Here is a 57,671-nt window from a genome sequence, read left to right on the forward strand (position 1 = left end):
CGGCCGAGATCGGTGTAGCTCATCGAACCAAGCTCTGTCGTCGACAACGGCGTCGTGACCTTCCGGATGTCCTCGGCGCCCTTCTCGGTGGAGCCCGGCTTGTGGACGGCTCCGAGGAGGAAGATCGCGCGGCCGGCGGAGTCATAGTCCTGTTTGACGATCAGGTCGACGACGAGCTGGCGCAGGATGCGGCGCGTCCGCGCGTCGAACCGACCGACAATCCCGAAGTCGAGCAGGACGAGTACGCCGTCATCGTCGACGAGGACGTTCCCGGCGTGCAGGTCGCCGTGGAAGAGTCCGCCGTGGAACGCCGAATCCAGCAGGGAGAGCAGGAGATTTCGGCAGAGGGCTTCGCCGTCGTGTCCGGCGGCGCGGACGGCGGCGACGTCGTCGATGCGGGTGGCGTAGATGCGTTCCATCGTCATCACGCGGCGAGTCGTCAATTCGTCGTAGACGTGGGGCACGCGCACCCGATCTCCGAACGGTCCCGGTTGGAGACACTCGAACCACTGACGCATGGTTGCGGCCTCGTTACGGAAGTCCAGTTCGGCGTCGAGGCCGTCGGCGAAGTCTTCGACGACGTGGCGCGCCGACAGCATGCGGCCGTACTCGGAGACTTCGGCCAATCCGGCGAGCCGCTCGAGAATCGCGACGTCCGGCGCCAGACGTTCGGCGATGTCGGGCCGCTGGATCTTGACCACGACTTCTTCGCCGCTGTGCAGGGTCGCTGTGTGTACCTGGGCGATCGACGCCGACGCGATCGGCGTCTCGTCGAACGTCGCGAAGATCTCGTCGGGCGAGCTCCCGAGGTCGTCGATGAAGATCTGCCGTAGCTGTGCGTAGTCGGCGGGGCGGACCTGGTCGAGCAGCGTTTCGAACTCGCCTGCCATCGTCGGACCGAACACGCCAGGACTCGACGCGATGAGCTGTCCGAGCTTCACATATGTGGGCCCGAGGTGCTCGAAGGTTCGTCTGACCTGGTGGGCGATGTCCCTGGTGTCGGGGGTGTGCCCGCGCAGCAGGCCTGTGATGCTGCCTGCGACGAACCGTCCGACACCGAAGGCGGCGTGCCCGGCGGTCGACGTGAAACGTCCCGCTTCGGCGATCGCTGAGACGGCGGGCAGCTGGCCCCGCACGGTCTCGACGTCTTCATTCATGGTCATCACCATTGTGGAGTGTAGTTGACTCGCACCGGGGCCCTGCTTCTTCCGAGGTGGGCGTGGCAGTCGTCTCCCGGCGCGGGCGTGGCAGGCGTTGCCGCGACGGGGTCGGCGGACTAGCGTCGACACCAGTTTTCGATCAACAGACGAAAAGCGGAGGGAAGGGCAGCGGATGATGGCAACCCAGCGGCGCGCCGACCTCGTCGTGATCGGTGCGGGGATCGCGGGGCTGACTGCCGCACTGTCGGCGGCCGAACGCGGGCTCGACGTCGTGGTCCTCAACAAAGGGTCGCGGTGGGATCCGGACGCGGCACGGTCGGCGACGCCGCACGCCGAGCACTCGACGTCGACGTTCTACGCGCAGGGCGGCATCGCGGTCGTCGACCCGTCGGTACCCGACGATTCGGTCGGGTTGCATCTGACCGACACGCTCGCCGCGGGGGCCGGGCTCGCCGACCCCGTCGCGACCGAGCCTATTCTCACCGACGGCTGGCCCGCGGTGGCTCAGCTCGTTCGTCGCGGAGCCGACTTCGACTCGGCTCGGGGGCGCTTCCTGCGCACCCGCGAAGGCGGCCACAGTGTCCGCCGGATCATCCACGCGGGCGGCGACGCGACCGGCGCCCGCGTTCAGGCTGCGCTCGGAGCGGCCGTCGGTCGCTCACCCGTCACCGTGATCGACGAGAGTTGGGCGTCGGACATCCTCACCGACGACGGCGAGGTGGTCGGCGTGGCCTATGTACACGACGGCGTACGGGGGGTGGCCTGGGCGCCCACGGTGCTGATCGCGACCGGCGGTGTCGGGCACGTCTACGCCGCGACCACCAACCCGGCGGGGGCGACCGGCGACGGTATCGCCCTCGCGCTCCGGGCGGGCGCAGTCGTCGCCGACCTCGAGTTCGTCCAGTTCCATCCGACGATGCTGTACGTTCCGGGCGCGCGTGGCCGCCGGACGCTGGTGAGCGAGGCGGTTCGCGGCGAGGGCGGCCGACTCGTCGACGCCGCGGGACGATCGGTGACCGCAGGCGTTCACCGGCTCGGCGATCTCGCGCCGCGCGACGTCGTCGCCCGGGCCGTCCGTGCTGCCATGGAGCGGACCGGAGCGGACAGCGTCTACTTGGACATCACGGACGTCGACGAGTTCGAGGGCCGGTTTCCGACCGTCACCGCAGGGGTCCGCGCTTCCGGGGTCGACGTCAGCGGCGGGCGGTTGCCGGTGGTGCCGGGCGCGCACTATCTGTGCGGAGGCATCGTGACCGACATCGACGGCCGAACCGGAGTCACGGGCTTGCTGGCCGCGGGGGAGACCGCTCGCACCGGACTGCACGGGGCCAACCGGCTCGCGTCCAACAGTCTCCTCGAAGGTCTCGTCATGGGCAGGCAGGCCGCAGCGCAGGCTGTGGAGCGGGCCGGACGATCGGTCGCCGAGGTGGAGGTGCCCGGTCTCGGCGTCGCGCAGGCGCTCGACCGGACAGTGCTGCAGGACGCGATGTCGGGACGGGTTGCGCTCGACCGTGACGCGCAGGGGTTGGCGGAGGTGGCCCGGCTGCTGGCCGACGCCCCCGAGCGTGCGCGACGTGACCTTCGGGCGAGCGAGGACGCGGCGCTTGCGCTCACCGCTAAGGCCATCGTCACGGCCGCGCAGGCGCGGCAGGAGTCGCGCGGGTGTCACGCGCGTACAGACTTCCCGGACAAGTCGGCGATAGGGGTGTCGCGGAGCTTCGCTCTCGTCGGCGACGAACTGGTGTCCGTCGCCGAGCGTCCGGTGTCGCAGGAGGCGGGCGTGTCGGCCAGGTCCTAGTCTTCACCTCGGTAAGCTCCGTAGACTGCATGGAGTCCATGACGTTAGGGGTGTGACCATGAGTGGTGGCCGGTGCTGGTCGTCGATCGTCGCCACCCCGAATGAGCGGTCTGCTCTCCGACTCGGAGTCGACGCGGAGTGGCTCGTCGGCTGTGTTCTACCCGAAGGTCATCCCGGCGCGCACGCTTCCGACGGCGCGCAAGAACACCACGGACGGCGACGCTGGCTGGTCTGGGGTGATTTCGCGCGCGGTGCGCAGATGCTCCGCGACGAGGAGCCCTGCCCGAACACCGAGCTCGACGGCACGCCGTGCCTCTACTACCTGGGACACAGTGGGGCGCACCGATACCCGGGTATTCCGGAGGGGCCGTCGAGCGACGGTTTCGCCTCGCCGATGGACCGTCGACCCGCGCCTCAAGCACCCCGCCCCGACCAGCGGGGTTTCCCGCCGACGCAGCCGTGGAACGCACTGACCCAGTTCGACATCGACCCGGACCCGCCGACCGATCAGTTCCCACCCCTGCCTGCGCCGCCCGGGTGGCCTGCCAGCGCGTCCCAGCAGACGTCCAGGGACTCCGTCGAGTACCAGCCAGCCGTCGAACAGCCCGTGCGGACCTCCGGTGTCGACGCGTCCACGCTGGACCAGCTGTTCGCCGACCTGCCATCGCTCGCCCCCGAGGATGCGCCGATCGTGTCGCCGGACTCCGGCGCGTGGGCCGCTCCCGACCTCGTGTACTCGCCTGACTCCGAGGTTCCGGAGGCCGTGGCTCTCGATCATGTCGCCCCGGATGATGCCGCAGCCCCGGACGCCCTGGCCCCTGATGATGCCGCCCCTGATGATGCCGCCCCCGACGATGTCGCCCCCGAGGTCGTCGACGGATTCGTGGCGTCGCACGACGCGCCCGATGCCCCGGAGGCGAGTGCGCCGTTGCCTGCCACGGGCCCCGCGCGTTTCGAACCGGCCGAGGCAGCCGACGGCGCCATACAGCATCAGCCGGTCAAAGTCGTTAACGAGTACGAGCCGTCCCTGGGCGAGGACACTCCCGGAGGCTCGACGACCGTCGTCTACCGCGACGACCCGGACGCGTCGATCATGGAAGTCCGACCTACGTCGAATGACGTGCTGACGACGTCGATCCTGCAGGTCATCGCATCGAACGACGACCCGGTGCGAATCGGCGTGCCGACTACGCTGCGGCCGATCTCCGGTCCCGCGCGAACTGCGGGGCCCGCGGGGCCCGCGCCTGAACAGCTGTCCGGCGCCGACGTGAAAGCGATGACCGATGCGGTGCGTGACGCTGCGGATCGGTTGCGCGCCAATCCCGGCGCCGACGACACGTACGCCATCAGTGAGGCGCTGCGCGATATGGCGTCGTCCCTCGGTCGCCTGGCCGACCGTTTCGGCAAATAGGGTGATCCGCAACCGTTGAGAACCTAGTCTGGACACATGTCCACGACGCTGTCCGAGATCGGCTATTACGCACTGTCGCGACATCCCGTCGCGCCTGCAGATCTCGTCGCCGAGGCGCGAGTCGCGGACGAGATCGGGCTCGGCGCGGCATTCGTGTCCGAGAGGTTCAACATCAAGGACGCGACGGTGCTGTCCGGGGCGCTTGCGGCCGCGACATCGCGGTTGGGGATCGGCGTCGCGGCGACCAACCACCACACGAGACACCCGATCGTCACTGCGACCGCAGGGGCGACGCTGGCCGAACTGAGTGCAGGCAGGTTTGCGTTGGGGCTGGGACGAGGAATCGGGGCCCAATGGCAGGTCCTGGGTCTTCCGACCGTGACCGGAGCGCAGATCGCGGATGCGGCACGCGTTCTGCGCCGCCTGTGGTCCGGCGAGATGATCGTCGGGCACGATGGGCCGATCGGCTCGTACCCGCTGTTGAATCTCGGTGTCACGGTGCGTATCCCGATCACGCTGGTGACGATGAGCCCCGCGACGCTGCGGCTGGCGGGCGAGATCGCGGACGGCGTCGTCCTACATACCTTCCTTTCCGACGATGCGACGCGCGCCGCCGTCGACACTGTCCGGGCGGCTGCCGACTGTGCGGGTCGCGACCCGGCATCGATCAGGATCTGGTCGGTGGTCGCCACGGTCGCTGACGCACTGGAGCCCGCCGACCGCCACAGGCGGCTCTACGGCCGTCTCGCCACCTACCTCCAGGGATACGGTGACGTACTGGCGCGGGCGAACGGTTGGCGCACCGCCGAACTCGACGCGGTGCGGGCGTCGGCGTCGTTCACCTCGGCGCGCGGACCGATCGACGCCACCGCCACCGACGACGAAATCGCCGCTCTGGCCGCCGAGATGCCCGCATCGTGGGTTGCGGATTGCGCTACCGGATCGGCGGCCGAATGCGCGCGGACGGTCGCCGACCAGTTCGCGCTCGGTGTCGACTCGGTGATCCTGCACGGTGCGACGCCGACCGAACTCGCGCCCGTCGTAGACGAGTACCGGCGGATTCGATCGAGACCCGTCGAGCTGCCGATCAACCCGGGGTGGATGCGGTGATCCCGACGAGTGCGGACGGATTGACCGCGGAGTATCTGACGGGGCTGCTCCGTCGTCACGGCCACCTCGCGACGGTGGCCGGCGTGACGGCCGAGCCGATCGGATCCGGCCAGATGGCCGGGTCGTATCGGCTCGTACTCGACTCCGATGGCGACGCACCTCGCACGATAGTCGCGAAGCTGGCCGTCGGCGACGAGTCGCAACGAGCCTTTGCCTCGGGGGCCTTCCGCAATGAGGTCCGCTTCTATGCCGAGATCGCCGGGACCCTCGACGTCCCCGTGCCGCGAGCGTACGGGTGGGACATCTCGGAGTCGGGGGCTGAGTTCGTGCTGCTGTTAGAGGACCTCGCGCCTGCCGAGCAAGGCGATCAGATCGCCGGGTGCACGCCGGGACAAGCGGAGGCTGTCGCCGTCGCCGCAGCCGGACTGCATGCTCCACGCTGGTGCGACGAGACCTGGTTCGACGTCGACGGATTCGGCCCGGTGACACATGACGACCGACTCCTGCTCGAGTCCGTGCTAGAGCCGATGGCTGACGCGCTTCGGGGCCGTCTCGCTCTCAGCGACGAGGAGGAAGCGGCCGTCGGCTGGCTCGTCGCCGAGGCGGGCGATTGGATCGAGCGACCGCCGAGCAGGTTTGCTTTGACGCACGGCGATCTGCGCGTCGACAACGTGATGTTCGCGCCGGACGGTCGGGTTACGATCGTCGACTGGCAGACCATTACGCCTGGACATCCGTTGCGGGACATAGCGTTTCTGGTGTCGACCAGCCTGTCCGTCGACGATCGCAGACGGCACGAGTGCAGTATCGTCGCCGCCTATCATCGCGCGCTGTCCGAACGGGGAGTCGTGGACTACTCGCTGGACGAATGCTGGACCGACTACCTCGGTTCCCTGATGCAGGCGCCGCTCATCGTTGTGTTCGGCGCCGGTGCGGCACAGCCGACCGAACGCGGCGATCGCATGTTCCACACGATGCTTCACCGGAGTTCTGCAGCCATCGCCGACCATACCCCCTAGGGGTAGACAAATCCTCTCAATGGGAGTATCCCTGGATACCAGCAGGGGGTATTAGAGAGGATGGTGAGCATGCCCGAGGACCACACCGTGGACACCGGTTGCCACGACGACGGCGCGAACCACGGTCACCACGGATACATCGGAAATCAGACTGGGTATCTTCGGCGACTCAAACTCATTGAAGGTCAGGCGCGCGGACTGCAACGCATGGTGGAAGAAGAGGCCTACTGCATCGACATCCTCACGCAGGTGTCGGCGATGACGAAGGCTCTGGAAGCCGTCAGTCTCGGCCTCCTCTCCGACCACATGAGCCACTGCGTCGTCGCCGCTGCACGTGAAGGCGACGAGGCAGCCGACGAGAAGATCGCCGAAGCCATGAAGGCGATCACCCGACTCGTCAAGTCGTGACGGCTTCGCCGGCCCAGGCAGGAACCAATAGAAGGAGAACAATCATGAGCGAGACCACAACCATCACCGTCGACGGCATGACGTGCGGACATTGCGCCGCGTCGGTGCGAGAAGAGATCAGCGAGATCACGGGCGTGACGAACGTTGATGTCGACGTCGCCAGCGGTCGTGTCGACATCACGAGCGACGCCGCGCTCGATGCCACCGCCGTGGGTGCGGCGGTGGCTGAAGCTGGCTACACGGTCCGATGACCGCGCTGTCGCGTCCCGGTGTGCGAATCGCCGCGTTCGTAGCCGGGCTCGGGGCAGTGTTCGGGCTGGCGTTCGGGATCGGCCGCGGCGTCGGCCCGTGGGACACCGATCCCACGCCCGGACACGCGCCCACGATGAACCACGGTGCGGCGCAGAATGAAGGGATGCACCGATGACGCAGTCTGTGGCCGCCGATCGTGACGTCGATCTGGAACTGATCGGCATGACGTGCGCGTCGTGCGCCAACCGGATCGAACGCAAACTCAACAAGCTCGACGGGGTGAGCGCCACCGTCAACTATGCGACCGAGCAGGCGCACGTCGAATATGAACCGTCGGTGACACCGGACGATCTGATCGAGGCCGTGCGGGCCGCCGGATACGACGCGACGCGAGTCGCGCCCGTCGGCGCCGACAGCGTTGACTCCGACAGCGGTGATCGGGCGCCGACACGCGCCGAGCTCGAGGTCGCCGCCCTGCGTCAGCGACTCATCGTCTCGGCGATCCTCGCCGTCCCGGTCATCCTGTTGGCGATGGTTCCGGCCTGGCAGTTCACCAACTGGCAATGGTTGTCGCTGACGTTGGCTGCGCCTGTCGTCGTGTGGGGCGCCCTGCCGTTCCACCGCGCGGCGTTCGCCGGATTGCGGCATGGCACCACGACGATGGACACGTTGATCTCGGTGGGGACGATCGCCGCGTTCGGGTGGTCGGTCTACGCCCTGTTCTGGGGCGACGCCGGGGTGCCCGGCATGCGCCACGGATTCGACCTGATCGCGTCGCGAGGCGACGGCGCGTCGAACATCTATCTGGAGGCTGCCGCGGGCGTCACCACGTTCCTGCTGGCGGGACGGTATTTCGAGAAGCGGTCCAAACTCCGTGCGGGGGATGCTCTGCGCGCGTTGGCCGAGGTCGGCGCAAAGGACGTGACCCTCGTCCGGGACGGTCGCGAACAGACAGTGCCGATCGCGCAGCTCCAGGTCGGGATGCGGTTCGTCGTCCGACCCGGCGAGAAGGTCGCGACCGATGGCGTCGTCGTCTCGGGCGCGTCGGCGATCGACCAGTCGATGATGACGGGCGAATCAGTTCCGGTCGAGGTCTCGACAGGCGACTCGGTGGTCGGCGGAACCGTCAACGCGCAGGGACGAATCGAGGTCGACGCGACCGCGGTCGGCTCCGACACCGCGCTGGCAGGCATGGCGAAGATGGTCTCCGATGCGCAGGCCGGTAAGGCCGAGGTCCAACGTCTGGCGGATCGGGTGTCCGCGTACTTCGTCCCGACAGTCATCGCGATCGCGGCCGGGGTGCTCGGCTTCTGGCTCGGTGTCGGCGGGGGCGCGGCGCTGGCGTTCACCGCGGCCGTCTCGGTCCTGGTCATCGCGTGCCCGTGTGCGCTCGGGTTGGCGACGCCGACCGCGCTCATGGTCGGGACCGGTCGTGGCGCGCAGCTCGGCATCCTGTTGAAGGGGCCCGAAGTGTTGGAGTCGACCCGCCGGGTCGACACAGTGGTCCTGGACAAGACGGGCACCGTGACGACCGGCGAGATGGCCGTCACCGACGTGTTCGTTGCGGATGGTGTCGACGTCGACCGACTGCTGGCACGCGCCGCCGCCGTCGAATCGGGGTCGGAGCACCCGATCGGACGGGCGGTGGTCCGTCGCGCAGACGGCCTCGATCTGCCGGACTCATCGGAGTTCACCAACCTCGCCGGGGCGGGCGTCAGCGCGACGGTCGACGGAGTCCGGGTTTCCGTGACGAGGCCGAGTGACGCGCCGGGGGAGTTGCCTGCCGGTCTGCGAACGGCGATCGACGAGGCGTCGGCACAGGGTGCGACTCCCGTGGTCGTCAGTGTGCGTGACGAGGTCGCCGGGGTGATCGTCGTGGCCGACACGGTGAAGCCGACGTCGGCCGCCGCGATCGCCGAACTCAGGCGGATGGGTCTGCGACCGGTCCTGCTGACCGGCGACAACGAAGGAGCGGCACGCCACGTCGCCGCGCAGGTCGGGATCGTCGACGACGCTGGAGGCGCCGCTGTCATCGCGAACGTGCGGCCGGAGGGCAAGGTCGACGCGATCGCGCGACTGCAGGCCGACGGCCGGGTGGTCGCGATGGTCGGTGACGGGGTCAACGACGCAGCGGCCCTCGCTTCCGCGGACCTCGGCCTGGCGATGGGGACCGGTACGGACGTCGCGATTGAGGCGAGTGACCTGACGCTGGTCAGTGGCGATCTGTGGGCGGTGGTCGATGCGATCGCGTTGGCGCGCAAGACGCTCGGCACCATCAAGGGCAACCTGTTCTGGGCGTTCGCCTACAACGTCGCGGCCCTGCCACTGGCGGCTGCTGCGCTCCTGAACCCGATGATGGCGGGTCTCGCGATGGCTCTGTCGTCGGTGTTCGTCGTCGCGAACAGTTTGCGGCTGCGCGGCTTCCGGTCACGTCGGGCCTGAGCGTCCGCAAGTTCCCCGCTCAGCGCCGGCATCGCTCCCTGAACGCATGGCGGTCGTGAGCGGGGAACTTGAGGACAAGAACCCCTACCGCAGGAGCGGTTCGGGGCGCACACTGAAGACATGCGCACCCCGAAGATAGTCCTCGCCGTCATAGCTGCTGCCGGTCTCGTGGTCGCGGTTCCCACTCAAGCTCATGCCGCCCCTAAATGTCCGACGACGGTGACCGCGTCGACGTCGAAGGCGGCGACCGTCTCTGCGCTGCGGAACTCGTGCAGCCAGGCCGGGATCGACCGGCTGTTCCGCACCGCTGACGCCGGCGCCATCCCGAAGGGCGTCTACCACGGTCAGACGCGGCCGATCGGCGGACCGAACGATGCCGCGTCCGACGCGGCGAGCGCGATCTGGTCCGGTAAACACTTCTACAACGGTTGGCTCAACAACCGCGTCCTCGGCGGAGAAGCACTGTCGGCGAACGTGTACTACGGACCGTCGACCGTCGACGGCAAACGCGTCGTCCGCATCGACTACGCGCGCAGCGGTCTCGGATTCGCACACGACGAGCTTCGTCGCCTGCCCAACGGGGTCTACGTGGGCTACGGCTTCCTCGGCGCCGACAAGGGTGTGAGCTTCTGGGTGTGGAAGTGAGTTGAGTCAGCGCACCAACAGATCGTTTCCGTTCAGTCCGAGCGACGCCACGTCCAGCGAGGTCGTGATAGACGACTCCGGCAGGGAACCCTGCTGTTCCAGGGCCTTCCGGAGAATCTCTGCGGCGTCGATGTTGAGGGGACTCGACACCCACATCGCGTAGGGCAGGTTGATGAACCGCTTCTCCTGCACCGCTCGCAGCGACCGACTCGCCGGGTTGCTGCGCAGGCTGGCTATCTTCTCTTCCACCGACTGACCCGGGTAGTCGACGAACGCGATCACGTCCGGATCCGCGATCGCCAGACGTTCCCAACTGACCGCTGTCCATGTGTCGTCGACATCCTGGGTCGCGTTATGCGCGCCTGCCGCGTCGATGATCCCTTGCGGTCCGCCGAACGATCCCGACGTGAACACGGTGTCGCTCCCGCTGTCGAACAGGAAGACGGTCGGCCGGTCCCGGGTCTGCGGTGCGGCCCGCAACGTCGCCAGACGGTTCCGGACCTCGTCGGCTGCAGCCGCGCCCTCGTCGGCGTGGCCGGTGATCGTGCCGATGTTGCGCAGATCGGTGTCAAGCGCCACCCAGGGATCCATCGTGCCCCGTTCACTCTCGCCGTCCGCCTGGCGGCACGCCTCCGAAAGTTGATAGACGTCGATGCCGTGCTGAGCCAGCACGTCGACGGTGATCCCGCGGGATTCACTCATGCCGTAGTTGTAGCCCGCGTAGACGACCTGCGGTCGAGCGGCGACGAAGTTCTCGAGCGTCGGGTTCTCGGTGGTCACCTCGTTCAGGGCGTCGACTTGCTGTCCGAATTCGAGGCGGAGGATGTCGGCGTCGCGCGAGAGTGAACTCACCGCGGTGATGTTGTCGCGGGCGCCTGCCGCCAATGCGGTCGCGATCATCCCGCCGTCGTTGACGAACAGTCGGTCGAGCGGCTGGTCGAAGGTCACCTCCTCGCCGCAGTTGGTGACCGTGACGGTGGCTCCGGTCGTGGACGTCGACGCCGAACCGCACGCGGCAGCGGTGACGGCGATCGCGGTCGTCGCGGACAGGGCGATTACGGTGCGCACGGCACGGGATGTCACGGGGACTCCTTCGGGAGGGAAGCGGCGAACGGCGTGGCTTCGGTGAGTAACAGATGAGGCAGGTCGGTGACGGGGTGACCGACGACGTCGCCGCGCACGGCGAAGACGTCATGGACGAGTTCGGGGGACAGCACCTCGACCGGGGCGCCGAACGATCGGAGTGTCCCGTCGCAGACGACGGCGACCAGGTCGAAGTGACGCAACACCAGGTCGAGGTCGTGAACAGCGGCGACGACGGTGCAGGGGAGTGAGTCGATCAGGTCCATGAGGCGAAGGCGCCACGCGGCGTCGAGATGATTCGTCGGCTCGTCCAACACGAGCGCGGGCACGCACTGAGCGAGTGCACGGGCGATGGTGACGCGGTGGCGCTCACCCCCGGACAAGTCCGTGCAGGCCCGGTCGGCGTAGGCGAGCATCCCGACAGCCGTGAGAGCGTCGTCGATGATCGAGCGATCGGACCGATCGGCGACCGACCACGGGCCGCGATGCGGGGTCCGTCCGAGGCCAACGGCCTCGGTGACCGTCAGGTCACCGCTCGGCTGGTCCTCTTGCCCGACGTACGCCACCGACAGTGCGCGTCGTCGAGTGCGCATCGAGGCGACGTCGACGCCGTCGAAGGCGACGGATCCGCGCGCGGGCCGTGCTATTCCGGCGAGTGTCCGCAACAGCGTGGTCTTTCCGGCGCCGTTCGGGCCGACGATGGCGAGTCGTGCTCCGCTCGGCACACAGAAGTCGATGTCGGTGACCACGTCGCGACCGCCGACGGCGCAGGTGAGGCCGGACGCGCGGACCGCGACAGCACTGTGCGGCTTCACGATTGATTCCCGAACGAGTAGGAGCGGCGGTTCATCAGGAACAGGAAGACGGGTGCACCGATCAGCCCGGTGACGATGCCCAGGGGCATTTCGCGGGGCGCAGCGACGACACGCGAGATCACGTCCACCCAGACCAGGAAGAGTGCGCCGCCGAACACGGCGACCGGGAGCATCGCCCGGTGGGTGGCTCCGACGACGAGTCTCGCGGCGTGCGGGACGATCAACCCGACGAACCCGATCCCGCCGGACACGGCGACGAGTACGCCGATCAGGATGCCTTGCACGGCGAACAGTCCGTTCCGCAACGCGGTGACCGGTACGCCGAGCGACGCGGCGGTGTCGTTGCCTGCCGCGTACGCGTCCAGCCACGACCGGATCATGAGCATCCCGATTGTCGCCACAGCGACAACCGCCGCTGCGATCGGCACCTTGGCCCACGTCGCGCCGGACACGCTGCCGAGCATCCAGAACATGACTCCCTCGGCGGCGTGCGGGTCGCCAACGGTGAAGACCATCATCGACGACAGCGCCATGAACGCGGACGACAGGACGACCCCGGACAGGACCAGGCGGAGTGCGGTGAGCTCACCCTGGGCGCGCGCGACCGAGTAGACGATCGCCGTCGCCGCCAGCGCGCCGATCAGTGCGCCGCCCGACAACGCCCAGACCCCGAACGCGGAGAACGCGCCGACAGTGAGGACCGCGGTCGCCCCGACCGCTGCGCCGGAGGAGACACCGAGGAGATAGGGGTCGGCGAGGGGGTTGCGCACCAGCGTCTGCATCAGTGCACCCGCCAGGGCCAGGCCTGCGCCGACGACGGCGGCCATCACCGAGCGGGGCAGACGGAGATCCCAGATGATGATGTCGTACGCGGCGTCGCCCCGCTGCCCGGTCAGTCCGGCGTACACCGACCGCCAGACCTCGTCGATCGGGATGTTCTCGGCGCCGAAGGCGACGGATACGACGACGCTGACGACGGTCATGGCCGCGAGCATCACGACGAGTGGGTACGGGCCGAACAAGGATGAGCCGGCTGCGGCGAGTGGTGGTTTCTCTGCCGTTGAGGACGACACGATGCGTCTTTCGATGTCGGGTATCTGTGCGCGAGATACGTGATGAACATTCGTGAGTGCAGCTGGTGATCGGACTCGGGTCTCCACGACGGAGGCCCACACCGTTGCGCGCCAGTCCCGGATTCTCACCGGGTTCCCCGCTGCACTCTGTCGATGACAGTAGCAATGCGTCCGCGATGCGCGGTTCGTCGGTGCCGTCGAGCGCGCACAACCACAGAAACTAGAACTTGTTCTAGACGCTCGTCTAGGCTGAACTCCATGAGCGGTCTGGACATTCCTGAAGTAATCAACGCGAGCGACGTCACCGAGTGGAACGACGTCGTCGACATCCTCGTGCTTGGCGCGGGTATCGGCGGATGCTGCGCCGCAGTCGAAGCGGCGACGAATGGCGCGAACGTCCTCGTTCTGGAGCGGTCGGCCGCGGCGGGCGGCACGACGTGCATGGCGGGCGGCCACTTCTATCTCGGCGCAGGCACCGCGGTGCAGCAGGCGACCGGGCACGCCGACAGCGCCGACGAGATGGCCAAGTACCTGACCGCAGTCTCACGCGAACCCGAACACGACAAGATCCGCGCCTACTGCGACGACAGCGTCGACCACTTCAACTGGCTGGAGAACCTGGGCTTCGAATTCGAACGGAGTTACTACCCCGAGAAGGCTGTCATCCAGCCGCAGACGCAGGGCCTCATGTTCACCGGCAACGAGAAGGTCTGGCCGTTCTACGAGAAGGCGGTGCCCGCCCCGCGTGGTCACAAGGTGCCGGTCGAAGGCGACACGGGCGGCGCGGGCATGGTGATCGAGCTGCTCGTCAAACGACTCGGCGAACTCGGCGTGCCCATCCGGTACGAGGTCGGCGGCCGCAAGCTGGTGGTCGACGACACCGGTGCCGTCGTCGGCGTCCAGTACAAGGATGGGGCGGACGAAGGCTTCATCCGCGCGACGTCGGTGATCGTCGCCGCGGGCGGATTCGTCATGAATCCCGACATGGTCGCGCAGCACGTGCCGCAGCTCGCCGAGAAGCCGTTCACGCTCGGCAGCACCTACGACGACGGGCTCGGCATCCGCATGGGCGTCTCCGTCGGCGCCGCACTCAAGCACATGGATCAGGCGTTCATCACCGCACCCGTCTACCCGCCGTCGATCCTGTTGACCGGCCTCGCCGTCAACAAGGAGGGCAAGCGCTTCGTCGCCGAGGACTCGTACCACTCCCGAACCTCCGGGTTCGTGATGGACCAGACCGACCGGGCCGCCTACCTCATCGTCGACGAAGCGCACATGAAACGGCCCGAGTTCCCCCTCGCCCCGTTCATCGACGGATGGGAGACCGTCGAAGAGATGGCAGACGGCCTCGGCCTCGACCGCGAGACCCTCGTTTCGACTCTCGACCGGTACAACACCTATGCTGCGAAGGGCGAGGACCCCGATTTCCACAAGAGCCCGGAATTCCTCGCACCGCAGGATCGCGGGCCCTGGGCGGCCTTCGACATGAGCCTCGGCAAGGCGCTGTACGCCGGTTTTACGATCGGTGGCATGGCGACCACCGTCGACGGCGCGGTCCTGGACGAGAGCGGTTCGGTAATCCCGGGCCTGTACGCTGCCGGAGCCTGCGCCGCCAACCTCGCGCAGGACGGGAAGGGCTACGCATCGGGCACCCAGCTCGGTGAAGGGTCGTACTTCGGGCGGCGTGCCGGCGCATCGGCTGCAGCACACATCTGAGCTGGCCTTGTGACGCACCTTACAGCGGCGTGAGGGCTCTGACCCTCATGCTAAGTTCGTCGCACGTTTTTCATAAGCGGGATCGGCCACGTGTCGCCCGCGCGCATCGAGCGAGTTCGACGTAGCACTGGCCGATGGATGCAGACCGCCCCGTGAAAAGGGCGGCCTCTTTTCTGCCATCCGTCTCACCCTGGTGCCGCATCGACTTCGACTCGGTGCGGACATCAGACAAGTGAGAACAGGAAAGAGTGTGGGAGAGGCAGTGACATGCTGATCGGCATCCCCCGGGAGACTAAGGCAGGCGAGACGCTCGTTGCGGCCACCGCGAAGACGGTGGCGCAACTGCAGCAGCTCGGCTACGAGATCGTCGTCGAAGCCGACGCCGGTGCGCTCGCAGAGCAGCCGGACGCGGCGTTCTCGGACGCCGGTACTCGAATCGGCTCCTCCGACGACGTGTGGGCGTCCGACGTGGTCGTCAAGGTCAACGCCCCGACCGACGAGGAGATCGCGCGCATGCGCCGCGGCGCCGTGCTGATCTCGATGATGGCTCCGGGCCGCAACCCGGAGCTGGTGGAGAAGTTGCAGAGCGCGGGCGTCACGGCGCTGGCCATGGACGCTGTGCCGCGCATCTCGCGTGCGCAGTCGATGGACGTGCTGTCGTCGATGGCCAACGTTGCGGGCTACCGCGCTGTCGTTGAAGCGGCGCACGAGTTCGGGCGCATGTTCACCGGCCAGGTGACGGCGGCGGGCAAGATCCCGCCTGCACGTGTGTTCGTCGTCGGCGCCGGTGTCGCAGGCCTGGCCGCGATCGGTGCGGCGTCGGCCATGGGCGCCGTGGTGCGCGCGTTCGACGTGCGTCCCGAGGTGGCCGAGCAGGTCGAGTCGATGGGCGCCGAGTTCGTCAAGGTCGACTTCGAAGCTGAGAAGTCTGAGGACGGCTACGCCAAGGAGATGACCGCCGAGCAGGAGGCGGCCACCGCGTCGATGTACGACGAGGAGGCGCGCGCCGCCGACATCGTCATCACCACCGCGCTCATCCCCGGCCGTCCCGCACCGAAGCTGGTCAGCGCCGACACCGTCGCGGGAATGCGCCACGGATCGGTCATCGTCGACATGGCCGCGGCCAACGGCGGCAACGCCGAGGGCACCGTCACCGACGAGAAGATCGTCACCGACAACGGCGTCACGATCATCGGCTACACCGACCTGTCCGGTCGCTTGGCCGCACAGACGTCGCAGCTGTACGGCACCAACATCGTCAACCTGCTCAAGCTGCTCACGCCGGAGAAGAACGGCGAGCTCACGCTCGACATGGATGACGTCGTCCAGCGCGGCATCATCGTCACGCGCGACGGCGATGTGATGTGGCCGCCGCCGCCGGTCCAGGTGTCGGCTGCTCCGAAGGCCGCGCCCGCTGCGGCCGCTCCCGCCGAGGAGCCCAAGGAGCCGATGTCGGCTGGTGCGAAGGTCGGCCTGGTTCTGGTCGGGGCGGTGTTGTTCTTCCTGGTCAACGCGTTTGCCCCCGATCCGATCCCACAGCACTTCACGGTGCTGATGCTGGCGATCGTCATCGGCTACTACGTCATCGGCAAGGTGGCGCACGCACTGCACACGCCGCTGATGTCGGTCACTAACGCCATCTCCGGTGTCGTGGTCGTCGGCGCGCTCCTTCAGATCGCAACCGGCAACACCACGATCCTGGTGTTGTCGACGATCGCGATCCTGCTCGCCTCCATCAACATCTTCGGCGGCTTCGCCGTCACCCGACGCATGCTCAGCATGTTCAGTAAGGGGGCGTGAGACATGGACATCAACTCCATCTCCATCGCGGCGTACATCGTCGCATCGCTGCTGTTCATCCTGTCCCTCGCAGGACTGTCGAAACACGAGTCGGCCAAGAGCGGTCTGACCTACGGCATGGTCGGCATGGTCATCGCCCTCGCGGCGACCATCGCGGTGGCCGTCAGTGATCTGAACGATCTCGACTTCGCCGGGGTGTCATTCAACAAGTGGCTGCCGATCGGCCTGCTCATCGCGGCCGTCGTCGTCGGCGGACTCATCGGTCTGTGGCGCGCGAAGATCGTCGAGATGACCGGCATGCCCGAGCTCATCGCGCTGCTGCACTCGTTCGTCGGTCTCGCCGCCGTCCTCATCGGCTGGAACGGCGCGATCCAGGGCGCTCACCTGCACGACGTCGCCCCGGACGACCAGGGCGCGATCATCGGCATTCACGCCGCTGAGGTCGCGATCGGCATCTTCATCGGTGCAGTCACCTTCACCGGTTCGATCATCGCCAACCTGAAGCTGTCGGCGAAGATGAAGTCGGCTCCGCTCATGCTGCCCGGCAAGAACTTCATCAACGTCGGATCGATCGTCGTGTTCGCCGTCCTGACCGGCGTGTACGTGGCACGGGACGACCATGCCGACACGACCGGCTACATTCTGCTCGCGGTCATCACCGTCGTCGCACTGCTCTTGGGACTGCACCTGGTGGCGTCGATCGGCGGCGGCGACATGCCGGTCGTCGTGTCGATGCTGAACTCGTACTCCGGTTGGGCCGCTGCCGCGTCGGGTTTCCTGCTCAACAACGATCTGCTGATCGTCACCGGTGCCCTCGTCGGCTCGTCCGGTGCGTACCTGAGTTACATCATGTGCAAGGCGATGAACCGATCGTTCATCTCGGTGATCGCGGGCGGCTTCGGCATCGTCGCCGGGCCATCGGACGACACCGACTACGGCGAACACCGCGAGATCCAGTCGGATGCGGCCGCCGAGCTCCTCGCGGGCGCCAAATCGGTTGTCATCACCCCGGGCTACGGCATGGCCGTCGCCCAGGCCCAGTACCCGGTGGCCGATCTGACCGCCAAACTGCGGGCGAAGGGCGTGGACGTCCGGTTCGGCATCCACCCGGTCGCCGGTCGTCTGCCGGGCCACATGAACGTGCTGCTCGCCGAGGCGAAGGTGCCGTACGACATCGTCCTCGAGATGGACGAGGTCAACGACGACTTCCCGGAGACGGACGTCGTGCTGGTCATCGGAGCCAACGACACCGTCAACCCGGCGGCCGCCGAAGATCCGAGCTCGCCGATCGCGGGCATGCCGGTTCTCGAAGTGTGGAACGCCAAGGACGTCATCGTGTTCAAGCGTTCGATGGCCGCCGGTTACGCAGGCGTCCAGAACCCGCTGTTCTTCCGCGACAACACGCAGATGCTGTTCGGTGACGCGAAGGACCGCGTCGAGGAGATCATCTCAGCGCTGTAACGCATCACGTCGCTTACGTCCGAGCTTGGTGGCCGCATCCCGGTCACCAGACTCGGACGTAAGTGTCTTGTGGGTGGGCTCGGCGCGGCTTGCGCGGGAAACCTACACCGGTCGCGGCCACGAGTGGTCCATTGCCCGATGCCAGTCGTGAGCGGTGTAGGTCTGACTAGGGAGTAGCGGAACGGGTGACGTCGTGGGCGCACGCGCCCGGCCCGTACCATCGAGTCCATGGATGACGCTCGAATGTTCGACGTCGATCTGCGCGCTCTGATCGAGGTCCTCGGCACCAACCTGTACACCGGGCCCGGGGTCTACGTGCGGGAACTGCTACAGAACGCGATCGATGCGCAGACCGTCGCCGGGCGGCCGGACGAGCCGATCGAGATCACCGCGGACGGAAGCGACGTCGTGCTCGCCGACCACGGTGTCGGGATGAGCGCAGGCACCATCGCCGACCTTCTCGGCACCATCGGAGCGAGTTCGAAACGCGATCCGTTCGGTTTCGGTTCCACATCACAGATCGGGCAGTTCGGTGTCGGGCTGCTCAGTGGATTCCTCGTCGGCGACCGCATCGAGGTCTCCTCGCGTGCCGGCGGCTCCGAACCCGTCGTGTGGACGGGGTCGTCGGACGGCCACGTGGAGATGCGGGCGGGCGAACGCGCCGAGACGGGCACCACCGTCCGCATCGAGGCGCGCGGCGATGCGAAGATGTGGCTCGCACCCGACCGCGTGCGCACCCTCGCCGCCGAGTACACCGGGATGCATCCGACCCCGGTCCTGGTGAACGGCGACCGGGTCAATCCAGGCGTCGGGCTGTTCGGCGATCCGTCCGGTGGCCGAGACGCGGCCCGTGTCGCCTTCTGCCAGGACGAGTTCGGCTTCACGCCGTTGGAGATGTTCGAGGTCGACGTCCCCGAGGCCGGGCTGCGCGGCGTGGCGTTCGTCCGGCCAACCGGCGGCGACCTCGTCGCCCGCGCCGTGCACCGCGCGTATGTCAAAGGCCTACTCGTTGGCGACGTGCCCGGGCTTGTCCCGGAGTGGGCGTACTTCGTGCGTGTCGTCGTCGACGCGACGGGACTCAAACCGACGGCGTCGCGCGAAGGGATCGTCCACGACGACCTGTTCGATGTGGTGGCGGCGTCGTTGGGCGACCAGATCCAGGCGTGGCTGACCGGGCTCGGCGCCCGCCCCGCACTGCGGGAACGGTTCCTCGCCGTCCACGAGCAAGGCGTGAAAGCGCTCGCCGCGCATCGACCCGAACTGCTTGGATTCGTAGACAAGCACTGCGTGTTCGAGACCAATGTGGGGCCGATGCCGCTCGCCACGTTCCGCGCCCGTTTCGACACGATCAGGTACGCGGGCAGCATCGACGACTACCGCGTCCTCGCGGACGTCCTCGCCGGCCGCGGAATCGGCTTGGTGAACGCCGGGCATGCGTTCGAGACGGCGGCGATCCGCGCGATCGTCGCCGCCGATCCGTCGATGCGCTGCGAACCGATCGGCCAGCAGTTCCTGCTGTCGGCGCTGACGATGCCGTCGCGGGAGGTCCGCGCGGAGTTCGACGGCGCAGTGCACGTCGCGCGCCGCGCAGTGTCGCCGTTCCAGTGCGAGGTGACGCTCCGCGCGTTCGAACCCGAATCGGTGTCGGGTCTGCTACTCACCGACGACACCGCACAGATCGCTCAGGACCGCTCGGAGATGTTGTCGCAGACGGCGGGCGAGCCCGACGCGTGGCTGGCGGCGCTGTCGGCGATCGACGACGGCGAAGCCGCTCCCACGAGACCATCGTTGGTGTTGAACGTGACGAACCCGCTCGTCGCGCGGCTGCCGACGCTGGCCGACGATGTGGTCGCCGGTGCTCTCGTCCGCGCGATCTACAGCCAGGCCATGCTCCGCGCCCGCCGATCGGTGCGGGTTGCGGCCGCCTCCGAACTCGATTCGGCGATAACTCTGCTCGCCGACCTCGCCACCCGTGACCGCATCGAAGGGACATCGGAATGACCGGTGCCGGGCCGATGGATGAGCCCGTCTCCGAACTGCTCGACGACTTGTGGATGGCGCGGCACGGCGACCCTCGCTTCGGGCACGAGGACTTCTCGCAGTTTCCGGCGTTGATCGCTCGGGCCGATGAGCTCGACGACCTCGATCTGCGCTTCCTCACGCGGCTGGAGGCCTCGTATGCCGCACTGTGGTCGGGCCGCACGACCGACGTGTTGACGCTCGTCGCCTGGCTCCTCCAGACGATGGAGGCAGAGGGGACAGCACTCGACATGCAGGACTGGCAGGTCGAGCAGTTTGAGACGACCGTCGTCGATCTCCTCGATGCTCTCGTCGGCGTTCCCGAGCTCGCGCTCGGCCAGGTCGAGGCGCTCGTCGCTGACTGGGCGCGACGCGTCCGGGGCACCGCCTACTACGCGCCGGCGGTCGAGGCTGCCGTGCACGGGTGGATCGCCGTCCACCGCGGTGATCCGGCCGAAGCGATCCGTATCCTCGACCAGTGCACCGACTTCACGCCGCCGTCGGGCACCTGCGGGCCGGGGACGCGCGCGACGTTGGCCTCGGTCTACAGTGCGGCGGGCGGATACGCGCAGGCGCAAGCGTTGTCGTCCGCCGACCTCGACGGAGACCCGAGTGAACGCTGCGGGTTCTATCCGGCGGAGACGTACGGCGCGTTGATCGACGGCTGGGGGCGGGACGGCCGCCGCGACGATGTGATCCGGGCGGCCGCAGCCCTGGACGAGACGTACGGCCCGGTCCGGGTCTATCACCACGTCGCCGACGCGCTCGTCGCACTGATTCGGGTTGATGCGCTCGAGCGGGCGTTGCCGATGGCTCTCAAGTACCTCGACGCTGTCGACGAGGGCGCCAACCTGTACGCCGAAGCGCAGTTGGCGGCCGCCCTGTCGGCGACTCTCGCGTCGGCGGCCGCAGCCGACCCCGACACCGTCGTCGCGCGACGAGATGGCGACGGCGCACCGGTGCTGGTCTCCGCCGCGCAGCTCGCCGAGGAACTCGCCGATCGGGTCCGTTTGGCTGGCGGCCGGTTCGACGTGCGGAACGCGTCGTCGTGGGCGTCGTCGTCATTCGACGAGATCCTTGCACTGCGGACGACCGGGTCGAGCCGGAACGCGGGCGGTCGAGTGAAGGCGGTGTCGGAGCGGTCGGCCGAGGAACTGATCAGCGGCCTGACGTCGTTCGGCTCGGTGTCGCCTCGACGGTCCGCGCATTGTGCAGACGCGTTGCGGGGGCGCCTCGGCGAGCTCGACGGTCGGAGCCTCGCCCGCGCACGGCACATGCTCGCGTGGGATCGTCGGCGCGAGGATCCGCAGCAGGCGATCGCCGACCTGCGCGCGGTGGCAAACGAGACGAGGGAGGCGTACGCCTCGTGGTCTGCGCAGTCGGAGCTGCTCGCTGCGCTGCTGGAGGTCCACGGCGGTGACGCGCCGCCCGAGACTCTTCTCGACTGGCCGGACGGCGACCCGACGTGGAGCGCCGGAGCCCAGGCGAACTTCGCGCGTCTGCGCGCGATGGCGATCGCGCCGTTCGACGGCGATCGGGCCGTCGCCGCGGTCAACGAGGGCCTGGCTATCCTCGGCCGTGTCGATCGCGGCGAGATCGCGCTGATCTCCGATCCCGATGCGGTGGCGGCCGCCGTGGGTTCGATCGACGCGGACGCAGCGGCGCAGCGCGCGGTGCTCCATCATCTGCGAGCCGATCTCGTCGGTGAACTCGACACGGCCGATCCGGCGGCCGACGTGGACGCCGCTCTCGTCGCCGCGCGTCGAGCCGTCGACCTCGCGTCCGACCCGGATCAGGCGATGGCGTTCCGCGGGGGTCTCGTTGACGCGCTGCAGTTGGCCGCCGGGGTGCAGGCGCAGACCGACCTCGAGTCGGCGCTGCTGTTGATGGCAGAGGCGGAATCGCATGCGAGGTTCGCGCAACTCGGTCAGGTGCTGAACGCACGGATGGCGTTGGCGAGCGACGCGGGCGATCTGGACATCGCGCGCGACGACGCCGAGCGCGCGGTCTCCGTGTGGACGGTGGAAGGCGATGAACACGCAGCGGACTCGTCGCGATTCGATCTCGCGCACGTCATGTTGATGCGTGAGGAAGATCCGCTCGCGATCGTCGAACTGGTGCAGCCCGCGGTCGACGCGATGGCTGAGCGCGGTGACCTCGGCGCGCAGATGCACGGCACCCAGATGCTCGCGCGGGCGCAGTCGGCCGCGGGGCGGGCAGGCGACGCGGTCGCGTCGTTCACTCAGGTCATCGACGCGTACGCCGGGCAGGCGCCCGTCGGTCTCATGGGGCAACTGCATGGCGCACGCGCCGTCGAACTCGCTGAACTCCAACGGTTCGGTGAGGCACTCGTCGACCTGGACACCGCAGTCGACGCCTACACGCAGGCGGGCGGCGCGTTCGAGGTGGGCGAGGCGTTGCGGACAGCGGCGCTCACCGCATTCTTCGCCGGAGATCACGACCGTGCGCTCGCGTATCTCGCTCACGCGGAGCGCACCTACGAGGAGATCGCCACCTCAGCGCCGGTCGACTTCGAACGCGCGCGTCTGGACTTCGCCCGCGCCGACATCATCCGCGAGCGTGAACCCGAACGCGCCGAGACTCTGCTGCGCGACGTCGCTGGACGTGCCCGTGCCGCGAATTGGATCGGACTGCTGGTCCCGGTTCTGCATCTGAGTGCGATGCACGCTGTCGAAACCGATCAGCAGGCACGCGCGCGCGAACTGGTCGTCGAGGCATTGCGGCACGCGCCCGACCATCCGGCGTTGCTGGGATTGCTGGCGGAGTTGGACTGACGCGGTCCGCGCGACTCAGCGCACGCTGCGGAAGTGCGTCGTCAGACGGTCGACTTCGATGAGGTGGAAAGCCAGGCCCGCGGGCTGGGAGTCGTTGACGATGTCGTCGCCTTCGAACGGGAGGTTCAACGTCGAGGACACCCCGGGCGCGGTCACGACCGGGACGCCCGCGAACATGCCGACCGACGGCGAGTGGATGTGGCCGCACACGAGCCCAATGATCTGGGGGTGACGGCGGACGAACGCTTCGAGGTGTGACGGGTCGAGCTGCGCGATCGAGTCCATGAACGGCATCCCGACCCGATTCGGCGGATGGTGGAACGCGATGAGGACCGGGACGTCGCCCGCCTCTGAGATCTGTTTCTCGGCCCAGGAGAGGGTCTGATCGGAGATCGCGCCGTCGTTGCGGCCGGGGATCGACGAGTCGAGCGCCAAAAGCAGCAGCCCGTCGAGCAGCAATGCCGAGTCGACCGGCGCGGAAGTATCGACTGCGTCGGGCTGGTCGACGGCGCGGTAGGCAGTTCGATCGTCGTGGTTGCCGAGCAGCGTCAGAGTCGGAATGTCGGTGGCGAGGGTGGCGGCCGCTTCGCGGTACTGGTCGATGGTCCCTTCGTCGGTCAGGTCGCCGGTCACCAGGAGCGCGTCGATGTTCGCGGACCCGCCGCACCGATCACGCAGATAGTCGAGGACGGCGACGATCCGCTCGCGATGGTCGACGTCACCGCGGAAATGCAGATCGCTGATCTGCGCGACGACGAGCATGCCGCTCTCCCCTCCGTGGACCGCGCGTACCGCACCAGGCTAACGGACGGGTGCGGTCACCGCCGATCCGGCCAGCGGCAGCCGTGCTCGCGCATCGGCGCGGTCAGAGGCTGACCGTGACTTCCTTCGCGAACCGGTACGGAGCGGTCGCCAGCAAACCACCGAACGTCTTGCGCAGCCGGGACATTTCGGCGCGGACGGTGACCGTCCGCGCCGGATCGCCGAACAGTTCGCCTGCGAGCTCGGCGGCAGACAACCCGCCACGGTTCCGCGCCAACAGGGTGAGCAGGTCTCGATGCCGCGGTGACGGGTTGTGCGTCCACACGCGGTCGCCGGAGGTCACCGTGACGACGTCCCCGATCGTGACGGTGGTGCCTTCGCGTTCGGCGGCGTCGGCGGGGCGCACGAGCCAGCCGCCCGGCAATGGTTCCACATCGCAGAGTCCGAGTCCGGATACGAGGACGCGGCTCGGCGCCAAATCGGACGGCAACACGATCCGCCTGCGAGGTTCGACGCGGTCGACCGCCGCCACCCAGCCGAACTCGTCGACCGCCAGCGCGGGCCGACCTGCGCGCGCGAGGATCGGGGCGGCGACCGAACGCAGCATGTCGAGTTGATCCCGGTGCACGTTCTGCAGTCTCGCCTCCGCCAGCCGGGCGACCGAGTCGACCAGGGCGATGGTCGCCGGGTGGATCGACGACGCGGGACCGCTCACGTCGACGACGCCGAGCATCCCACCGCTGCGTGGGTCGCGGATCGGCGCGCCCGTGCACGTCCACGCGTGATGGCTGCGGACATAGTGTTCGGCGGAGAACACCTGGACCGCCTGCCCGGCAGTCAGCGCGGTGCCGATCGCGTTGGTGCCGACCGCGTTCTCCGCCCACGAGGCGCCCTCAACGAAGCCGAGGCCGTCGGCGCGGCGGCGGACGGCCGTCGTCCCGGCCCGCCACAGGACGTGGCCTTTCGCGTCGGCGACGACCAGGATGTTCGGGCTGTCGCGCAGCACCGCGTCCAGCCCGCGGGTGAGATCGTCCAGCAGGAACCCGAGACCGGATGCGGCGCGCCGTTCGGTGAGGTCGGCTGCCGCGATGGGATCGATCGGACCGCCGATGTCGGGGTCGACCCCCGCGTCGGCGACGCGCGCCCACGACTGCCCGATCACCGATCGGGGGCGGGCAGGGAGTCGCTGACCAGCCATCGCCGCGTCATGCATCGCGTGGAGCACCTGGGCGAATTCGCGCGGATCCTCGCCGGTCGCGAGGGCCGGCTCGGGAAGCGGATGCGCAGTGGTCATGAGTCCTCGGTCGATGTGTGGGTCGGTCGCCATCTGGGTCCGGTCGCCATGTGGGTCGGTCGATTGTGGTGGCTGTCTCACCTGGTGTCGTTTCAGGGTGCGCCCCGTCGACATCGCCCGTCAACGGTGTTGCAACCCTCTGCAACCCTTGTCGCCCACGTCACTCCTGGAGTGTGCTGTCCATCACAGACCTACAACGAGGGCACAGACCTACAACGAGGGCACAGACCTACACGAGGGCACATGGCCCACACGATGGAATAGCCCGCACGATGGAGAGGACATGCGATGACGCAGATTGCGGACGCCCCGATCGACACGGTGCGCACACCCGCTGACCGGGTCGAAGCCTGGCTGGGCAAGTTCAACGAGGCGCTGGCGGCCGAGGATCCGCACGCGGTGGCCGCGCTGTTCGTCGACGACAGCTACTGGCGCGACCTGGTGGCGTTCACCTGGAACCTCAAGACCGTCGAAGGTCGCGAACAGATCGCCGCGATGCTCACCGAACGTCTAGCGCAGACCCGACCGCGCGGGTTCGTGGCGAGTGAGGAGCCGACCGACTCCGACGGTGTCGCCGAGGCGTTCATCGCGTTCGAGACCGCCACCGGACGAGGCGACGGCCAGCTGCGTCTACGCGTGGACGACGACGGCGAAGACCGAGCGTGGACCCTGCTCACCACGTTGCAGGAACTGAAAGGCTACGAGGAGTCGACCGGCGTGTCCCGCCCGATGGGCGCCTCCCACGGGAGTGACCCGACTGCCAAGTCGTGGGCCGAACGGCAGGAGGAGGAGGCTGCGGCGCTCGGGCGCACCGTGCAGCCGTACGTCCTGGTGATCGGCGGCGGTCAAGGCGGCATCGCCCTCGGCGCCCGCCTGCGCCAGTTGGGCGTCACGTCGCTCGTCGTCGACAAGTACGACCGGCCCGGCGACCAGTGGCGCAGCCGCTACAAGACGCTCTGCCTGCACGACCCGGTTTGGTACGACCACCTTCCGTATCTGCCGTTCCCGGCCAACTGGCCGGTGTTCGCGCCGAAGGACAAGGTGGCCGACTGGCTGGAGTTTTACACCAAGGTCATGGAGGTTCCGTACTGGAGCCGGACCGAGTGCAGGTCCGCGTCGTACGACGAGGAGCAGGGGCGGTGGACTGTCGAGATCGTTCGCGACGGCGAGCAGATGACCCTGTACCCGACGCAACTGGTTCTCGCGACCGGGATGTCGGGCAAGCCGAACGTCCCGTCGTTCCCGGGCGCCGACACGTTCGCCGGCGACCAGCACCATTCGAGCCGTCACCCCGGTCCGGACGGCTTCGTCGGCAAGAAGGTCGTCGTCATCGGCGCCAACAACTCCTCGCACGACATCTGTAAAGCCCTAGTGGAGAACGGTATCGACACGACGATGGTGCAGCGTTCGTCGACGCACGTGGTGAAGTCGGCTTCGCTGATGAAGATCGGTCTCGGTGCCCTCTACAGTGAGGAGGCCGTGCAGGGCGGAATGACGACGAAGAAGGCGGACATGACGTTCGCGTCGCTGCCGTACAAGATCATGCACCAGTTCCAGATCCCGCTGTACGACCAGATCCGGGAGCAGGACAAGGACTACTACGACCGCCTCGAGAAGGCGGGTTTCGACCTCGACTTCGGTGACGACGAGTCCGGCCTGTTCATGAAGTATCTGCGGCGCGGCTCCGGCTACTACATCGACGTCGGCGCGTGCGACCTCGTCGCCGACGGAACCATCAAGCTCGCCAAGGGCGGCGTCAAGGAGATCACCGAGAACAGCGTGGTGCTCGAGGACGGCACCGAGTTGCCCGCCGACGTCATCGTCTACGCGACCGGGTACGGGTCGATGAACGGGTGGGCCGCCGACCTGATGGGCCAAGAAGTCGCCGACCGGGTCGGCAAAGTGTGGGGCCTCGGCTCGGACACCACCAAGGATCCGGGCCCGTGGGAAGGCGAACAGCGCAACATGTGGAAGCCAACCCAACAGCCGAACCTGTGGTTCCACGGCGGAAACCTCCACCAGTCGCGCCACTACTCGCTGTACCTCGCGCTGCAGCTGAAAGCGCGCTTCGAAGGACTGGACACCCCGGTCTACGGGTTGCAGGAAGTGCACCACCTGAGCTGAGCCACGGCTGATCGAGCGGAGTCCCGGTAGCGAGCGACTCCGCTCGATCGACGTCGGGGTGTCATTCGTCGCCTGCCCGGGACGTCGACACAGCGAGCGCGTCGGTGGTTGACGCACCGTGGCACGTGGGACAGACTCCGAGTTCGTGCCGCTGTGGTGCGAGTCACTATGAGGGGTCGCCATGTCGAACGTCGAAACTGTCCGCGGACCGGTGGACACCGCGTCGCTCGGGAATGTCTTGATGCACGAGCACGTGTTCGTGATCGGCACCGAGATGCAGCAGAACTACCCGGACTATCCGAGCGCGTGGGACGAGGACGCCCGCGTGGCCGACGCCGTCACGAAGCTACGTGAATGCAAAGCGCGGGGGATCGACACGATCGTCGATCCGACCGTCATCGGCCTCGGCCGCTACATTCCGCGCATCCAGGCGGTCAACGAGCAGGCCGACATCAACATCATCGCGGCGACCGGCATCTACACGTACAACGAGATCCCGTTCCAGTTCCACTACAACGGGCCGGGTCTGCTGTTCGACGTCGCCGAGCCGATGGTGGAACTGTTTGTGAAAGACATCCGCGACGGCATCGCAGGCACCGCGGTGAAAGCGGCGTTCCTCAAATGCGCGATCGAAGTCCAGGGTCTCACTCCGGGCGTCGAACGGGTGATGCGCGCCGTCGGGCAGGCGCATGTCGAGACAGGCAAGCCGATCACGGTGCACACCAACCCGCACACCGAGTCCGGTCTCGTCGCACAACGGGTGCTCGCCGCGGAAGGCGTCGACCTGTCGAAGGTCGTCATCGGGCACTCGGGCGACTCGACAGATCTCGACTATCTGTGCCGGGTGGCCGACGCAGGCTCGTACCTCGGCATGGACCGGTTCGGTCTCGATCTGCTGCTGCCATTCGAGCAACGCGTCGACACCGTCGTCGAGATGGCGCGCCGCGGCTACGCGGAGAAGATGGTCCTCGCGCACGACGCAGCCTGTTTCATCGACTGGTTCGTGGCCGACGCCAAGGAGCAGGCGGTGCCGAACTGGAACTTCAATCACATCAGCGACGACGTGATACCCGCGTTGCGTGAACGCGGGGTCACCGAGGAACAGTTGACGACAATGCTGGTCGACAACCCACGTCGATACTTCAGCTGACGCCTATAGGTCGCCCGGTAACTTGTCTCGTCGGATGCCCCGCCAACTCGGGTGGCGCAGATGCCCGGTGGACGTCCAGTCCATGAAACGGACGTCGGCGACGAGCTTGGGCAGCACCCACGTCGCGCTCGACGCGACCGGCTTGTCGAGCGTGCCGACGAACGGGCTGCGGCCGATCGTCAGCGGCTTCAACTCCGCCAACAGTGCGGCAAGATCAGCGTCAGTGAAGCCGGTGCCGACCCGCCCGATGTAGCGCAGACCGGTCTCGGCCGGCAGCCCCACCAACAGTGATCCGATGGTCCCTGACCGTCCGCCGCGACCGGGACGGTACCCGCCGATCACCACTTCGATGTCGTTCCAGTTCTTGTGCTTTCGCCAGTCCGGACTGCGGCGGCCCGGCTGGTAGGTCGACGCGCGTCGCTTCGCGACGATCCCCTCCCACCCGTTCGCCCTGGCGTGTTCGGCGGCGTCCGCGCCCGGCCCCGGCAGTAGGGGAGGGACCTCGGCGATGGCCGCCGCCTCGATTACGGGGGTGAGCTCGTCCAAAATCTGCCGCCGTTTGCCCCACGGCGTCGCGGTGAGATCGGTGCCGTTCAACTCGACGACGTCGAACACGAGGTAGGCGAGCGTGTAGTCGTCGTCGCGGTGGTTCCGGGAGGCGAGGAGCCCGAAATCGGTGCGGCCCCCGGCGTCGTACGCGACCACCTCTCCGTCGAGGACGACGTCGAACCCGCGCAGCACGGATCCCAGCTCGCGCAACTCCGGGAAGTCGGCTGTCATGTCGACGCCGGACCGCGACCACAAGCGGATGTCGCCGTCGTCGTGCCGGGCCAGGACCCGATATCCGTCCCACTTCCCCTCGAACGCCCACGCGTCGTCGGTCAGCCCGTCGATCGCCTCGTCGGCCGCAAGCATCGGTCTGATGCCCGCCGTGGTTCCGGTGACCCGTGTCGGACCCGGTTCCGCGGCCAGGCGCGACGACCGCGACTTGCGGTACTCGCCGAGGTCCACGGTGTTGCTGTCTGGCTCATTGGTGTCTGGGGCCGTGATGACCGGGTCGATCGCCGGGTCGAGATCGGCGAGAAGGTCGCCGGACTCGCCGATGCGGTCGAGGACGTCGCGGAAGTCGAGCTGTGCGAGTGTCGGGTCCGCGAGTTCGTCCCAGGTCCGCGGTGCGGCGACCAACGGTCGTTCGCTGCCGCGCAACGAGTATGGGGCGAGTGTCGTCTTGGCCGCGGTGTTCTGGCTCCAGTCCAAGAACACCTTCGAGACGCGCGCGGTTTTCGCCATCGACGCCGTCACGTCTTTCGGGTGAGCGGCGGCGAGCGAGTCGGCGATCTGTTTCGCAACGGCGCGCGCCGACTCCGACTTCACCGGTGCCGGAAACCGCGCGTACACGTGGATGCCCTTGCCGCCGCTGGTCACCGGGTAGGAGACGAGGCCTGCGTCGGCGAGGATGTCACGTATCGCGAGCGCGACCTCGGCGCACCGATGCAAACCGACGTCCGGTCCGGGATCGAGGTCGATGACGAGTCGGTCGGTGCGACGGGACTCGTCGCCCGCCGATCCGACGCCCGACAGATCGATGCGCCATTGCGGTACGTGCAGTTCCAGCGCCGCCATCTGTGCGAGCCACACCAGGTCGGCCGCCGACCGTGCGACGGGATAGATGGTCTTGCCGTCGGCGTGCGCGATCGTGAAGCGTGCAAGCCAATCCGGTGTGCCTGACGGGAGAGCCTTCTCGAAGAACGGGCCGGACCCGGTGCCGTGAGGCCGCCGCTTACGGGTGACGGGGCGGGACGCGATATGCGGCAGCATCGCGTCCGCCACCGCCAGAACGTACTGCAGGACGTCGAACTTGCGCGTGCCGTCGCCGGGATACATCACCTTGTCGAGGTTCGTCACCGCGATGAACCGTCCGTCGACCTCCAGCTTGGATCCGGGCATGGACTCGATTCTGCCGTGTCCGGGTCCCCGCCGCGTATAACCCGGTTGCTGCGTCGACTCCGCTCGACGAGCGCCCAGCCGTGGCACAATCGCAGCATGCGCTCCATCTGGAAGGGTGACCTGAGCTTTGGCCTGGTGAACGTGCCGGTCAAGGTGTACTCGGCGACGGAGAGCCACGACCGGAGTTCGCATCAAGTCGACGCGAAGGACGGCACCAGGATCCGTTATCGGCGGGTGCGCGAGGGTACGGACGCCGAGGTCGAGTACGCGGACATCGCCAACGCGTACGAGTCCGATGCCGGCGAACCGGTGATCCTGACGAAGGCCGATCTCGCGGAGTTGCCGGTCACGCGGAGCCCCGAGATCTCGATCCTCGAGTTCGTGCCGATCGACCAGGTGGATCCCATCTACTTCGACAAGCCCTACTACCTGGAGCCGTCCTCGAAATCCCCGAAAGCGTATGTGCTGCTTGCTAAAGCGCTCGAACGCACCGAGCGGTTGGCGATCGCGAACTTCACTCTGCGGAATCGGACGAGACTGGCGGCGCTTCGGGTGATCGACGGTGTGATGACGCTCCAGACGCTGTTGTGGCCCGACGAGGTCAGAGCGGCCGACTTCGACTTTCTTTCGTCGGACGTCGAGATCCGGGACAAGGAGCTCGATATGGCGGCATCGCTCATCGAGACCATGGCCTCCGACTTCGACCCGTCGCAGTTCGAGGACACCTATCAGGCGGAGTTGTCGAAACTGATCGAGGCGAAGGCCGGTGGCGACCAGGCGTTCGCCGAACCGGAAAAGGCGAAGGCAGACGAGGGTGACGACGAGGTCGCCGATCTTCTCGCCGCGCTGCAGGCATCGGTGAAGGATCGGGCCGCGGGGTAACTGATAACGCCGAGGATTAGATTGTGCTCGGTGTGGTGTGCTCGTAGACTCGTCGAGCATGAGTGAACTTACGCAGCAGCAGGCGGTCGCAGAGTTCCGGCGCCTCGCCGAGTCTCAGGAGATCAGTGCGCCGGCCGACCTCGACGCGATCTGGGCCGCGCTGGCCCCCGTTGCGATTGACGATGTCATCGGTGACTGGCGCGGTGGCGAACTCCCGTCCGGGCATGCGCTCGACGGCCAACTCAAGACGGTCGGTTGGTACGGCAAGTGGCTGCGCGGACGATACGACGTCGCACCGATGGTCTGCCGCGCCGAGGACGGTGAGCTGTACTCGAACCTCGAGATCGGCAAGGGCGCGGCCAGCCTGTGGATGGTCGAGTTTCGCGGCGAACTAACCGCCTCGATGGTGTACGACGGCCAGCCGGTGATTGACCACTTCAAACGAGTCGACGACGACACCCTGATGGGCGTCATGAACGGCAGCACGTCCCTCGTCCGCGACAAGCACTTCTACTTCTTCCTCACACGCTGATCGCAACCCGCCGGCCGATCGAGCACTGTTGCTCCCGCCGTCTCCGCACGTTCCACACGGGTGCCATGGCGTAGGACACAATGAACCCCATGGCTGAGAACTACGGGCGGGCGCGGCAGAACGAGATCTATCGGGCGGGCGTTCACGGGCGCACTCCGTCCGTGCCGACCGATTTCGCGACGTTGGAGAAGCGGGCGAAGGCGAAGATGAGCGCACGCGGATGGGCGTACATCGCGGGCGGCGCGGGGGAGGGCCGCACGATGGCGGCCAACCGTGCGGCTCTGGACCGGTGGGCCATCGTCCCGCGCATGCTGCGCGACACCAGCGACCGCAACCTCGAGATCGAGTTGTTCGGGCAGACGCTGCCCGCGCCCGTCCTGTTCTCGCCGGTAGGCGCCGGCGCGCTGGCTCACGATCGCGCCGACATCCATATCGGGCATGCGGCAGCCGAGCTCGGGCTGCCGTACATCTTCTCCAACCAGGGGTGCGCCCCGATGGAAGACGTTGCCGCCGAGATGGATTCGGTCAGCCGCGGTGCGCCGCGCTGGTTCCAGCTCTACTGGTCCACCGATGACCGGCTCGTCAGGAGCCTGGTGAGCCGCGCGGAGCAGTCGGGTGCGGCGGCGATCGCCGTCACCCTCGACACCACGATGCTCGGCTGGCGGCCGCAGGACCTCAACCTGGGATCGCTGCCGTTCGCGCGCGCCGAGGGCATCGACCAGTACACTTCCGATCCGAGTTTCTGGGAGATCGTCGCCGAACGGCTCAAGGACGCGGTCAGCGAGAAGCCGGAAGTCAGCATCGGCGCGATCAAGACGCTGTTCTCCATCGCGAAGAACGTGCCGGGCGACATCCGTCGAAACCTCACTGCCCCGGAGCCGCGCGCGGCGGTCGAGACCTTCCTGGACATCTACTCCCGGCCGACGTTGAGCTGGACCGACATCGTCACGCTGCGAGATATGACATCGCTGCCGATCGTCCTCAAGGGCGTCCTGCATCCCGATGATGCGCGGAAGGCGGTCGACGTCGGCGTCGACGGCATCATCGTGTCGAACCACGGCGGACGACAGGTGGACGGCTCGATCTCGTCGGCCGACGCGTTGGTCGACGTCGCGGACGCCGTCGAGGGGCGCGTGAAGGTCCTCGTCGACTCCGGGTTCTACACCGGGGCGGACGTGTTCAAAGCGCTCGCCCTCGGCGCGGACGCCGTCTGCATCGGTCGCCCGCACATGTACGGCTTGGCGCTGGCCGGCGCGGCTGGCGCCCGGGACGCGGTCGCGAATATCGTCGCCGAACTCGACCTCACGTTGGGGTTGTCCGGCCAGACCGATGTGCGGACTCTTGACCGGTCGGTGCTCAAGAAGGTGTAGGCGGACTCACGGTACGCCTGCCAGCCGCAGTACGGCCGTCGATGCTGCAGCCAGGACGATGACGGCGACGAGCGGCGCTTTGAACCAGGCGGCGAGGACGCCGACGGCTACCCCGATCGGTCGGGCGGGCCCGGCGAGATCGCTGCCCTCGAACAGGGTCGTGGTGAGTCCTACCGCGATCAGCAGAACCATCGTCGATCGTTCCATCAGAGCTTCGACGGCAGGTGACACGGTAGTCCTGGTTCGTAGCATCAAGCCGACCACGCGGAGCGCGTACGTGCCAGCGGCCAGAACTGCGAGGGCCCCGGCGAACTGCCATCCCGTCACGATGTGGCCTTCTCTCGGGCAGGCACCGCTCTGCGGCTCGTCACGAGAAGGCCGAGCGGAATACCGAGAAGCGCCAGGACGACGGGGATTCCGGCGGCGACGAACCCGGCGGTGGCCAGCGCGATCGTCGCGCCGAAGATCGCAGCCCATCGGGTATCGCGGTCTCGCACGGCGGGTAGCGCGAGTGCGACGAGGAGCGCGGGGAACGCCGCGTCGAGCCCGAGTGCTTCAGGTGAACCGATCAGCTGGCCGACGAGTGCTCCGGTGAGCGCCCCGAGCGGCCAGCACAGGGCGACGGCGACACCGCAGATCAGGAACGCCGATCGCGCCGTCGCGGGGTCGCGGTGCGGTGCGGAGTAGACGGCGGTCTCGTCGTTCACCAGGTGGGCGGCGGCGAAGAGTGTGCGATCACGCCGGAAGAATCGTCCGGCCGACAGTCCGTATGAGACGTTGCGAATGTTCATCAGGAGCCCGGTGAGCGCGCCGACGACCGGCAGGCCGCCTCCTGCGACGACGGCGACCATGACGAACTCCGACGACCCGGCGAGGACGACGCAGGCCATCAATACGATCTGCCACCACGCCAGGCCGATGCCGTGCGCGGCGGCGCCGTATGAGGTTCCGGTCACCCACATCGAGATGCCGATGGCGACGATCTCGCGTGGGACCGCTGTCGCCACCGCACCGAAGGTTCTCCATAGCGAACGCATGTCCATTATCATGGAGCTATGGATGATGTTCGTCAAGATGAACGATCGGTCTGTTTGGTGAACGACCCGACGGTGAGTCCTCAGAAGTTGGTCGCCGCATCGCTCAAGCGGGAACGGTCCAGGGCGGGGATCTCGCTCGCCGAACTCGCCCGACGTGCGGGTATCGGCAAGTCGACGCTGTCCCAACTCGAATCCGGCGACGGGAACCCGAGCATTGAGACGCTGTGGTCGCTGAGTGTGGCGCTCGGTATCCAGTTCTCGGCACTCGTCGACGCACCGCGACCACTCGTCGAGGTGATCCGTCTCGGCGACGGACCGACTTTCGGCGCGAGCGAAGCGGATTCGTACACGGCGACCCTGCTGTCCGCGGCCCGTCCCGGCACTCGCCGTGACGCCTACTTGATCCGAGCCGACCGGGGTAAGCCGCGACTGTCGCAGCCGCATGCGCGCGGCGTCGTCGAGCATGTGGTCCTGTGCTCCGGACGGGCAGACGTCGGCCCGACCGAGTCGCCGGTCCGGCTCGAGCCCGGCGACTACGTGAACTACCCGGGCGACGTCGAGCACACCTTCGACGCTGTGGAGGACGGCACGGTCGCGGTTCTGCTCAGCGAGTCCTGAACGTTCGGCTCACCTCGCGCACAACGGTGGCCCGGTCGCTCGAGTGCGCCGACCATCGGATGTATGACTCGTCAGATCCGTTTCAACGCGTTCGACATGAACTGCGTCGCCCATCAGTCGCCCGGGCTGTGGCGACACCCCGACGACCGGTCGTGGGACTACAACACGCTCGATTACTGGGTCGACCTCGCCCGACTCCTCGAACGCGGGCGTTTCGACGGGCTGTTCATCGCCGACGTGCTCGGTACGTACGACGTGTACGCGGGCACCGACGAGGCGGCGATCCGGCAGGGTGCGCAGATCCCGGTGAACGACCCGCTGCTGCTTGTCTCGGCGATGGCGCACGCCACCTCGGACCTGGGATTCGGTGTCACCACCGGCACCGGATTCGAGCACCCATACCCATTCGCGCGCAGACTCTCGACCCTCGACCACCTCACGGGCGGGCGGATCGGGTGGAACGTCGTAACCGGCTACCTGCCTGCCGCGGCCCGCAACATGGGCGACGATCGACTGCTCGACCACGACGCACGATACGATCACGCAGACGAGTATCTGACCGTCCTCTACAAGCTCTGGGAAGGGTCGTGGGAGGACGATGCCGTCCGTCGTGATCGCGACCGGGGAGTGTTCGCCGATCCGTCGAAGGTGCACCACATCGGGCACCGTGGGGAGCACTTCACCGTCCCGGGCATTCATCTCGCTGAGCCATCGACTCAGCGCTCACCGGTCATCTACCAGGCAGGCGCGTCGCCACGGGGGTCCCGCTTCGCGGCTGAGAACGCCGAAGCGATCTTCGTCGGTGCGCCGACGAAAGCCATTCTGCGCGAAGTGGTCTCGCGTACACGAGACGCGCTCGTCGCCGCCGGACGCGGACCATACGACGCGAAGATCTACACCCTCGCCACGGTGATCACCGACAGTACGCCGGACGCTGCGCGGGAGAAGGCTGAGCAGTACCGGCGCTACGCGTCCGACGAGGGATCGCTCGTGTTCATGTCGGGATGGATGGGCATCGACCTGTCGCGCTACGACTTGGACGATCCGATCGGCGCCGTCGACTCGAACGCGATCCAGTCCGCGGTTAGCGCGTTCGCGCAGGCCGACGAGGACGGCCGTCCGTGGCGCGTGCGCGACGTCGCGGCGTGGGGCGGCATCGGCGGCATGGGGCCGGTGTTCATCGGGTCGGGCGACGAGATCGCCGAGACCTTGATCGACTGGGCGCAGGATACCGACGTCGACGGCTTCAATCTGGCTTACGCGGTCACGCCCGGGACGTTCGAAGATGTCGTCGATCACGTGGTCCCGGCCTTGCGCGCGCGAGAGGCGTACCCCGACGACTACGTCCCGGGTTCATTGCGTCACAAGCTTTTCGGGCGCGGAGACCGACTTCCGGACAATCACCGAGGTGCATCGTTCCGAGCGGGCGCGAGTGCATCGACGATCGACGACTCTGTCCGCGGCCGCGCAGCGCTGTCCCTGCCGTGGTCTCCGTCCGTTGACGAGGAGGCCGAGCCGCTCAGATCAGCGGCCGGTTCGTCGTCATCCGCCACTTGAGGTCGGCGAGGAGGAGGTTGAACGGGAACTGCCGCCACGACTTGGGCATCACGTGGACCATGCCACGCAGGATCTTGTTGTGGAGGTCGAAGATCAGCTTGTCGGTCTTGGTCTGGGTGAAGCCGATCTTCTCCCGGAACTCTGGCGGCAGGAAACCGATCGTCAAGATCTCGGAGAATCGACCCATCAGGACGCGGAGCACCGGCGACGCGAACTCGAGACGGACGATCGACTTCAGATAGCTGCCGATCACATCGTCGATCACCATCTCGTCGAGCACCGAGTTCCAATAGACCTCGAAGTCGGCCCGGGTGGCCGGCCACATCTCCGGCGGCATCTGCAGGGTGGTGCCCATGACAGCGCCCTGTCGGTAAGCCTCTTCGGTGAGGTCGGCTTCGTCGCCGAAGATCCGGACGCAGTCTTCCCAGCCGCGGTACAGGCAGGCGGCGACCCACAGCTGCAGCTCCGGATCGAACGCGTTGTACTTGACGGGACTCGACTCGACAGACCGCACTTGAACGTGCGACCGGTTGACGGCCTGCCGGTACTTACGTCGAAGTTCGGGGCCGCCGGTCGCGGCGACGGCTAGGTAGGTCAGTGTGGTGCGAGTCCGTTTGACCGGATGCTTGTACAAGTTGCCGGAGTCGACCTTGCTCTCGTAGACGCCGTAACCGACCGCGGGGTGGCTCAGCTGCATGATGACGTTCGCGGGTCCGGACAGAAGTGCCGGGCCGAGGAGCCCCATGTCGGTGATCTGCTGTTCGTCGAGTTCGACGCGAGTGCGTGCGGGCACTGTCTCGGTCGCGAATTCCTCGATGGGTGCGGCGGTCATGAGGCTCCCTCAAACTGATAACGAACGTTTCCTATTGTTGATTCAACGCGCGGGAATGCTCGGTGTCAAGCCGGAGAGTGTCACTATGGACAGCGTGAGTGAGGCGAGTCAGGGCGCAGGCGAACTGCGGTCATACGGAGGAGAAGCCGGCGATGCACGAGTCGCCCGGCGCCGCGCTGCCCTTTTGGACGCGACGCTCGACCTGCTCAGCGAGCCGGAAGCGGGGCCGGTGACGGTCCGCGGGATCTGCACGCACGCCGGGCTGACGCCGCGCTACTTCTACGAGAACTTCGAGAACGTCGACGTCCTCGTCGGAGCCACGTACGACGGGGTGATCACCGAGATCGCCGAGAGTGCCCGGCTGGCCTTCGACGCGGGGGGTGACCCGCGTGAGAAGGTGACCGCCGCAGTTCGGGCCATCGTCGACGCCATCGACGCGGACCGGCGCAAGGGGCGGCTGATCTTCTCTGATGCGCTCGGGAGCCCGGTTCTGACCGAGCGACGCGCGGAGGCGGTCGAGACCTTCGCGGCGCTGACGTCGCGGTCGGCCCAGCAGGTGTCGAGAGTGCGCAGCGAAGAGGAGTTGACTGCGGCGTCGCACTTCCAGGTGGGCGGATTCGGGCGCGTGCTCGCCTCGTGGACCGAGGGCAGGCTCTCGCTCGACAAGGATCGGCTCGTCGCACTGTGTGCTCACATGCTCTGGCCCGAGTCCCGATCACATGTGGCGGGTGACCGGTGACTGCAGACCTCGAAGTTCCGGGCTCATGGCGTGACTACGGCGCCGCAGGCCTGCCCTCGCCTCTTCGTGCGGCGCTCGAAGCGTTCGTCGAGCACGGGTACCACGGCACGTCGGTGCGTGAGATCGCTGCACGCGCGGGGCTTTCTGTACCAGGGCTGTACCACCACTACCCGTCCAAGCAGTCGCTCCTGCAAGGACTGCTCGAGTTGACGATGGCCGATCTCCTGCGGCGATCCGAGCAGGCGATCGCGGAAGCAGGCGACGATCGTCTGGCGCAATTCGACGCGGTGGTCGAGTCGCTGCTCCGATTCCACATGTACCGACGTGAGCAGGCGTTCGTCGGATCCACCGAGATGCGGAGCCTGGACGGCGACTACCGGCCGCGCTACATCGGTCACCGGGTGCGGCAGCAGCGGATGGTCGACGAGATCGTGCTGGGCGGCGTCGACGCCGGAGTCTTCGTGACGGCGGATCCGAAGGGGGCGGCGCGAGCGGTCGCGACCATGTGCGTCGGGGTGTCGACCTGGTACCGCGTGGATGGCGAGCTCGGCGCCGACGAGCTCATCGAACGCAACCTCGAATACGCCCGAGCAATCGTCGGGTACGTCGCGCGATGACCGGGCGGCGCTTGTCTTGACGTGATGCACGGAACATGGGACGCTCTAGCCGGTCCGAGCGATCGCTCGGTCGGGAGTTGGGAGAGCTTGTCATGTCGATCGACCTGTCGCATCGGTCCGAAGTCGTCGAGTTGGTCGCCAAGACCGAGGCGTTCATCGCCGACCACGTCCTGCCCGTGGAGAACGAGTTCCACGGTGACATCACCGCGGCGGGCGGTGACGACGTACGTCGTGAACTGAACGCCAAAGCGAAGGCTGCGGGCGTCTTCGCCCCGCACGCTCCAGTCGAGTTCGGCGGCCTCGGCCTGAACATGTGCGAACGCGCACCAGTCTTCGAAGCCGCGGGCGCGTCGACGTTCGGCCCCGTCGCCCTGCACATCGGAGCCCCCGACGAAGGCAACGTGCACATGCTCGCGCACATCGCCGACGACCGGCAGCGTCAGCTCTACCTCGCGCCCCTCGCCGCAGGCGACGTCCGTAGCGCGTTCGCGATGACCGAGCCGTCGCCCGGTGCCGGTGCCGACCCGAACGCTCTCAACACGATGGCGGTCCGCGTCGACGGTGGATGGAAGATTAACGGACGTAAGCGATTCATTACTGGCGCCGACGGTGCCGGCTTCTACATCATCATGGCGCGCACCTCCGGTGAGGCCGGTGATCGCGGCGGGGCCACCATGTTCCTGGCCCCCGGCGACCGCGACGGCATCAGCGTGGACCGCCACATCCACACCACCGACAAGTCGATGATCGGTGGACATTGCGAGGTGACGTTCACGGACGTCGTCGTGCCCGACGAGGACGTCCTCGGCGCGGTCGACGAGGGGTACCGCTACGCGCAGGTCCGCCTCGGCCCGGCTCGCATGACGCACGTGATGCGGTGGATGGGGTCGGCCGTCCGAGCCCACCGAGTGGCGCTCGACTACGTCGACCAGCGGCAGGGCTTCGGCGGTCGCCTGGGCGACCTCGGCATGATCCAGCAGCAGGTCGCCGACAACGAGATCGATCTCGCCGCGGCCCGCGCACTCCTGGTGCGCGCCTGCTGGGAGCTCGACGAGGGCGGCCACGCGTCCGATGCGACATCGATCGCGAAGACATTCGGCGCCGAAGCGTTCTCCCGGGTCGTGGACCGCAGCATGCAGATGTGCGGTGGCCTCGGCGTCTCCGAGGACCTCCCGCTGGCCCGGCTGGCCAACGAACTGCGCCCGTTCCGCATCTACGACGGGCCGTCCGAAGTGCACCGTTGGGCCATCGCCAAACGAGCCGTCGGACGGGCCCGCAAAGTCCGCACCGCCAACTGACTCTCCGCGCGACGAAGGGAACCCCCGCGTGACCGAGCATCCCGGCCTCACCGCCGACAGACTCCGAACACTGCTGTCCGGCAACGATATCGACGTGGTCGGTGACCTGCGGATCGAACTGATCAGCGGTGGCCGCTCCAACTTGACGTTCGACGTCCGCGACGACGTACACCACTGGGTGGCGCGCCGCCCGCCGATGGGCGGGCTCACCCCGTCCGCGCACGACATGGAACGCGAATGGGCGGTCACCTCAGCGCTGGCCGACACCGCGGTGCCGGTCGCGGCCACGGTCGCCATCGATCGATCCGGTGACGTGATCGGCGCGCCGTGCACCATCGTCGACTACGTCGACGGCCCGGTCGTCAGGTCCGTGGACGACCTCGCGACGCTTACGGACGACCAGGTGACGGCGGGAGCCCACGCCCTCGTCCGGACTCTCGCCGACCTGCATGCCGTCGACTACGAGGCCGTCGGACTCGGCGACTTCGGTCGTCCCGACGGGTTCGCCGCCCGGCAGGTGAAGCTGTGGTCACGGCAGTGGGGGATCGTGAAGGACCGCGAACTGCCCGACCTCGACAAACTTGTCGGCATCCTGACCGATCGGGTGCCGAAGACGGCGGGCCGGTCGATCGTGCACGGCGACCTGCGGATCGACAACGCGATCCTCTCGCCCGATGATCCCGGTGCGGTCGCCGCCGTCGTCGACTGGGAACTGTCGGCGCTAGGCGACCCGATCACCGACATCGCCCTGATGTGCGTGTACCGCGAGCCGGTCTTCTCGACCGTCCTCGGTTTCGACGCCGCGTGGACCAGCGACCGCTACCCGAGCGCCGACGAACTGGCCCAACGGTACGCGCAGGCGTCCGGGACCGATCTCGGCGACTGGGCCTTCTACCTGGGTCTGGCTAACCTCAAACTCGGTGTCATCGCCGCAGGCATCAGTCATCGCGCCCGCGAAGGCGGTTCGTCCGGTGGTGACGGAGCCGAACTCGCGGGCGAGGCCACCGCAACATTCATCGCTCGAGGCCTGGAGGCAGTGTCGTGACCGAACGCAGAGTGGCTCTTGTGACGGGAGCGTCCCGCGGCATCGGGGCCGCCGTCGCCGACCGGTTCGCCCGCGAGGGCTGGGATCTGACGATCAGCGCGCGCGGCGCCGATGCGCTCGACGAACGCGCGGAAGCCCTTCGCGCGCATGGCGGTCGGGTCCTCACCGTCCCCGCCGACATGTCCGATGAGGAGGCTGTCGCCACGCTCGCCGCCCGTCACCTCGACGAGTACGGCCGCACCGACGCCCTCGTCCTCAATGCGGGCATGGGCGCGATGGGTGCGTTCGCCGACTTCCCGGCACGCCGGTTCGACAAGCTCTACCAGGTCAATGTGCGCGCCCCGTTCCTGCTCGCCCAGTCGCTGCTGGCGAGCATGAAGAGCACTGTGACGAAGACTATCGGCGCCAAGGTCATCGCGATCTCGTCGATCACCGGCGTCTATCCCGAGCCGAATCTGATCGCGTACGGCTCGACCAAGGCCGCGCTGATCTCGATGTGCGAGACCTTCAACCTCGAAGAGTCCGTCAACGGGGTGTCCGCCACGTCGATCTGCCCGGGTTACGTCGACACCGACATGTCTGAGTGGACCAAGGGCGACGACGCGATCCCCGCCGACGAGATGATCAGCGGCGACGACGTCGCCGAGATCGCTTACTCGGTGACGCGACTGTCCCGGTGGGCTGTGCTCCCGCAGGCGATCCTGACGCGTCCCGGCGAGAACATGCACCGCGCCTGACGACGGATGGTCACGCGACCGAGGGCTCGACGCCGTCGATGAGTCCCCAGGCGAGCGCGGTGTCGGTGTCGATGTGGGCGCCGGACAGCACGAGGTAGGCGGTCCGCCACCGGCCGACGCGCCGCGGAACGCTCACCGTGCCGCCCGCCCCCGGAATCAGCCCGAGCCCCAGTTCGGGCAGTCCGAAGATCGCGTCGGCCGCGGCCGTCACAGTCGGGCAGAACGCCGCCATCTCGAGCCCGCTGCCGAGGACCGCGCCGTGGACCCGAGCATGCAGCGCCGGTCCCAGTCGGTTGGCGAGCGCGTCGAGGAGGATCGCCGGGCTGTACCGCGTCCTGGCCAGATGGGCGTCGGCAGGATTGGACAGCAGCCCGAACTCCCGCAGATCGCCACCGCTGCAGAACGAGCGGCCTTCGCCCGTGAACGTGACCGAGGTGATCGTGTCGTCGGCCAGTGCCAGACGCAGGCCGTCGATCAAGCCTGCGCGCAGCGCATTGCTGAACGCATTGTGCCGGTCGGGGCGGTTGAAGGCGATCTCCAGTTCACCGCCGTCCCGGTGCAGGCGGACGGCGTCGTCCTGCTCGTGAAGCACGCGCGGCCCCTGATCGTGCAGCCACTGCGCGAACTCTCGACCCGCCTGCAGGGTCGAGTACGCCAGCGACTCCGTGGTCAACCCCGGTCGGGTTCCGCCATCGGAGACAGTTGCGCGAAGGACGTCGTCGCACACGATCGCGGACACCGGGTTGACGGACACGCGTTCTTCGATCGCCGCGACCGTGTCGGCGACCGAGTCGACGTGGACGATCCGGCGATCGCTCGCCGGTCCCGATGTGACGGTGAGGCTCGCCTGCTCGATCCATGCCTGCGCCGCCGCGCTGGTCGGCACGCGGCCCGACTCGATCACCCCGACGACCAGTCCGCGGAACTCGTCGGACCGGTCAGGCGGGGTGTCCGCGGTCTCGATGTCGACGACGGTCAGCGTGGGATCCATGACCTCGAGTATCGCTGGTCGTCGACAACCGCTCACCGATAGGTCATCAGCCCGTCCTTCGCGCCGGCGAGGTGTGCGTGCTCGTTGAACGAGACGACTGACAGACCCCGGCGTCCCGCGATGAGTTTGGTGATCGACGCGTTCACGAACGTGCGGTGCAGGGTCGGCCACTGCGAGCCGGGCACACCCCACAACTGTGCGAGGAGTTGTGTGATGGTGCCTGCCGACGAGACGACGAGGACGTTCTTGCCGCTGCCTGCGAGGGTCGCCGCGCGCTCGGCGGCCGCACGTGTGCGTGTCGCGAACTCGGTGTAGCTCTCGCCGTCGTCGACGGCGTCACCGTCGATCCAGCCGGCCAGGGCGACGTCAAGAGCTTGCTGGTAGCGGGCGCGGTCGTCGTACAGCGACGCGTCGACCGTCGTCACCGACGGCGGGAGCGCGTACTCGTTCCACGCGGCGTCGACGATCTGGTCGGGGGCGGTGTCGAACGCGCCGAGCACGCTCTGCGCGGTCGCGACCTGCCGCGGGAGGTCGCCGGAGATCGCGGCGTCGAACCCGGGCACCAGGCCCGCGAGCACGTCACCGCTGCGCCGGGCCTGCGCGAAGCCGAGATCGGTGAGACCAGGGGCGCCTGGGGCCGCCGTACCGACCCCGTAGGCGTGAGCGGGAGCCTGGCCGTGCCTCACCAGGTAGACGGCGCCCAATTCATGCCTCCCGCGCAGTGACGGACGGGCAGGGCGGAGTGGTGTCGATGGTCACTTCTCCAGGCTAGTCGTCGCACCTCACTTGCCATGCGGTGCGGGTCTTGCTAGTTTCGGCGACATGACTCGTCAGCCATACGCGATCCCGGAGGTCACCTACATGACCACCGCTCTGGGTTGCCGTCTGCCGCTGGCACGGGTCCTGTGTTGTCGCCGAATGCGCTGAACCAGCCCATTTCTCGCCCGCCGCATGTGCGGGCACCTCTCACGCTGCGAACGGGATAGCCGCCCGTCGAGCGTCCAGCACAAGGACCTGCACGAAAATGACTTCCACCCTGTCCCGCCCCCTCCCCGCGTCTACCGTCGAGATCCCGGCACCCAGCGGTGTCGCTGCTCTTCCCGTCCGCCGCGCGACCCGCACGGCGCCGAAGGCCCCCGCCCCGCACATCGCGACCGCGGGACTCCAGCTCTCCACCAAGGCCGCCGCTCTCGTGCTGCGCACCGCGCGAGTCTCCGGCCCGGTGTTCCGCGACGACGCCGCCGCCGCGACTGGCCTCTCGATCTCGACCGTCAACCGCCAGGTCAGCGCACTGCTCAAGGCGGGCGTGATCCGCGAACGGGCCGACCTGACGCCGCCGGGAGCCGTCGGCCGACCGCGCGTTCCGTTCGAGATCAACACCGCCGGATTTCTGACGGTCGGCATCCACATCGGCTACAAGTCGACATCAATCACCACGCACGACCTCATGCACCGTGTCGTCGGAGCCATCGCGATCCCGACGCCGCAGGACGGCACACCCGAAGAAGTCGTCGCGTCGATCGGCGCCAGTGCACGCCGCTTCGCGGACCGCTGGGTCGGCAAGCGCCTGCTGTGGGCCGGTGTGGCCATGGGCGGCCGCGTCGTCGACGGCGGCGAAGTCGATCACCCGCGACTCGGTTGGACCGGGGTCCCCGTCGGCCGGATCATCGCCGAGTCCGTCGGCCTGCCGGTGTCGGTGGCCTCGCACGTCGAAGCGATGGCCGCAGCCGAACTCGTCGTCAACAACCCGGCCGAGCAGAACCAGAACTTCCTGTACTTCTATGCGCGTGAGACGGCGGGCATCGCGTTCAGCGTCGACGGCACCGTCCACACGCCTGCGGCCGGTCCGCCGACGATCGGCCACTTCCCGACGGGCGCGACCAGGCTCCTCGATCCGGAGAACACGGGCCGACTGGAGGAGACGGTCAGCGACTCCGGGATCCTCGAGGCAGCGGCCGCTGCAGGCCTGGACGTCACGTCGATCGACGAGCTGCGTGCCGCGGCTCGCACCGGGGACGCCGTCGCCCACGACATCCTCGTCGAGCGCGCCGAAGTCCTCGGTCGGACCGTCGCGTTGATCTCGGACATCTTCAACCCCGACCACGTGATCCTCGGCGGGCAGGCGTTCACCGACTACCCGGAGGCCTTGCCGTCGGTCAGCAAGGCGCTGCGCGCGACATCGGTCGCCACCCAGCGTGACGTACGAGTGGCGCGCTCAGCGATCACCGTCCAGCAGAAGGCTGCGGGCGCGGTCGCGCTCGACGCGATTTACGCCGACCCTCTCGAGGCACTCTCGCACACATTGTGACGGGCCACGTCACGGGGTGATCGGCCGGAGCCCGTCCAGGAAGACGTCCAACGGCTTCTCGACGTCGTCGAGGTGCTGTGAGACATAGGCGAGCCCGGTCACGGTGCGGAGGATGTCGACTGGCGCCACGTCGACACGGAACTCTCGTCGGACTCTCCCGGCGTCGAGCAACGACTGCACGGCAGCGATGAGGAGCCCGCCGGTCTCTTCCCGGAACTCACTGCCCGTGGCCAGCGCAGGCTTGAGCGCCTCGGGGACGTCGCGGTTGTCGACGAGCATCGCCGCGAACCGGCCCATCCACGTGCGCAGCGCGACTCGGGCCGACGGTTCGTCGGCCAGGGCGTCGTCGGCGGCGTCGCACAGGTCCTGCACTCGGCTCCGATAAACCGCTTCGACGAGCCGTCCGCGGTTCGGGAAGTGTCGGTACAGCGTGCCGATGCCGACCCCCGCCTCCTCGGCGATGGAACTGAGCGTCGACGAATGCCCGTCGCGGCCGAGGACGCGCGTGGCCGCCGCGAGTATCCGAGCGTGGTTCGACCGCGCGTCGGAGCGTGAATTCGCCGGAGCCGCAGCTGATTCAAAGCTCACGAACTGTCCGCCTCCCTCGTCGTAGACGCATACCGCAGCGTCGCCGTGGCTGCCACCCTACCGCGTGAAATGGTTCACTATGCGTTGCAAACGGAGGGCCCTCCGTTTAGCGTATCTAACCGGAGCTGCCTCCGGTAATGCCGCACGGGTGGCTGACGAACTGCTCGACGCGAGAGGCGTCCGTAGAGCCAAGACGAGTTGGAGAGTGACTTCGAGATGTCAGTGAATTCAGAGAGCGCGGCACCGCCGCGGACCGGCGCGATCGTCGCCGTACTGGCGATGGCGGGCATCGTCGTGTCGTTGATGCAGACGTTGGTCATCCCGATCATCCCGCATCTGCCCGAGTACTTGAACGCCGGAGTCGACGACACCGCGTGGGTCATCACGGCGACATTGCTGGCGGCCGCTGTGGCGACCCCGACCATGGGCCGGCTCGGCGACATGTTCGGCAAACGCCGGATGCTGTTGATCAGCATCGTGCTGATGACCGTCGGTTCGGTGATCGGCGCATTCGCGAGCACCGTGCTGCCGATGATCGTCGGCCGCACCCTGCAGGGCCTCGCCGCGGGCGTGATTCCGCTGGGCATCAGCGTGATGCGCGACGTCCTGCCGAAGGAGAAGCTTGCGGGCGCGGTCGCGATGATGAGCGCTTCCCTCGGTGTGGGCGGCGCGCTCGGCCTGCCGCTCGCCGCGGTGATCGCCGAATACGGTTCGTGGCACATGCTCTTCTGGGTGTCGGCCGCGATGGGTCTGATCAGCTTCGTCGCCGTCACAATGGTGGTCCCGGAGTCGCCGGAACGAGCAGGGGGCGGGTTCGACTTCGTCGGTGCGGTGACCCTGTCGGCAGGCCTGGTCGCATTGCTGTTGGGTATCTCGAAGGGCGCTTCGTGGGGTTGGACGGCTTCCTCGACGATCCTCTGCTTCGTCATCGCTGTGATCGCCTTCGCCGCGTGGGCGACGTGGGAGCTGCGCACCACGGCTCCGCTGGTGGACCTTCGAGTCTCCGCCCGCCCCCAGGTGCTGCTCACGAACATCGCCTCCATCGCTTTCGGTTTCGCGATGTTCGCCATGTCGATGGTGTTCCCGCAGATCGTGCAGCTTCCTGAGCAGACCGGCTCGGGGCTGGGCGGCTCCATGCTGATGGCCGGCCTGGTCATGGCGCCCATGGGCATCATGCTGTTGTTCGCGGCGCCCGTCTCGTCGTACATCACGAACAACTTCGGCCCGAAGATCACGCTCATGGCCGGTGCGGTCGTCGTCGCCGTCGGCTACTTCATCGGCGCCTTCATGCTCCATTCGGAGTGGCAGCTGGTGGTTATCGGCATCATCATCGGTATCGGCACGGGCCTGGCCTACGGCGCGATGCCCGCGTTGATCATGGGTGGCGTTCCGGCGTCGCAGACCGGCGCGGCGAACAGCTTCAACACGTTGATGCGTTCGCTCGGAACGTCGTTCGCGAGTGCGATCGCAGGTGTCATCACATCCCAGATGTTCATCCAGCTCGGCGACGCCGAGATCCCGACCGCGGACGCGTTCAAGACGATCATGCTGATCGCCGGCGGTGCCGCCGTGGTCGCGTTCTGTGTCACCGGTGTCATCCCGAAGCGCTCGGCCCCCGCCGAGGTGGACGACGTGGTAGTCGACCCCGCAGAGGTACGGTAACGGCATGGTCAGCCCCATCGTCGTCGGAGTCGACGGTTCTGCGGCGTCGCGCACCGCGCTCGCCTGGGCCGTCGAGACGGCGGTGCGGCGGGATCTCCCGCTGCGGGTGGTCGGCGCGTTCGATCCGGTGCCGACGAGCTCGGCCGTCAATATGCTGCTGCCCGGCGACGTCATCGACGCGCTGCGTGCCGAGGCCGCGAACACAGTCGAGGACGCGGTCGCCTATGCGCGGTCGTTGACGTCGGTCACCGAGATCATCGGCGATGTCGTGACCGGCCCGGCGGTCGCCGCCCTCGTCGAAGCCTCCGCCGGATCGGCGTTGACCGCGGTGGGGACTCGCCACCTCAGCGGAGTGCGCAGCCTGTTCTTCGGTTCGGTCAGCATCAACCTCGCGGCCCATGCGAAGAGCGACGTCGCGGTGATCGCTGGTCCGTCGGGCGGCGGGCCCGTGGTCGCCGCCGTCGACGGTTCTGCGCTGACCGGGCCCGTCCTCGAACGTGCGTTGATCGTGGCGGACGTGTTCGACACGTCGCTCACCGTCGTGCACGCGTGGACCGACCTCGACGAGTCGACTCTCGCCGCGGGTTCGGTCGGCTCCGATCTGGTCGCGGAGCACGCCGACCGCGTCGACGAGCAGGTGCGGTCGTGGATCGCTCCGGTCGCCGCGCGCTACCCGCTGACCTCCGTAAACGTCGTCGTCGCACCTGGCGGTGCGGCTCAGACCATCTGCCGCGTCGCCCGGGACGCAACCATGATCGTCCTCGGCAGCCGAGGCCGCGGTGGCCTGGCCGGGATGCTCCTCGGATCGACGAGCCAAGACGTCATTCATCACGCAGAACGCCCGGTGCTCGTCGTCAAGAGCTGACGCCGGTGTCGCCCTGGAAGTCACGGCGACGGCGGTGCCGCTTTCAACACGCTTGCGATGGCGCCGTAGAAATCCGTCACAAGGTGCGTCACGGTTGCAGCGAAGCCACCTGAGGACCCCGCCCGTTTGGTCCCCGTGGAGCGATCTACGGAGACCGTGAACTCGCGGATGCCTCGGCCGCCGCTCGGGACGAGCCTGCCGGGGTCGTTGCGCGCGTCTCCCAGGAGGAGAGCGGTCTGTTCACGGCAGCCCGCGTGGTGCGACACGACGCGGGTCCGGGAGTCAGCATCGGAGAGTTGGCGGAGCATCCAGTTCACGTGTGTGAGTGGTCTGCCGTTTCGTGGCGCGGCAATGGTGATCGAGCAGATCGCGCGATCGCGTGTGAGGTCGGCTTCTACGACGATCGGGCCGACGAGCCCCGCGGTACGCAACGTCCCGAACAGCCGTCCGGAATCGGCTAGCTGGCGGGCACGGCTGACCGCATCACGGTGCTCCGCAGGTGGAACGGCTTGCACCCGCTGCCCGAGCATTGCCGATAGTTGCAGAGCGATGTGGCGAACGAGGCGATCGAAGTTCTGGCATACCTCAGCGGGTGCCGAGTCGTGCGCGCTGACAGTGCGAGTCTTTACCGCGTCTCGGACCCGGGCCCAGTGCGAACCCATGTCGTCGAAGACGTGCATCCCACTCGATGGATGAACCGCGTACGTCAGGAACTCGTGGAGGAGGCGGGCACGTTCGCAGTTGTCTATCCCGGTGTGTTCGAGCGTGACGGCCGCCGCTGAGATGATCTCCTCCCACGCGAGGTGGTGCAGTGAGATCGACTTCAGCAGTTTCGGGTCGGGCGTCACCGCTAACGCTCCTGCGACAGGCATCAGGTCGGGGCTGATCGTGATGACCGCGTCGTAGCCCTTGGACTTCGCTACAGCCATATAGGTGGCAACCTGGTCGGCTTCGAGTCGGCGAGCGCCGATCTTCACTTCCACGAGTGCCGTCCACGTCGTGGCGCCTCTGGTCACGCGGATCAGACCGTCCGGGCGCGACTCCGCCCCGTTGATGGTGAAAGCCGGTTCCACGAACGACGTGACCCGTCCTCCAGGTGCTCCGATTGAACCCAATACGGCACGGCCGAACTCGCGAACGATCTCCATTGTCGCGAGAAGGATTGAGGTGGCGCGCTGCTCGTGATTGATCGATGCCTTGGCATGGACGGCAGGAAACAAGGTGGCCCGGTGGAACGCCGGCGGGGCCGGTTCCGTCGGCAGGTACGCGCTCGGACGGTCGTCCCAGTCTGCCGGTAGACACGGTGCCCTTCGCTGACGTCGGATTTGGACGTTCGTCGGTGTGGGGACTGGGGGAGCGGGTTCGGGCGACTCGACATCGATGGGTGCCGCGATCTGCGGGTCGACAGCCGGATCGACTTCGATCCCGAACTCGGTGACAAGCGCGCCGAGCCCGTCCGCATACCCCTGGCCGACCGCCCGCAACTTCCACTCCTCACCCCGGCGGTAGACCTCGCCGAAGACGAGCGCACGCTCCGTCGTCAGTCCCTCAATCGAGAATCGCGCGAGTGTCGTCGTGACGTCTGCGACGATCATCGTCGCGCTCGAAGCCGCTCCGAGTGCTTGGAATGGATCGTCTACGCTCGCTCCGACGATTACTCGGTCGACGTCTTCGGCGAGTCGCGCCAACTCGATCCGGACAGCGTCTCGACTGATGCCGTCAATCTGGTCTGTTCGCTCAAGCAGTCGGACGCTGTCGTCGGCGCTGTTCGCCTGGTTGTAGAAGATCAGATCGTCGTTGGATCGGACCCTGCCGTCGGCACCGAGGAGCAGGACGCTGGCGTCCGTGGTGAGGTTTCCATCGGCGACGATTTCGATCGTCACCGTTATCTCTCCGACGTCAGATACTGACGAGAGCGACAGGTTGGCTCCCTTGGACAGTAGTGTCGGTGTCACTCGGAGAACGTACCGCCGCTACCCAGCTCAGCGAGCTGGATCCAGAGCTATTCAAACCATGGAACGACAAAGATCTTCGAACGAGACGTCGACTCTCACGACGGACGCCTGATGCTGAGTCTCGACTGTGCTCAGGGCTTCGGGCGGGACAGCGCGTGCGCGCGCAGGCGGCGGTAGCCGCGCACGCTCAACGGCGGGATCGACCGCAGACGCACGCGGTCGTCGTCCTCGATCGCATCCGCGAGGTTCTCGTCGATCAGGATCTTGCCCGGGCGGGCCGACCCGCAGAGCCGGGCTGCGATGTTGACCGGCTCGCCGAAGACGTCGCCGAGGCGCGCGAGGACCTCGCCGTGCGCGAGACCGATCCGCAGTCGCGGGATCGGCGGCTGGTCGCTGAGATCGGCGATGTCCAGCGCCGTCAACGCGGAAGACGCGGGGTCGGGGTTCGCGAACAGGATGCCGTCGCCGAGAGTCTTGATCACCTGGCCGTCGTATCGGGTCACCACCGCGGAGATCCGGTCTTCGAACGCGGTGATGAGATCATTCAACTCGTGATGGTCGATCTGTCGGGACAAGCTCGTGTAGCCGACGACGTCGACGAAACCGATCACCGTGTTCCAGTCCGCGTGATCGGTATGCGACGACCGGCTGCCCTCGAGAGCGATCTCCAAGTGCAGCCGCCACACCAATTGCTGGATTCTATTGAGCGCCTTCGCCATATCGTTGATCGACCAGGTCACGTCCGGGTTTTGGTCGAACTCGGTCAGCTGGTCGGCCTGCCAGTCGGCTAACCGGGCCAACGACTGCCCGATCGTGCGGGCCGTGGCGATCTGAGCCGCTTCGTCGACCTGCGCGGCACCGCGCGCGAACAGTCGAAAGGCCGCCACGTCGGCGTCGGAGAACAGCTTCGCGTCCGAATGCTGCCGCGCGAAGCCGAAGGCCGTCCAGATCTTCTCGCCGTACTCGGGATCGATGCCGAGTGCTTCGACGAGCTCGTCACGGGAGTAGCGGGCGTCTGAGCTCGGCGCGGTCATGGGTCTACGTTATCGAGTCGACGCCGAATGCTCACGAGATCAGTACGCTCGTCGGGTCGTGGGGACGATATGCCGGAACGGGGCGGCGAGCGTACTGATCTCGTCAGCACGCTCTGCTCGGTCCGCCGCCGAGCGTGCGCTTACAGCCCCAGGACTCCCCGCATCAGATACGCCATCTGGGCACCGAAGTCGGGGCGTTCCACACCGCGTCGCACACGGACGGCGTCGTTCACGATCGACAACGCAGCGTGGACGGCGATCGCGGCCTGGGCCTCGCCGATGTCGTACAGCGACGTCATCAGAGTGGTCCAGCGCGACACGTAACGGCGCTGGACGTCGACGAGCTCACGGGCGCCCGGGTCGCCTGCGAGAGCCGACGCATTGTTGAACGACACCGACAGATCGGGGATCGACGTGATAGTTGCGACATATGAGTCGACCAGCAGCGACAGCCGGTCGGCGTCGTCCGTGCCGGTCGCGTACGCGGTGACCACACCGACTTCGAGCCGGGCACCGCTGCGCCGGCCGATCTCGATCAGGATGGTGGCCTTGGACGGGAAGTGCCTGTAGACACTGGGGCCGGTGATGCCGACCGCGGCACCGATCTCGTCGACGGTGACCGGGCCGTAGCCGCGGTCGGCGAACAACTGCGCCGCTGCGTCGAGTATCTCCGTTCGGCGGTCGTCGCCGGGAAGCTCGACGTCCGGCGGAACGCGCAACGGCGTCGCGGCCGAAGGTGTGAGGGCGACGAGACGCTCTGCGGCCACCGTGAGCTCGCGAACCGCCTGCGCGGACGGGAGCCGCGCACGGTGGACGGACAGACTGCCGACGACACTCAACAGGGTCCACACCAGCTGGCGCTGCTCCCAGTCGGCCAAGTCCCGCTCGGCGAACAACACGTCGGCCCACTGGCGTAGTACCGCCCGAGTGCCTTGCACTACCTCACGGTTCTGTTCCGGAGTCAGGTACGTGCCGGTCCACCGCCAAAGGGTCGAGGCGTTCTGACGTCGCGCCATCGACCCGCACATCGACGTGATGAACGCGTGAGAATCACCGCCGGACGAGGCCACGGCGGACGTCGTGCAGGTCTGCAGATCGTCGACGCCGGTGAGGACCGCGTCGTAGAGCAACGCCTGCTTGTCGGCGAAATGACGATACAGCGACGGGGCGGTGACGCCTGCTGCGCGAGCGATGTCGGCCATGGACACTTGGGGGTAGCCATGCCGAAGGAACAGCTGAGCGCTGTGATCGATCAGCTGCCGTTTCCGGTTGGCCGGGCGTGAGGTCCCGGACCGCTTCGAAGCCGTCATTGTGAACCGACCATAGCGCATTGAGATGAACTGTCGAGACGGGATGACCACCCGGTATAGCCAAATAAGTTATGAAGCGTTAGCCTGTGTCTCGTAACCACTATCGGTTCGTGTGAAAGGAACACCTGTGTCCGAAGCATTCATCTACGAGGCTGTGCGTACGCCCCGTGGCAAGCAGCGTGGAGGCTCGCTGCACAGCGTCAAGCCGATCGACCTCGTCTCGGGGCTGATCGATGGACTCCTCGCCCGCCACGGCGACCTCGATCCGAAGGAAATCAACGACCTGATCCTGGGCGTCGTGTCGCCCGTCGGCGAACAGGGTGCGGTCATCGCGCGCACCGCGGCCCTCGTGTCCGGGTTGGGCGAGACCGTCCCCGGCACGCAGATCAACCGCTTCTGCTCGTCGGGTCTGGAAGCAGTCAACCTGGCCGCGGCCAAGGTCAAGTCGGAGTACGACGACCTGGTTCTCGCCGGTGGCGTCGAGTCGATGTCGCGCGTCCCGATGGGCAGCGACGGCGGTGCACTGTTCACCGACCCGGCCACTGCCTACGACAACTACATCAACCCGCAGGGCATCGGCGCCGACACGATCGCGACGATCGAAGGCTTCTCGCGTGACGACGTCGACGCCTACGCCGCAGAGTCGCAGCGTCGCGCCGCCCAGGCGTGGGACGAAGGTCGCTTCGCCAAGTCGATCATCCCGGTCAAGGACATCAATGGCGTCACGCTGCTCGACAACGACGAGCACCGTCGCCCCGGCACTACCGTCGAGAGCCTCGGCAAGCTGAAGCCTGCCTTCCAGGCGCTCGCCGACATGGCGGGCTTCGACGACGTCATCATGCAGAAGTACCCGAACGTGGAGAAGGTCAACCACGTCCACACCGGCGGCAACAGCTCCGGCATCGTCGACGGCTCGGGCCTGGTCCTGGTCGGCAGCGAAGCCGCGGGCAAGCGCAACGGCCTGACCCCGCGCGCCCGCGTTGTCTCGTACGGCGAGGTCGGCTCGGAGCCGTCGATCATGCTCACCGGCCCGACCCCGGCCACCGAGCTCGCGCTCAAGCGCGCAGGTCTGACGGTCGACGACATCGACGTCTTCGAGCTCAACGAGGCGTTCGCGTCGGTCGTCATGAAATGGATGAAGGACCTCAACGTTCCTCACGAGAAGGTCAACATCAACGGCGGCGCGATCGCGCTCGGCCACCCGCTCGGTGCCACCGGCGCCATGATCCTGGGCAGCACCCTCGACGAGCTCGATCGCGTCGGCGGCCGCTACGGCCTGGTCACCCTGTGCATCGGCGGCGGCATGGGCGTCGCGACCGTCATCGAGCGTCTCTGATCGCCCCGGAACCAAAAGGAAAAAGACTTCATCATGACTGACAACATGATCGCGTGGGAGAAGGACGCCGACGGCGTCGTCACCCTCACCATGGACGACCCCAACCAGGGCGCCAACACCATGAACTCCACTTACCGCGAAGCGATGGCTGCGACCGTCGACCGCCTGGAAGCGGAGAAGGACGACATCGCCGGTGTCGTCCTGACGTCCGCGAAGAAGACCTTCTTCGCGGGTGGTGACCTCAAGGACATGACCAACCCGCCGGCAGACCAGACCAAGGAAGAACTGGCGACGGCGATCACTTCGAGCACGAACGAGTTGAAGGCGGTCCTTCGTCGTCTCGAGACTCTCGGTAAGCCGGTCGTCGCCGCCATCAACGGCGCGGCGCTCGGCGGTGGCCTGGAGATCGCCCTGCACTGCCACTACCGCGTCGCAGCCGATGTGAAGGGCAACGTCGTCGGCCTTCCCGAGGTCACCCTCGGTCTGCTCCCGGGCGGCGGCGGCGTGGTCCGCACCGTCCGACTCCTCGGCATCCAGCAGGCGCTCATGGGCGTCCTGCTGCAGGGCCCGCGCCTGAAGCCGGCCAAGGCCAAGGAGATCGGCCTCGTCGACGAGGTCGTCGGCTCGATCGACGAGCTCGTTCCCGCAGCCAAGGCGTGGATCAAAGCGAACCCGGAGGCTCAGCAGCCGTTCGACGTGAAGGGCTACAAGATCCCGGGCGGCGCACCGACCAACCCGGCGATGGCCGCTAATCTGCCTGCCTTCCCGGCTCTGCTGCGCAAGCAGATCAAGGGCGCGAACATGCCGGCACCGCGCGCGATCATGGCCGCAGCCATCGAGGGCGCGTACGTCGACATCGACACCGCAGACGTCGTCGAGACCCGCTACTTCGTGTCGCTGGTGACCGGTCAGGTCGCACAGAACATGATCAAGGCGTTCTTTTTCGACCTGCAGCACATCAACGGTGGCGGCTCGCGGCCCGAGGGCTTCGATAAGTACCAGGCCAAGAAGGTCGGCGTCATCGGCGCGGGCATGATGGGCGCTGCCATCGCCTACGTCTCGGCGAAGGCAGGCATCGAGGTCGTCCTCAAGGACATCGACCTCGAGGCGGCCAAGCGCGGCAAGGGCTACTCGGAGACGCTCGAGGCGAAGGCTCTCAAGCGCGGCAAGACGACGCAGGAGAAGAGCGACGCTCTCCTCGCCCGCATCACCCCGACGGTCGACGCCGCGGACTTCAAGGGCGTCGACCTCGTCATCGAGGCCGCGTTCGAGTCGGTCGAGGTCAAGAACAAGGTGTTCCAGGAGATCGAGGACATCGTCGAACCCGACGCCATCCTCGGCTCGAACACCTCGACGCTGCCGATCACGATCCTCGCCGAGGGGGTCAAGCGCTCCGAAGACTTCATCGGAATCCACTTCTTCTCGCCGGTCGACAAGATGCCGCTGGTCGAGATCATCAAGGGCGAGAAGACCTCTGACGCCGTTCTGGCGAAGGTCATCGACTACACCCTGCAGATCCGCAAGACGCCGATCGTGGTCAACGACAGCCGTGGCTTCTTCACCAGCCGCGTCATCGGTACGTTCATCAACGAGGCTCTCGCGGCCGTGGGCGAAGGCGTCGAGCCGGCCTTCATCGAGCAGGCCGGCGGCCAGGCCGGATACCCGGCACCGCCGCTGCAGCTGTCCGATGAGTTGACGTTGACCCTGATGCAGAAGATCCGCAAGGAGACCGAGAGCGCGGCGAAGGCTTCGGGTGTCGATTACCCCGCCCACGGTTCGTACGCGGTGGTCGACAAGATGGTCGAGCTGGGTCGCACGTCGAAGAAGGACGGCAAGGGCTTCTACGATTACGAAGACGGCAAGCGCGGCCTCATCTGGCCGGGCGTTCGCGAGAACTTCAAGTCGGGCTCGGTCGAGATCCCGCTCGAGGACATGAAGGAGCGCATGCTCTTCGCTGAAGCCCTCGAGACCGTGAAGTGCTTCGACGAAGGCGTGTTGACATCGGTTGAGGACGCCAACATCGGCTCGATCTTCGGCATCGGCTTCCCGGCGTGGACCGGTGGCGTCATCCAGTACATCAACGGTTACGAGGGCGGTGTCGCAGGCTTCGTCGCCCGCGCCAAGGATCTCGCAGGCAAGTACGGCGCCAACTTCGAGCCGCCCGCGTCGCTCGTCGAGAAGGCGGACGCAGGCGTCAAGAAGCTGACGAACGAGAATCTCGTCAAGTAGTCCGACCTCCGGTCGAACATCGCGAAGGCCCCGGTGAGCTCGTCTCACCGGGGCCGTCCGCATTCGGTCGCCGGGCCGTGGCGGTGAGGTCGATCGGCGGTGAACGATCCGCGTATCCTGACAGGGATGGATTCGGGACGGTCAGGACACGCGCAGCAGCCGGGCTACCGGCCGCCGATGGCTGTCGGTCAGCAGTACCCGGCGTTGGGCTACGGGCCGGACGGGGCACCGCGATACACCTATCAGCCCGACCCCGATCCTGCCGCTCAGGCCCAGCCGCAGGGCGTCGAAGCCGAGGCCCCGCAGTACGCGCCGCCGCCACCCGAGCCGGGTGGCCCGCGTCAGCGCGCGGTACTCGGCGCGGCCGCGATCATTGTGCTGGTGCTCCTCGTGGCCGGTGCGTTCAAGCTGGTGTCGGGCGGCGACGACTCCGACGTCGCGACGCTGCGCGACGATGCGCCCGTCTCGCAGAACACCACGGACCCGTACCTGCCGGAGTCGATCGATCCGACCGACGAAGTGCCGGGGGAGACGCAGCGCCCTGTACCGAACACGCTTGACGCCGACCTCGCAGTCGACGCCGCGCCGGGCTCCGCCGTCGTATACATCGACGACGACGGCGTCCAACTCGTTCACATGACGACCGCGCGATGGCGGCAGACGGTGCGTGCGACCACCGGTCTTTTACAGATCCGTGTCGTCGTCGCTCCGGGTGCTCCGGCGTCGTGCACCATCACTGTCGACGGCCAGGTCGTCGCCCACGAAGAGGCTCCTGCAGACACGTCGGGCGTCCTCGCATGCCGTGCCGTCGGCTGAATCCGGGTGCGCGCGCCGATGAGTGTGCCCCGGATGCCCTAACGTAGACGTGTGACTTCTTCCGACGAGGCAGCCGACACCGGAGCCAAGACGATGTTCACCTGGCGATCGGTCGACGGCGGGCGCTTCGAACAAGTGCGGCTCAACACGGCGGGCGGACGGCTGCGCGCCTACGGTCGGATCATCTCCGCAGAGACCACCGAGGTCCAGGCCTATTCGTCATCGTACGAACTGGTCGCCAACGACATCGGGATCACGCGACGCCTCTCGTTCCGTCTACTCAAGACCGGCGGCGAGGCCCCGCTCGACGTGAGCCGCGACATGGACGGCCGATGGATGGTCCAGACCCCGTACAGCACCATCCAGAGTGACTTCGACGGCGCCGAGGGGGTCGACGTCGCGATGTCGCCGTTCCTGTCGGCGCTCCCGATCTTCCGTCATACGTTCTTCGGCAAGGGCGCACTGACCGACGTACCGCTGGTGAGCTTGCGACTCCCGACCTACGAGATCGAACCCGAAGTCAGGTCGTACACGATCGGTGACGGGACGGCGACGGTCACCACGGCGACCGGGACCGTGGAGCTGTCCATCGACGAGCACGGACTCGTCCTCGACTATCCGGGTGTCGCGACCCGTATCTGACGGGCTGTCTCCGGCGGGGTCGGTTCACCCGACCCAGACGCGGGCCAGATGTGCCTGGCGGCGTAACTCCTGCGCCCAGCCGTCGTCGCCGATCGTCACCCCGACGATCGGTTCCACCTCGCCGGCGGCGACCTCTTCGTATGCTGTGCGCGCGCGGTGGCCGGCCTCGATGAGGGCGGCGACGTCGCCGTGGTCGCGGAGTCGGTCGCGGGCGGCGACGAGCCGATCGATCGTCTCGCTGAGGGTGTTGAGGAGGGCGACCGAGTTCGCTTCGAGCATCGCGCGCTGCAACTCGGGCGCGGTGCCCGCCACCCGCGTCCCGTCGCGAAAGCTGCCGGCCGCCAGGCGGAGCGGTAGACGGCTCTCGCCTGCACCTACCGCAGCGGT

The 57,671-nt window shown here is 67.4% G+C and carries 49 protein-coding genes, 1 pseudogene and 1 riboswitch (2 of these 51 running past the window's edge); of the genes and pseudogenes, 33 read left to right on the top strand and 17 right to left on the bottom strand.

Going from position 1 to position 57,671, the window contains the following annotated elements:
* A protein-coding gene (locus L5G33_RS02600; RefSeq protein WP_236996572.1) for an ABC1 kinase family protein crosses the window boundary here: on the bottom strand, window positions 1–1,163 show its 5' portion. 202 nt of this gene lie to the left of the window's left edge; the window shows 1,163 of its 1,365 coding nt (coding positions 1–1,163); its start codon is at window positions 1,161–1,163; its stop codon lies beyond the left edge, outside the window.
* 172 nt (window positions 1,164–1,335) lie between these two features.
* Between L5G33_RS02600 and nadB the strand changes: the two genes are divergently transcribed.
* From nadB to L5G33_RS02645, 9 genes are all read left to right on the top strand, one after another.
* Window positions 1,336–2,958, top strand: coding sequence for an L-aspartate oxidase (gene nadB, locus L5G33_RS02605; protein ID WP_236996648.1), 1,623 nt, complete (start codon window positions 1,336–1,338; stop codon window positions 2,956–2,958).
* 58 nt (window positions 2,959–3,016) lie between these two features.
* Entirely contained in the window at window positions 3,017–4,369 is a 1,353-nt protein-coding gene (locus L5G33_RS02610) for a hypothetical protein (protein ID WP_236996573.1), read from the top strand.
* A 36-nt stretch (window positions 4,370–4,405) separates the two neighbouring features.
* Entirely contained in the window at window positions 4,406–5,479 is a 1,074-nt protein-coding gene (locus L5G33_RS02615; protein ID WP_236996574.1) for a TIGR03857 family LLM class F420-dependent oxidoreductase, read from the top strand.
* Window positions 5,476–6,498 carry a phosphotransferase family protein gene (locus L5G33_RS02620; protein ID WP_236996575.1) on the top strand — a complete coding sequence of 341 codons (1,023 nt, stop codon included), beginning with the start codon at window positions 5,476–5,478 and terminating at the stop codon, window positions 6,496–6,498. The genes L5G33_RS02615 and L5G33_RS02620 overlap by 4 nt, the downstream gene beginning before the upstream one ends.
* A 69-nt stretch (window positions 6,499–6,567) precedes the next feature.
* On the top strand, window positions 6,568–6,906 hold the full coding sequence (locus L5G33_RS02625) for a metal-sensitive transcriptional regulator (protein ID WP_236996576.1): 339 nt from the start codon (window positions 6,568–6,570) through the stop codon (window positions 6,904–6,906).
* A gap of 44 nt (window positions 6,907–6,950) precedes the next feature.
* Window positions 6,951–7,157 carry a heavy-metal-associated domain-containing protein gene (locus L5G33_RS02630; protein WP_236996577.1) on the top strand — a complete coding sequence of 69 codons (207 nt, stop codon included), beginning with the start codon at window positions 6,951–6,953 and terminating at the stop codon, window positions 7,155–7,157.
* Complete coding sequence (locus tag L5G33_RS02635) at window positions 7,154–7,333, top strand: hypothetical protein (protein WP_236996578.1); 180 nt, start codon at window positions 7,154–7,156, stop codon at window positions 7,331–7,333. Before L5G33_RS02630 ends, L5G33_RS02635 begins: the two co-directional genes overlap by 4 nt.
* On the top strand, window positions 7,330–9,600 hold the full coding sequence (locus L5G33_RS02640; RefSeq protein ID WP_236996579.1) for a heavy metal translocating P-type ATPase: 2,271 nt from the start codon (window positions 7,330–7,332) through the stop codon (window positions 9,598–9,600). The genes L5G33_RS02635 and L5G33_RS02640 overlap by 4 nt, the downstream gene beginning before the upstream one ends.
* Before the next feature lie 120 nt (window positions 9,601–9,720).
* On the top strand, window positions 9,721–10,245 hold the full coding sequence (locus L5G33_RS02645; protein WP_236996580.1) for a hypothetical protein: 525 nt from the start codon (window positions 9,721–9,723) through the stop codon (window positions 10,243–10,245).
* 6 nt (window positions 10,246–10,251) lie between these two features.
* On the opposite strand, the gene L5G33_RS02650 is transcribed toward L5G33_RS02645, so the two are convergent.
* Genes L5G33_RS02650 through L5G33_RS02660 form a run of 3 tightly spaced genes read right to left on the bottom strand, consistent with a single transcriptional unit; the run spans window position 10,252 to window position 13,138 of the window.
* Window positions 10,252–11,313 (bottom strand): ABC transporter substrate-binding protein, encoded by a 1,062-nt coding sequence (locus tag L5G33_RS02650; RefSeq protein WP_372476849.1) that lies wholly within the window; start codon window positions 11,311–11,313, stop codon window positions 10,252–10,254.
* An 11-nt stretch (window positions 11,314–11,324) separates the two neighbouring features.
* On the bottom strand, window positions 11,325–12,143 hold the full coding sequence (locus L5G33_RS02655; RefSeq protein ID WP_372476845.1) for an ABC transporter ATP-binding protein: 819 nt from the start codon (window positions 12,141–12,143) through the stop codon (window positions 11,325–11,327).
* On the bottom strand, window positions 12,140–13,138 hold the full coding sequence (locus L5G33_RS02660) for a FecCD family ABC transporter permease (RefSeq protein ID WP_236996650.1): 999 nt from the start codon (window positions 13,136–13,138) through the stop codon (window positions 12,140–12,142). Before L5G33_RS02660 ends, L5G33_RS02655 begins: the two co-directional genes overlap by 4 nt.
* Window positions 13,139–13,277: 139 nt before the next feature.
* Window positions 13,278–13,396, bottom strand: a riboswitch (cobalamin riboswitch).
* Between the two features lie 78 nt (window positions 13,397–13,474).
* On the opposite strand from L5G33_RS02660, the gene L5G33_RS02665 reads away from it, so the two are divergent.
* The 5 genes from L5G33_RS02665 (at window position 13,475) to L5G33_RS02685 (ending at window position 23,007) form a co-directional block, all read left to right on the top strand.
* Complete coding sequence (locus L5G33_RS02665; RefSeq protein ID WP_236996582.1) at window positions 13,475–14,932, top strand: FAD-binding protein; 1,458 nt, start codon at window positions 13,475–13,477, stop codon at window positions 14,930–14,932.
* A gap of 267 nt (window positions 14,933–15,199) precedes the next feature.
* Window positions 15,200–16,732 (top strand): Re/Si-specific NAD(P)(+) transhydrogenase subunit alpha, encoded by a 1,533-nt coding sequence (locus tag L5G33_RS02670; protein ID WP_236996583.1) that lies wholly within the window; start codon window positions 15,200–15,202, stop codon window positions 16,730–16,732.
* 3 nt (window positions 16,733–16,735) lie between these two features.
* Entirely contained in the window at window positions 16,736–18,193 is a 1,458-nt protein-coding gene (gene pntB, locus L5G33_RS02675) for a Re/Si-specific NAD(P)(+) transhydrogenase subunit beta (RefSeq protein WP_236996584.1), read from the top strand.
* A gap of 228 nt (window positions 18,194–18,421) precedes the next feature.
* Window positions 18,422–20,194, top strand: a complete 1,773-nt coding sequence (locus tag L5G33_RS02680) for an HSP90 family protein (protein WP_236996585.1) — start codon at window positions 18,422–18,424, stop codon at window positions 20,192–20,194.
* On the top strand, window positions 20,191–23,007 hold the full coding sequence (locus L5G33_RS02685) for a hypothetical protein (RefSeq protein ID WP_236996586.1): 2,817 nt from the start codon (window positions 20,191–20,193) through the stop codon (window positions 23,005–23,007). Before L5G33_RS02680 ends, L5G33_RS02685 begins: the two co-directional genes overlap by 4 nt.
* Window positions 23,008–23,022: 15 nt before the next feature.
* On the opposite strand, the gene L5G33_RS02690 is transcribed toward L5G33_RS02685, so the two are convergent.
* Window positions 23,023–23,769 (bottom strand): metallophosphoesterase, encoded by a 747-nt coding sequence (locus L5G33_RS02690; protein ID WP_236996587.1) that lies wholly within the window; start codon window positions 23,767–23,769, stop codon window positions 23,023–23,025.
* 103 nt (window positions 23,770–23,872) lie between these two features.
* On the bottom strand, window positions 23,873–25,063 hold the full coding sequence (locus tag L5G33_RS02695) for a GAF domain-containing protein (protein ID WP_236996588.1): 1,191 nt from the start codon (window positions 25,061–25,063) through the stop codon (window positions 23,873–23,875).
* A gap of 288 nt (window positions 25,064–25,351) precedes the next feature.
* Here L5G33_RS02695 and L5G33_RS02700 point away from each other — a divergent pair, with 288 nt between their 5' ends.
* Window positions 25,352–27,187, top strand: a complete 1,836-nt coding sequence (locus tag L5G33_RS02700; RefSeq protein ID WP_236996589.1) for an NAD(P)-binding domain-containing protein — start codon at window positions 25,352–25,354, stop codon at window positions 27,185–27,187.
* Between the two features lie 181 nt (window positions 27,188–27,368).
* The gene (locus tag L5G33_RS02705; RefSeq protein ID WP_236996590.1) at window positions 27,369–28,337 is read left to right on the top strand and encodes a phosphotriesterase family protein; all 969 of its coding nucleotides are present in this window, start codon (window positions 27,369–27,371) and stop codon (window positions 28,335–28,337) included.
* Between the two features lie 3 nt (window positions 28,338–28,340).
* On the opposite strand, the gene ligD is transcribed toward L5G33_RS02705, so the two are convergent.
* On the bottom strand, window positions 28,341–30,284 hold the full coding sequence (gene ligD / locus L5G33_RS02710; RefSeq protein ID WP_236996591.1) for a non-homologous end-joining DNA ligase: 1,944 nt from the start codon (window positions 30,282–30,284) through the stop codon (window positions 28,341–28,343).
* Window positions 30,285–30,380: 96 nt separating this feature from the next.
* On the opposite strand from ligD, the pseudogene ku reads away from it, so the two are divergent.
* From ku to L5G33_RS02725, 3 genes and pseudogenes are all read left to right on the top strand, one after another.
* Window positions 30,381–31,154: pseudogene (gene ku / locus L5G33_RS02715) on the top strand (non-homologous end joining protein Ku); the annotation flags it as partial.
* Window positions 31,155–31,224: 70 nt separating this feature from the next.
* On the top strand, window positions 31,225–31,698 hold the full coding sequence (locus L5G33_RS02720; RefSeq protein ID WP_236996592.1) for a DUF4334 domain-containing protein: 474 nt from the start codon (window positions 31,225–31,227) through the stop codon (window positions 31,696–31,698).
* 89 nt (window positions 31,699–31,787) lie between these two features.
* Window positions 31,788–33,068, top strand: coding sequence for an alpha-hydroxy-acid oxidizing protein (locus L5G33_RS02725; RefSeq protein ID WP_236996593.1), 1,281 nt, complete (start codon window positions 31,788–31,790; stop codon window positions 33,066–33,068).
* A gap of 6 nt (window positions 33,069–33,074) precedes the next feature.
* Here the strand turns inward: L5G33_RS02725 and L5G33_RS02730 are convergent, their stop codons facing one another.
* Together L5G33_RS02730 and L5G33_RS02735 are read right to left on the bottom strand one after the other, a co-directional pair.
* Window positions 33,075–33,395, bottom strand: a complete 321-nt coding sequence (locus L5G33_RS02730) for an AzlD domain-containing protein (protein ID WP_236996594.1) — start codon at window positions 33,393–33,395, stop codon at window positions 33,075–33,077.
* Window positions 33,392–34,105, bottom strand: coding sequence for an AzlC family ABC transporter permease (locus tag L5G33_RS02735; RefSeq protein WP_236996595.1), 714 nt, complete (start codon window positions 34,103–34,105; stop codon window positions 33,392–33,394). Before L5G33_RS02735 ends, L5G33_RS02730 begins: the two co-directional genes overlap by 4 nt.
* An 18-nt stretch (window positions 34,106–34,123) precedes the next feature.
* Here L5G33_RS02735 and L5G33_RS02740 point away from each other — a divergent pair, with 18 nt between their 5' ends.
* Both L5G33_RS02740 and L5G33_RS02745 read left to right on the top strand, forming a co-directional pair.
* Window positions 34,124–34,723, top strand: coding sequence for a helix-turn-helix domain-containing protein (locus L5G33_RS02740; RefSeq protein WP_236996596.1), 600 nt, complete (start codon window positions 34,124–34,126; stop codon window positions 34,721–34,723).
* A gap of 63 nt (window positions 34,724–34,786) precedes the next feature.
* Entirely contained in the window at window positions 34,787–36,280 is a 1,494-nt protein-coding gene (locus L5G33_RS02745; RefSeq protein WP_236996597.1) for an LLM class flavin-dependent oxidoreductase, read from the top strand.
* On the opposite strand, the gene L5G33_RS02750 is transcribed toward L5G33_RS02745, so the two are convergent.
* The gene (locus tag L5G33_RS02750) at window positions 36,243–37,112 is read right to left on the bottom strand and encodes an oxygenase MpaB family protein (RefSeq protein ID WP_236996598.1); all 870 of its coding nucleotides are present in this window, start codon (window positions 37,110–37,112) and stop codon (window positions 36,243–36,245) included. The genes L5G33_RS02745 and L5G33_RS02750 overlap by 38 nt on opposite strands.
* Before the next feature lie 85 nt (window positions 37,113–37,197).
* Here L5G33_RS02750 and L5G33_RS02755 point away from each other — a divergent pair, with 85 nt between their 5' ends.
* The 5 genes from L5G33_RS02755 (at window position 37,198) to L5G33_RS02775 (ending at window position 41,548) form a co-directional block, all read left to right on the top strand.
* Complete coding sequence (locus L5G33_RS02755) at window positions 37,198–37,851, top strand: TetR/AcrR family transcriptional regulator (RefSeq protein ID WP_236996599.1); 654 nt, start codon at window positions 37,198–37,200, stop codon at window positions 37,849–37,851.
* Window positions 37,848–38,468 (top strand): TetR/AcrR family transcriptional regulator, encoded by a 621-nt coding sequence (locus tag L5G33_RS02760; RefSeq protein WP_236996600.1) that lies wholly within the window; start codon window positions 37,848–37,850, stop codon window positions 38,466–38,468. Before L5G33_RS02755 ends, L5G33_RS02760 begins: the two co-directional genes overlap by 4 nt.
* A 92-nt stretch (window positions 38,469–38,560) precedes the next feature.
* Complete coding sequence (locus L5G33_RS02765; protein ID WP_236996601.1) at window positions 38,561–39,766, top strand: acyl-CoA dehydrogenase family protein; 1,206 nt, start codon at window positions 38,561–38,563, stop codon at window positions 39,764–39,766.
* A 28-nt stretch (window positions 39,767–39,794) separates the two neighbouring features.
* The gene (locus L5G33_RS02770) at window positions 39,795–40,811 is read left to right on the top strand and encodes a phosphotransferase family protein (RefSeq protein ID WP_236996602.1); all 1,017 of its coding nucleotides are present in this window, start codon (window positions 39,795–39,797) and stop codon (window positions 40,809–40,811) included.
* A complete protein-coding gene (locus tag L5G33_RS02775) occupies window positions 40,808–41,548 on the top strand; it encodes an SDR family NAD(P)-dependent oxidoreductase (protein ID WP_236996603.1) in 741 nt (246 codons plus the stop codon). Before L5G33_RS02770 ends, L5G33_RS02775 begins: the two co-directional genes overlap by 4 nt.
* A 10-nt stretch (window positions 41,549–41,558) precedes the next feature.
* Here L5G33_RS02775 and L5G33_RS02780 read toward each other — a convergent pair whose 3' ends face one another.
* Both L5G33_RS02780 and L5G33_RS02785 read right to left on the bottom strand, forming a co-directional pair.
* On the bottom strand, window positions 41,559–42,539 hold the full coding sequence (locus L5G33_RS02780) for an enoyl-CoA hydratase/isomerase family protein (protein ID WP_236996604.1): 981 nt from the start codon (window positions 42,537–42,539) through the stop codon (window positions 41,559–41,561).
* Between the two features lie 32 nt (window positions 42,540–42,571).
* Complete coding sequence (locus tag L5G33_RS02785; protein ID WP_236996605.1) at window positions 42,572–43,243, bottom strand: histidine phosphatase family protein; 672 nt, start codon at window positions 43,241–43,243, stop codon at window positions 42,572–42,574.
* Window positions 43,244–43,563: 320 nt separating this feature from the next.
* On the opposite strand from L5G33_RS02785, the gene L5G33_RS02790 reads away from it, so the two are divergent.
* Window positions 43,564–44,847, top strand: a complete 1,284-nt coding sequence (locus L5G33_RS02790; protein WP_236996606.1) for an ROK family transcriptional regulator — start codon at window positions 43,564–43,566, stop codon at window positions 44,845–44,847.
* A 9-nt stretch (window positions 44,848–44,856) separates the two neighbouring features.
* On the opposite strand, the gene L5G33_RS02795 is transcribed toward L5G33_RS02790, so the two are convergent.
* Window positions 44,857–45,435, bottom strand: coding sequence for a TetR/AcrR family transcriptional regulator (locus L5G33_RS02795; protein WP_236996607.1), 579 nt, complete (start codon window positions 45,433–45,435; stop codon window positions 44,857–44,859).
* 279 nt (window positions 45,436–45,714) lie between these two features.
* On the opposite strand from L5G33_RS02795, the gene L5G33_RS02800 reads away from it, so the two are divergent.
* Together L5G33_RS02800 and L5G33_RS02805 are read left to right on the top strand one after the other, a co-directional pair.
* Window positions 45,715–47,097 carry an MFS transporter gene (locus L5G33_RS02800; protein ID WP_372476850.1) on the top strand — a complete coding sequence of 461 codons (1,383 nt, stop codon included), beginning with the start codon at window positions 45,715–45,717 and terminating at the stop codon, window positions 47,095–47,097.
* Between the two features lie 4 nt (window positions 47,098–47,101).
* Window positions 47,102–47,962 (top strand): universal stress protein, encoded by an 861-nt coding sequence (locus L5G33_RS02805; protein WP_236996609.1) that lies wholly within the window; start codon window positions 47,102–47,104, stop codon window positions 47,960–47,962.
* Window positions 47,963–47,982: 20 nt separating this feature from the next.
* Here L5G33_RS02805 and L5G33_RS02810 read toward each other — a convergent pair whose 3' ends face one another.
* The 3 genes from L5G33_RS02810 to L5G33_RS02820 all read right to left on the bottom strand — a co-directional run bounded on the left by L5G33_RS02810 (window position 47,983) and on the right by L5G33_RS02820 (window position 52,261).
* Window positions 47,983–49,917, bottom strand: a complete 1,935-nt coding sequence (locus L5G33_RS02810; protein WP_308191530.1) for a TerD family protein — start codon at window positions 49,915–49,917, stop codon at window positions 47,983–47,985.
* 131 nt (window positions 49,918–50,048) lie between these two features.
* Window positions 50,049–50,951, bottom strand: coding sequence for an adenylate/guanylate cyclase domain-containing protein (locus tag L5G33_RS02815; protein WP_236996611.1), 903 nt, complete (start codon window positions 50,949–50,951; stop codon window positions 50,049–50,051).
* Window positions 50,952–51,091: 140 nt separating this feature from the next.
* Complete coding sequence (locus L5G33_RS02820) at window positions 51,092–52,261, bottom strand: TetR/AcrR family transcriptional regulator (protein ID WP_372476846.1); 1,170 nt, start codon at window positions 52,259–52,261, stop codon at window positions 51,092–51,094.
* A 127-nt stretch (window positions 52,262–52,388) separates the two neighbouring features.
* Here L5G33_RS02820 and L5G33_RS02825 point away from each other — a divergent pair, with 127 nt between their 5' ends.
* The 4 genes from L5G33_RS02825 to L5G33_RS02840 all read left to right on the top strand — a co-directional run bounded on the left by L5G33_RS02825 (window position 52,389) and on the right by L5G33_RS02840 (window position 57,284).
* Window positions 52,389–53,597 carry an acetyl-CoA C-acetyltransferase gene (locus tag L5G33_RS02825; RefSeq protein WP_236996613.1) on the top strand — a complete coding sequence of 403 codons (1,209 nt, stop codon included), beginning with the start codon at window positions 52,389–52,391 and terminating at the stop codon, window positions 53,595–53,597.
* 33 nt (window positions 53,598–53,630) lie between these two features.
* Window positions 53,631–55,826, top strand: coding sequence for a 3-hydroxyacyl-CoA dehydrogenase NAD-binding domain-containing protein (locus tag L5G33_RS02830; protein ID WP_236996614.1), 2,196 nt, complete (start codon window positions 53,631–53,633; stop codon window positions 55,824–55,826).
* A 126-nt stretch (window positions 55,827–55,952) separates the two neighbouring features.
* Complete coding sequence (locus tag L5G33_RS02835) at window positions 55,953–56,642, top strand: hypothetical protein (protein WP_236996615.1); 690 nt, start codon at window positions 55,953–55,955, stop codon at window positions 56,640–56,642.
* A 51-nt stretch (window positions 56,643–56,693) separates the two neighbouring features.
* Window positions 56,694–57,284 (top strand): putative glycolipid-binding domain-containing protein, encoded by a 591-nt coding sequence (locus L5G33_RS02840; RefSeq protein WP_236996616.1) that lies wholly within the window; start codon window positions 56,694–56,696, stop codon window positions 57,282–57,284.
* Window positions 57,285–57,308: 24 nt separating this feature from the next.
* On the opposite strand, the gene L5G33_RS02845 is transcribed toward L5G33_RS02840, so the two are convergent.
* Window positions 57,309–57,671: the 3' portion of a prephenate dehydrogenase gene (locus L5G33_RS02845; protein WP_236996617.1), read on the bottom strand. 588 nt of this gene lie beyond the right edge of the window; only the last 363 of its 951 coding nucleotides appear in the window; the start codon falls outside the window, past its right edge; its stop codon occupies window positions 57,309–57,311.

It is taken from the genome of Gordonia liuliyuniae (assembly GCF_021738805.1).
GTDB classification, from domain to species: Bacteria; Actinomycetota; Actinomycetes; order Mycobacteriales; family Mycobacteriaceae; genus Gordonia; species Gordonia liuliyuniae.

Coding starts and splice junctions, on each gene's coding strand:
- L5G33_RS02745 (WP_236996597.1), top strand. CDS start 34,787: ATGACTCGTCAGATCCGTTTCAACGCGTTCGACATGAACTGCGTCGCC.
- L5G33_RS02725 (WP_236996593.1), top strand. CDS start 31,788: ATGGCTGAGAACTACGGGCGGGCGCGGCAGAACGAGATCTATCGGGCG.
- L5G33_RS02690 (WP_236996587.1), bottom strand. CDS start 23,769: ATGCTCGTCGTCGCGCAGATCAGCGATCTGCATTTCCGCGGTGACGTC.
- L5G33_RS02680 (WP_236996585.1), top strand. CDS start 18,422: ATGGATGACGCTCGAATGTTCGACGTCGATCTGCGCGCTCTGATCGAG.
- L5G33_RS02820 (WP_372476846.1), bottom strand. CDS start 52,261: ATGACGGCTTCGAAGCGGTCCGGGACCTCACGCCCGGCCAACCGGAAA.
- L5G33_RS02755 (WP_236996599.1), top strand. CDS start 37,198: ATGGACAGCGTGAGTGAGGCGAGTCAGGGCGCAGGCGAACTGCGGTCA.
- nadB (WP_236996648.1), top strand. CDS start 1,336: ATGGCAACCCAGCGGCGCGCCGACCTCGTCGTGATCGGTGCGGGGATC.
- L5G33_RS02740 (WP_236996596.1), top strand. CDS start 34,124: ATGGATGATGTTCGTCAAGATGAACGATCGGTCTGTTTGGTGAACGAC.
- L5G33_RS02685 (WP_236996586.1), top strand. CDS start 20,191: ATGACCGGTGCCGGGCCGATGGATGAGCCCGTCTCCGAACTGCTCGAC.
- L5G33_RS02635 (WP_236996578.1), top strand. CDS start 7,154: ATGACCGCGCTGTCGCGTCCCGGTGTGCGAATCGCCGCGTTCGTAGCC.
- L5G33_RS02640 (WP_236996579.1), top strand. CDS start 7,330: ATGACGCAGTCTGTGGCCGCCGATCGTGACGTCGATCTGGAACTGATC.
- L5G33_RS02615 (WP_236996574.1), top strand. CDS start 4,406: ATGTCCACGACGCTGTCCGAGATCGGCTATTACGCACTGTCGCGACAT.
- L5G33_RS02800 (WP_372476850.1), top strand. CDS start 45,715: ATGGCGGGCATCGTCGTGTCGTTGATGCAGACGTTGGTCATCCCGATC.
- ligD (WP_236996591.1), bottom strand. CDS start 30,284: ATGCCCGGATCCAAGCTGGAGGTCGACGGACGGTTCATCGCGGTGACG.
- L5G33_RS02815 (WP_236996611.1), bottom strand. CDS start 50,951: ATGACCGCGCCGAGCTCAGACGCCCGCTACTCCCGTGACGAGCTCGTC.
- L5G33_RS02700 (WP_236996589.1), top strand. CDS start 25,352: ATGACGCAGATTGCGGACGCCCCGATCGACACGGTGCGCACACCCGCT.
- L5G33_RS02610 (WP_236996573.1), top strand. CDS start 3,017: ATGAGTGGTGGCCGGTGCTGGTCGTCGATCGTCGCCACCCCGAATGAG.
- L5G33_RS02660 (WP_236996650.1), bottom strand. CDS start 13,138: ATGCTCGCGGCCATGACCGTCGTCAGCGTCGTCGTATCCGTCGCCTTC.
- L5G33_RS02645 (WP_236996580.1), top strand. CDS start 9,721: ATGCGCACCCCGAAGATAGTCCTCGCCGTCATAGCTGCTGCCGGTCTC.
- L5G33_RS02630 (WP_236996577.1), top strand. CDS start 6,951: ATGAGCGAGACCACAACCATCACCGTCGACGGCATGACGTGCGGACAT.
- L5G33_RS02750 (WP_236996598.1), bottom strand. CDS start 37,112: ATGACCGCCGCACCCATCGAGGAATTCGCGACCGAGACAGTGCCCGCA.
- L5G33_RS02705 (WP_236996590.1), top strand. CDS start 27,369: ATGTCGAACGTCGAAACTGTCCGCGGACCGGTGGACACCGCGTCGCTC.
- pntB (WP_236996584.1), top strand. CDS start 16,736: ATGGACATCAACTCCATCTCCATCGCGGCGTACATCGTCGCATCGCTG.
- L5G33_RS02835 (WP_236996615.1), top strand. CDS start 55,953: ATGGATTCGGGACGGTCAGGACACGCGCAGCAGCCGGGCTACCGGCCG.
- L5G33_RS02665 (WP_236996582.1), top strand. CDS start 13,475: ATGAGCGGTCTGGACATTCCTGAAGTAATCAACGCGAGCGACGTCACC.
- L5G33_RS02830 (WP_236996614.1), top strand. CDS start 53,631: ATGACTGACAACATGATCGCGTGGGAGAAGGACGCCGACGGCGTCGTC.
- L5G33_RS02780 (WP_236996604.1), bottom strand. CDS start 42,539: ATGGATCCCACGCTGACCGTCGTCGACATCGAGACCGCGGACACCCCG.
- L5G33_RS02670 (WP_236996583.1), top strand. CDS start 15,200: ATGCTGATCGGCATCCCCCGGGAGACTAAGGCAGGCGAGACGCTCGTT.
- L5G33_RS02720 (WP_236996592.1), top strand. CDS start 31,225: ATGAGTGAACTTACGCAGCAGCAGGCGGTCGCAGAGTTCCGGCGCCTC.
- L5G33_RS02790 (WP_236996606.1), top strand. CDS start 43,564: ATGACTTCCACCCTGTCCCGCCCCCTCCCCGCGTCTACCGTCGAGATC.
- L5G33_RS02805 (WP_236996609.1), top strand. CDS start 47,102: ATGGTCAGCCCCATCGTCGTCGGAGTCGACGGTTCTGCGGCGTCGCGC.
- L5G33_RS02695 (WP_236996588.1), bottom strand. CDS start 25,063: ATGACCACTGCGCATCCGCTTCCCGAGCCGGCCCTCGCGACCGGCGAG.
- L5G33_RS02765 (WP_236996601.1), top strand. CDS start 38,561: ATGTCGATCGACCTGTCGCATCGGTCCGAAGTCGTCGAGTTGGTCGCC.
- L5G33_RS02735 (WP_236996595.1), bottom strand. CDS start 34,105: ATGCGTTCGCTATGGAGAACCTTCGGTGCGGTGGCGACAGCGGTCCCA.
- L5G33_RS02625 (WP_236996576.1), top strand. CDS start 6,568: ATGCCCGAGGACCACACCGTGGACACCGGTTGCCACGACGACGGCGCG.